Annotated in this window: 48 protein-coding genes, 1 tRNA gene and 2 pseudogenes (1 of these 51 only partly in view); 14 read left to right on the forward strand and 37 right to left on the reverse strand. The window is 71.4% G+C overall.

The window, feature by feature from the left end; translation table 11 throughout:
- Nucleotides 1–541: 541 nt before the first annotated feature.
- Complete coding sequence (locus tag ABT154_RS03920) at nt 542–2,746, forward strand: M9 family metallopeptidase (RefSeq protein ID WP_351853142.1); 2,205 nt, start codon at nt 542–544, stop codon at nt 2,744–2,746.
- 183 nt (nt 2,747–2,929) lie between these two features.
- Here ABT154_RS03920 and ABT154_RS03925 read toward each other — a convergent pair whose 3' ends face one another.
- Both ABT154_RS03925 and dapE read right to left on the reverse strand, forming a co-directional pair.
- On the reverse strand, nt 2,930–3,679 hold the full coding sequence (locus ABT154_RS03925; protein ID WP_351852455.1) for an LOG family protein: 750 nt from the start codon (nt 3,677–3,679) through the stop codon (nt 2,930–2,932).
- Nucleotides 3,680–3,846: 167 nt separating this feature from the next.
- The gene (dapE, locus tag ABT154_RS03930) at nt 3,847–4,941 is read right to left on the reverse strand and encodes a succinyl-diaminopimelate desuccinylase (RefSeq protein ID WP_351852457.1); all 1,095 of its coding nucleotides are present in this window, start codon (nt 4,939–4,941) and stop codon (nt 3,847–3,849) included.
- A 29-nt stretch (nt 4,942–4,970) separates the two neighbouring features.
- Between dapE and ABT154_RS03935 the strand changes: the two genes are divergently transcribed.
- A complete protein-coding gene (locus ABT154_RS03935; RefSeq protein WP_351852459.1) occupies nt 4,971–5,918 on the forward strand; it encodes a VldE C-terminal domain-containing protein in 948 nt (315 codons plus the stop codon).
- 421 nt (nt 5,919–6,339) lie between these two features.
- The gene (locus tag ABT154_RS03940; RefSeq protein ID WP_332436100.1) at nt 6,340–6,816 is read left to right on the forward strand and encodes an ATP-binding protein; all 477 of its coding nucleotides are present in this window, start codon (nt 6,340–6,342) and stop codon (nt 6,814–6,816) included.
- Between the two features lie 76 nt (nt 6,817–6,892).
- Here ABT154_RS03940 and ABT154_RS03945 read toward each other — a convergent pair whose 3' ends face one another.
- Together ABT154_RS03945 and fdxA are read right to left on the reverse strand one after the other, a co-directional pair.
- Nucleotides 6,893–7,990 (reverse strand): bifunctional succinyldiaminopimelate transaminase/glutamate-prephenate aminotransferase, encoded by a 1,098-nt coding sequence (locus ABT154_RS03945; RefSeq protein WP_351852462.1) that lies wholly within the window; start codon nt 7,988–7,990, stop codon nt 6,893–6,895.
- A 107-nt stretch (nt 7,991–8,097) separates the two neighbouring features.
- Nucleotides 8,098–8,418 (reverse strand): ferredoxin, encoded by a 321-nt coding sequence (gene fdxA, locus ABT154_RS03950; RefSeq protein ID WP_015035968.1) that lies wholly within the window; start codon nt 8,416–8,418, stop codon nt 8,098–8,100.
- A 112-nt stretch (nt 8,419–8,530) separates the two neighbouring features.
- On the opposite strand from fdxA, the gene ABT154_RS03955 reads away from it, so the two are divergent.
- Both ABT154_RS03955 and ABT154_RS03960 read left to right on the forward strand, forming a co-directional pair.
- On the forward strand, nt 8,531–9,592 hold the full coding sequence (locus ABT154_RS03955; RefSeq protein WP_351852465.1) for a GNAT family N-acetyltransferase: 1,062 nt from the start codon (nt 8,531–8,533) through the stop codon (nt 9,590–9,592).
- The gene (locus ABT154_RS03960; protein ID WP_351852467.1) at nt 9,589–10,575 is read left to right on the forward strand and encodes a transglutaminase family protein; all 987 of its coding nucleotides are present in this window, start codon (nt 9,589–9,591) and stop codon (nt 10,573–10,575) included. The genes ABT154_RS03955 and ABT154_RS03960 overlap by 4 nt, the downstream gene beginning before the upstream one ends.
- 7 nt (nt 10,576–10,582) lie before the next feature.
- On the opposite strand, the gene ABT154_RS03965 is transcribed toward ABT154_RS03960, so the two are convergent.
- Nucleotides 10,583–10,662 (reverse strand) — tRNA-Ala (locus tag ABT154_RS03965).
- An 86-nt stretch (nt 10,663–10,748) separates the two neighbouring features.
- On the opposite strand from ABT154_RS03965, the gene ABT154_RS03970 reads away from it, so the two are divergent.
- Nucleotides 10,749–11,378, forward strand: coding sequence for an SMI1/KNR4 family protein (locus tag ABT154_RS03970; RefSeq protein ID WP_351852470.1), 630 nt, complete (start codon nt 10,749–10,751; stop codon nt 11,376–11,378).
- Between the two features lie 77 nt (nt 11,379–11,455).
- On the opposite strand, the gene ABT154_RS03975 is transcribed toward ABT154_RS03970, so the two are convergent.
- The 4 genes from ABT154_RS03975 to ABT154_RS03990 form a co-directional block, all read right to left on the reverse strand.
- On the reverse strand, nt 11,456–13,639 hold the full coding sequence (locus tag ABT154_RS03975) for a hypothetical protein (protein WP_502969437.1): 2,184 nt from the start codon (nt 13,637–13,639) through the stop codon (nt 11,456–11,458).
- A 175-nt stretch (nt 13,640–13,814) separates the two neighbouring features.
- Complete coding sequence (locus tag ABT154_RS03980) at nt 13,815–14,195, reverse strand: DUF6113 family protein (protein WP_351852475.1); 381 nt, start codon at nt 14,193–14,195, stop codon at nt 13,815–13,817.
- The gene (gene mshB / locus ABT154_RS03985) at nt 14,192–15,082 is read right to left on the reverse strand and encodes an N-acetyl-1-D-myo-inositol-2-amino-2-deoxy-alpha-D-glucopyranoside deacetylase (protein WP_351852478.1); all 891 of its coding nucleotides are present in this window, start codon (nt 15,080–15,082) and stop codon (nt 14,192–14,194) included. Before mshB ends, ABT154_RS03980 begins: the two co-directional genes overlap by 4 nt.
- Before the next feature lie 51 nt (nt 15,083–15,133).
- Nucleotides 15,134–15,328, reverse strand: a complete 195-nt coding sequence (locus ABT154_RS03990) for a hypothetical protein (protein WP_015035959.1) — start codon at nt 15,326–15,328, stop codon at nt 15,134–15,136.
- Nucleotides 15,329–15,510: 182 nt separating this feature from the next.
- Here ABT154_RS03990 and ABT154_RS03995 point away from each other — a divergent pair, with 182 nt between their 5' ends.
- A complete protein-coding gene (locus tag ABT154_RS03995; protein WP_351852481.1) occupies nt 15,511–17,739 on the forward strand; it encodes a S9 family peptidase in 2,229 nt (742 codons plus the stop codon).
- Between the two features lies 1 nt (nt 17,740).
- Here ABT154_RS03995 and ABT154_RS04000 read toward each other — a convergent pair whose 3' ends face one another.
- The 21 genes and pseudogenes from ABT154_RS04000 to ABT154_RS04100 all read right to left on the reverse strand — a co-directional run bounded on the left by ABT154_RS04000 (nt 17,741) and on the right by ABT154_RS04100 (nt 41,749).
- Nucleotides 17,741–18,679 (reverse strand): hypothetical protein, encoded by a 939-nt coding sequence (locus tag ABT154_RS04000; protein ID WP_351852483.1) that lies wholly within the window; start codon nt 18,677–18,679, stop codon nt 17,741–17,743.
- Nucleotides 18,680–18,856: 177 nt separating this feature from the next.
- Nucleotides 18,857–19,975 (reverse strand): ABC transporter ATP-binding protein, encoded by a 1,119-nt coding sequence (locus ABT154_RS04005; protein ID WP_351852486.1) that lies wholly within the window; start codon nt 19,973–19,975, stop codon nt 18,857–18,859.
- Nucleotides 19,968–20,951, reverse strand: coding sequence for an ABC transporter ATP-binding protein (locus ABT154_RS04010; RefSeq protein ID WP_351852488.1), 984 nt, complete (start codon nt 20,949–20,951; stop codon nt 19,968–19,970). Before ABT154_RS04010 ends, ABT154_RS04005 begins: the two co-directional genes overlap by 8 nt.
- A gap of 6 nt (nt 20,952–20,957) precedes the next feature.
- Nucleotides 20,958–21,944, reverse strand: a complete 987-nt coding sequence (locus ABT154_RS04015; RefSeq protein ID WP_351852490.1) for an ABC transporter permease — start codon at nt 21,942–21,944, stop codon at nt 20,958–20,960.
- Complete coding sequence (locus ABT154_RS04020; RefSeq protein WP_351852493.1) at nt 21,937–22,860, reverse strand: ABC transporter permease; 924 nt, start codon at nt 22,858–22,860, stop codon at nt 21,937–21,939. Before ABT154_RS04020 ends, ABT154_RS04015 begins: the two co-directional genes overlap by 8 nt.
- Before the next feature lie 124 nt (nt 22,861–22,984).
- A complete protein-coding gene (locus ABT154_RS04025; RefSeq protein ID WP_351852495.1) occupies nt 22,985–24,613 on the reverse strand; it encodes a peptide ABC transporter substrate-binding protein in 1,629 nt (542 codons plus the stop codon).
- 109 nt (nt 24,614–24,722) lie between these two features.
- Nucleotides 24,723–25,823: a helix-turn-helix domain-containing protein gene (locus tag ABT154_RS04030; RefSeq protein WP_351852497.1), complete on the reverse strand. Its 1,101-nt coding sequence runs from the start codon at nt 25,821–25,823 to the stop codon at nt 24,723–24,725.
- Between the two features lie 139 nt (nt 25,824–25,962).
- A complete protein-coding gene (locus ABT154_RS04035) occupies nt 25,963–26,424 on the reverse strand; it encodes a hypothetical protein (RefSeq protein ID WP_502969445.1) in 462 nt (153 codons plus the stop codon).
- A gap of 30 nt (nt 26,425–26,454) precedes the next feature.
- Nucleotides 26,455–26,886: pseudogene (locus tag ABT154_RS04040) on the reverse strand (peptidoglycan-binding domain-containing protein); the annotation flags it as partial.
- 23 nt (nt 26,887–26,909) lie between these two features.
- Nucleotides 26,910–27,914 carry a penicillin-insensitive murein endopeptidase gene (locus ABT154_RS04045; RefSeq protein WP_351852499.1) on the reverse strand — a complete coding sequence of 335 codons (1,005 nt, stop codon included), beginning with the start codon at nt 27,912–27,914 and terminating at the stop codon, nt 26,910–26,912.
- A gap of 49 nt (nt 27,915–27,963) precedes the next feature.
- Nucleotides 27,964–29,037 (reverse strand): peptidoglycan recognition protein family protein, encoded by a 1,074-nt coding sequence (locus ABT154_RS04050; protein ID WP_351852502.1) that lies wholly within the window; start codon nt 29,035–29,037, stop codon nt 27,964–27,966.
- A gap of 18 nt (nt 29,038–29,055) precedes the next feature.
- Nucleotides 29,056–29,478, reverse strand: coding sequence for a DUF2690 domain-containing protein (locus ABT154_RS04055; protein ID WP_351852505.1), 423 nt, complete (start codon nt 29,476–29,478; stop codon nt 29,056–29,058).
- A gap of 22 nt (nt 29,479–29,500) precedes the next feature.
- A complete protein-coding gene (locus ABT154_RS04060; RefSeq protein ID WP_351852508.1) occupies nt 29,501–29,911 on the reverse strand; it encodes a DUF2690 domain-containing protein in 411 nt (136 codons plus the stop codon).
- Between the two features lie 86 nt (nt 29,912–29,997).
- Nucleotides 29,998–30,417, reverse strand: a complete 420-nt coding sequence (locus ABT154_RS04065; protein ID WP_351852510.1) for a DUF2690 domain-containing protein — start codon at nt 30,415–30,417, stop codon at nt 29,998–30,000.
- A gap of 385 nt (nt 30,418–30,802) precedes the next feature.
- Nucleotides 30,803–31,888, reverse strand: coding sequence for an ABC transporter ATP-binding protein (locus ABT154_RS04070; protein ID WP_351852515.1), 1,086 nt, complete (start codon nt 31,886–31,888; stop codon nt 30,803–30,805).
- A complete protein-coding gene (locus tag ABT154_RS04075; RefSeq protein ID WP_351852518.1) occupies nt 31,881–32,939 on the reverse strand; it encodes an ABC transporter ATP-binding protein in 1,059 nt (352 codons plus the stop codon). The genes ABT154_RS04070 and ABT154_RS04075 overlap by 8 nt, the downstream gene beginning before the upstream one ends.
- Before the next feature lie 14 nt (nt 32,940–32,953).
- Nucleotides 32,954–33,907 (reverse strand): ABC transporter permease, encoded by a 954-nt coding sequence (locus tag ABT154_RS04080; RefSeq protein WP_317873511.1) that lies wholly within the window; start codon nt 33,905–33,907, stop codon nt 32,954–32,956.
- Nucleotides 33,900–34,832 carry an ABC transporter permease gene (locus ABT154_RS04085; protein ID WP_351853145.1) on the reverse strand — a complete coding sequence of 311 codons (933 nt, stop codon included), beginning with the start codon at nt 34,830–34,832 and terminating at the stop codon, nt 33,900–33,902. The genes ABT154_RS04080 and ABT154_RS04085 overlap by 8 nt, the downstream gene beginning before the upstream one ends.
- A gap of 180 nt (nt 34,833–35,012) precedes the next feature.
- Nucleotides 35,013–36,653, reverse strand: a complete 1,641-nt coding sequence (locus tag ABT154_RS04090) for a peptide ABC transporter substrate-binding protein (RefSeq protein ID WP_351852522.1) — start codon at nt 36,651–36,653, stop codon at nt 35,013–35,015.
- 485 nt (nt 36,654–37,138) lie between these two features.
- On the reverse strand, nt 37,139–39,040 hold the full coding sequence (typA, locus tag ABT154_RS04095) for a translational GTPase TypA (RefSeq protein WP_351852525.1): 1,902 nt from the start codon (nt 39,038–39,040) through the stop codon (nt 37,139–37,141).
- A gap of 291 nt (nt 39,041–39,331) precedes the next feature.
- Complete coding sequence (locus ABT154_RS04100) at nt 39,332–41,749, reverse strand: ABC transporter family substrate-binding protein (protein WP_351852528.1); 2,418 nt, start codon at nt 41,747–41,749, stop codon at nt 39,332–39,334.
- A 199-nt stretch (nt 41,750–41,948) separates the two neighbouring features.
- Between ABT154_RS04100 and ABT154_RS04105 the strand changes: the two genes are divergently transcribed.
- Genes ABT154_RS04105 through ABT154_RS04120 form a run of 4 tightly spaced genes read left to right on the forward strand, consistent with a single transcriptional unit; the run spans nt 41,949 to nt 45,756 of the window.
- Nucleotides 41,949–42,176 (forward strand): Rv0250c family protein, encoded by a 228-nt coding sequence (locus ABT154_RS04105; RefSeq protein ID WP_351852531.1) that lies wholly within the window; start codon nt 41,949–41,951, stop codon nt 42,174–42,176.
- Between the two features lie 34 nt (nt 42,177–42,210).
- Nucleotides 42,211–43,032, forward strand: coding sequence for a succinate dehydrogenase subunit SdhC (gene sdhC / locus ABT154_RS04110; protein ID WP_351852534.1), 822 nt, complete (start codon nt 42,211–42,213; stop codon nt 43,030–43,032).
- A 1-nt stretch (nt 43,033) separates the two neighbouring features.
- Complete coding sequence (locus ABT154_RS04115) at nt 43,034–44,989, forward strand: fumarate reductase/succinate dehydrogenase flavoprotein subunit (RefSeq protein ID WP_351852537.1); 1,956 nt, start codon at nt 43,034–43,036, stop codon at nt 44,987–44,989.
- A complete protein-coding gene (locus ABT154_RS04120; RefSeq protein ID WP_351852539.1) occupies nt 44,986–45,756 on the forward strand; it encodes a succinate dehydrogenase/fumarate reductase iron-sulfur subunit in 771 nt (256 codons plus the stop codon). The genes ABT154_RS04115 and ABT154_RS04120 overlap by 4 nt, the downstream gene beginning before the upstream one ends.
- Nucleotides 45,757–45,809: 53 nt before the next feature.
- Here the strand turns inward: ABT154_RS04120 and ABT154_RS04125 are convergent, their stop codons facing one another.
- On the reverse strand, nt 45,810–46,808 hold the full coding sequence (locus ABT154_RS04125) for a glycoside hydrolase family 18 protein (protein ID WP_351852542.1): 999 nt from the start codon (nt 46,806–46,808) through the stop codon (nt 45,810–45,812).
- A gap of 193 nt (nt 46,809–47,001) precedes the next feature.
- Here ABT154_RS04125 and ABT154_RS04130 point away from each other — a divergent pair, with 193 nt between their 5' ends.
- Both ABT154_RS04130 and ABT154_RS04135 read left to right on the forward strand, forming a co-directional pair.
- The gene (locus ABT154_RS04130; RefSeq protein ID WP_351853147.1) at nt 47,002–49,077 is read left to right on the forward strand and encodes a TPM domain-containing protein; all 2,076 of its coding nucleotides are present in this window, start codon (nt 47,002–47,004) and stop codon (nt 49,075–49,077) included.
- Nucleotides 49,078–49,134: 57 nt separating this feature from the next.
- Nucleotides 49,135–49,842 carry a PspA/IM30 family protein gene (locus ABT154_RS04135; RefSeq protein ID WP_351852545.1) on the forward strand — a complete coding sequence of 236 codons (708 nt, stop codon included), beginning with the start codon at nt 49,135–49,137 and terminating at the stop codon, nt 49,840–49,842.
- Between the two features lie 14 nt (nt 49,843–49,856).
- Here the strand turns inward: ABT154_RS04135 and ABT154_RS04140 are convergent, their stop codons facing one another.
- The 6 genes from ABT154_RS04140 to ABT154_RS04165 form a co-directional block, all read right to left on the reverse strand.
- Nucleotides 49,857–52,427, reverse strand: coding sequence for a SpoIIE family protein phosphatase (locus tag ABT154_RS04140; protein WP_351852548.1), 2,571 nt, complete (start codon nt 52,425–52,427; stop codon nt 49,857–49,859).
- 144 nt (nt 52,428–52,571) lie between these two features.
- The gene (locus ABT154_RS04145) at nt 52,572–52,994 is read right to left on the reverse strand and encodes an ATP-binding protein (RefSeq protein ID WP_351852551.1); all 423 of its coding nucleotides are present in this window, start codon (nt 52,992–52,994) and stop codon (nt 52,572–52,574) included.
- A gap of 143 nt (nt 52,995–53,137) precedes the next feature.
- Nucleotides 53,138–53,629 carry a (deoxy)nucleoside triphosphate pyrophosphohydrolase gene (locus ABT154_RS04150; RefSeq protein WP_351852553.1) on the reverse strand — a complete coding sequence of 164 codons (492 nt, stop codon included), beginning with the start codon at nt 53,627–53,629 and terminating at the stop codon, nt 53,138–53,140.
- A 40-nt stretch (nt 53,630–53,669) separates the two neighbouring features.
- The gene (locus ABT154_RS04155; RefSeq protein WP_317877213.1) at nt 53,670–53,849 is read right to left on the reverse strand and encodes an SPOR domain-containing protein; all 180 of its coding nucleotides are present in this window, start codon (nt 53,847–53,849) and stop codon (nt 53,670–53,672) included.
- Nucleotides 53,850–54,004: 155 nt separating this feature from the next.
- Nucleotides 54,005–55,762, reverse strand: coding sequence for a purine-cytosine permease family protein (locus ABT154_RS04160; protein WP_351852556.1), 1,758 nt, complete (start codon nt 55,760–55,762; stop codon nt 54,005–54,007).
- Between the two features lie 222 nt (nt 55,763–55,984).
- Entirely contained in the window at nt 55,985–56,737 is a 753-nt protein-coding gene (locus ABT154_RS04165) for a GntR family transcriptional regulator (RefSeq protein ID WP_317877215.1), read from the reverse strand.
- A 278-nt stretch (nt 56,738–57,015) separates the two neighbouring features.
- On the opposite strand from ABT154_RS04165, the pseudogene ABT154_RS04170 reads away from it, so the two are divergent.
- Nucleotides 57,016–57,671, forward strand: a pseudogene (locus ABT154_RS04170) (glycoside hydrolase family 18 protein) (it continues 675 nt past the right edge of the window).

The following is a 57,671-nucleotide window of genomic DNA, read 5'->3' on the forward strand; positions in this document are numbered from 1 at the left end:
AGCCCCCGTCAGGCATGGGCGCGGGCGCGCGGGAACACCCCGTCCGGCGTGCGCCGGGCACAGCCCGTCCCGCAGCCGCGGGCGCGGCCCCCCGCCCCGTCCCGCGCCCCCTCCCCACAGGTCGCGCTCACCTCACGTTCAGGCCGTGTCCACCTCCCCGTGGGCCGCACCTCCGCCCGCTCGGGGCGCATCCATTTTCCCCGCGGGGCGCGCCCGCCTTCCGGTTACGCCGCACCCGGTCCCATCTGCGAGGGACCGGGTGCGGCCTTTTCATGCCCGCTCCCCCTTGGGGCGCCCGGCCGAGGCGGGTTCTGTCAGACCTCTTCCCTCGGCCATGTGACGTGTGAAATTGTACCTCCGCTCCCCCCGCTTTGACGGAGCGCTGTCAATCGATCCCCCACTGTTCGGTCGTGCCACCCACACGGCCGCGCAAGGCCTGGAGGCCTAGTTGAAATCCGCCCGGATAACCGGACTGCCGTACCGCGTACGGCTCCTGACCGCCACCGTGACGTCCTGTCTGGCCCTCGGCCTGCTCGCCCCGATGAGCCAGGCCGCCACCGCCACCCCCAGCCCGGCCCCCGCCGCGCCCCGCGCCACGCAGGCCGCGCCGCAGCCCGCGCCGGACCCCTCCCCCGAGACCCGTGAGGCCGACCGGGCGTTCGGATCGATCCCCGCCTCCCAGCGGACCCCGATCCTGCCGGCCACCAGCCCCGCCGCGACGGCCAAGCTCTCCACCTCGCGGGCCCTGACCGCCGCCGCCTGCAACGTCAGCGACTTCACCAGCCGCACCGGCAGCGCCCTGGTCCAGCAGATCAAGGCCTCGGACGGGAACTGCGTCAACACGCTGTTCAACCTCACGGGCGGGGACGCCAACGGCGCCTTCCGCGAGGCCCAGATGGTGACCGTCGCCAACGCGCTGCGCGACAACGCCACCGCGTACCCCGGCGACAACAGCACCTCGACGTACCAGCTGGTGCTGTTCCTCCGCGCCGGCTACTACGTCCAGTGGTACCACCCGACCGACGTCGGCACCTACGGCCCGAACCTGCAGACCGCGATCCGCGGCGCGCTCGACGGCTTCTTCGCCAACAGCCACTCGCGCGACGTCACCGCCGCCAACGCGGGCACCCTCGGCGAGACCGTCACCCTGATCGACAGCGCCCAGGAGAACGTCCGCTACCTCCCGGTCGTCAAGCGCCTCCTCGACGGCTACGACGCGAGCACCTACAACGGCGTCGCCGGCATGTCGGGCGCCGTCAACAACGTCTTCACCGTGCTCTTCCGCGGCCACCAGACGAGCGGCTTCCTCGCCGCCGTCCAGGCCGACCCGAGCGTGCTCGACAGCGTCTACGGCTTCGTCTCCCGCAACACCGCGCTCTTCGGCGGCGACTTCGCCTACCTGCCGTACAACAGCACCCGTGAGCTCGGCCGCTTCCTCCAGTACCCGGCCCTCCAGGCCAAGCTCAAGCCGCTCCTGCGCCAGCTCGCGGACCAGAGCGCCCCGAGCGGTCGCCTCGCCTACCTGTGGGCGGCCGTCTCCGAGATGGTCAAGGCCTACGACCCCACGCACGCCGCCGACTACGGCACCGCCGACTCCGTCGCGCGGCTCCGCGCCGGCATCCTCACCACCAGCCACACGTGCAGCCCCTCCATCAAGGTGCTGGCCCAGCAGGTGACCCCCGAGAACCTCGCCTCCGCCTGCGACAGCCTCATGAAGCAGGACGCGTACTTCCACGCCGTGGCCCGTGACCGGGGCGCCGTCGCCAACGACCTCAACACCACCATCGAGGTCGTGGTCTTCGACACCAGCTTCGACTACCAGGTGTTCGCCGCCGCCATCTACGGCATCGACACCAACAACGGTGGCATGTACCTGGAGGGCGACCCCGCCGTCGCGGGCAACCAGCCCCGGTTCCTCGCCTACGAGGACACCCGCGTGCGTCCCGACTTCCAGGTGTGGAACCTCAACCACGAGTACACCCACTACCTCGACGGCCGCTTCAACATGTACGGCGACTTCACCGCCGGAGTGTCCACCCCGACCATCTGGTGGATCGAGGGCTTCGCCGAGTACGTCTCCTACTCCTACCGGAAGCTGCCCTACGACGGGGCGATCGCCGCGGCCGGGCGCCACACCTACTCGCTGAGCACCCTCTTCGACACCACCTACGAGAACACCAACACCGAGCGCACCTACCGCTGGGGCTACCTCGCCGTCCGCTACATGCTGGAGAAGCACCGCTCCGACATGGACTCCGTGCTCGCCAAGTACCGCGCGGGCGACTGGAACGGCGCCCGCACCATCCTCAAGAACACCATCGGCAACCGCTACGACGCCGACTTCGACGCCTGGCTGACCAGCTGCGCCGCCGGCGCCTGCGCCACCACCCCGGACCCGGGCCCCGGCCCGACCCTGCCCGAGTGCTCCGGCGCCGACGTCCGCCAGCTGGGCCAGAACTGCGCCCGCAGCAACGAGGCCGCGACCACCGGCAACTACGCGTACCACTACGTGTACCTGCCGGCCGGCGTCCAGCAGCTGAAGATCACCACCACCGGCGCCAACGGCAACGCCGACCTGTACTACAACGCGTCCAGCTGGGCCACCACGGGCAGCTACACCAGCAGCTCCGTCAAGACCGGCAGCGCCGAGACCCTGACCGTGAACAACCCGCCCGCCGGGTACGTCTACATCAGCCTGTACGCCAAGGAGGGCTTCACGGGGGCGAGCGTCTCCCTCGAGTACTGACCCCAAAGCACTGCCCCGGGTCACCGACCCCGGACCGTGAAAGGCCGCCCCGCCCCCGTACCGCACGGGGGCGGGGCGGCCCGCGTTCCGCCGCCCGCGTCCTAGGGCCTGTCGTCAGACTCCCGCCTGCCCCACGACGCCTGGGCCGCCCTTCGGGCGACGACGGGAGTTTGACGACAGGCCCTAGCGGCCGACCTCCTTGGTCACGAGCCTGACCGCCTCCTCCACGTCGTCCGTGACGTGGAAGAGCAGCAGATCGCGCTCGGAGGCCTTGCCGCCCGCGACGACCGAGTCGCGCAGCCAGTCGACGAGCCCCTTCCAGTACTCCGTCCCGAAAAGGACGATCGGGAAGCGGGTGACCTTGCGGGTCTGCACCAGGGTCAGCGCCTCGAACAGCTCGTCGAGGGTGCCGAGACCGCCGGGCAGGACCACGAAGCCCTGCGCGTACTTCACGAACATCGTCTTGCGGACGAAGAAGTAGCGGAAGTTAACGCCGATGTCGACGTGCTGGTTGAGCCCCTGCTCGAAGGGCAGCTCGATGCCGAGGCCGACCGAGACCCCCTTGGCCTCCCTGGCCCCCTTGTTGGCCGCCTCCATGGCGCCCGGGCCGCCGCCCGTGATGACCGCGAAGCCGGCCTCGACGAGCGCCCGCCCGATCCGTACACCCGCCTCGTACTCCGGCGAGTCCGCGTTCGTACGGGCCGAGCCGAAGACGCTGATCGCGCTCGGCAGTTCGGCGAGGGCTCCGAAGCCCTCGACGAACTCGGACTGGATGCGCATGACCCGCCAGGGGTCCGTGTGCACCCACTCCGAGTCGCCCTCGGTGTCGAGCAGCCGCTGGTCGGTCGTGCCCGGCTGGACCTGGTCCCGCCGCCTGAGCACCGGACCGAGTCGCTGCTCCTCGGGCTTCGCCATTCCCTCGGGAATGCCCATGGCCTGCTCCCTCCGCCGATCGGCGGCCCACTGCGACCGCCAACTGATCTTCTGGTCCGGCCAGGGTAGGACGACAGAGGTGACGAAACGCGAAATTACGGAAGTCTGGAGGAGAGAAGTCAGACGGTCAGGTGCCCAGACGGTCAGGTGCTCCGGCAACCAGGCCGTCAGGCGGTCAGCCAGTCGCGGAGCCGCGCCTCGCAGTGGTGGATCCGGTCGACGGGGACGTGCTCGTCCCGCTTGTGCGCGTAGATCGGGTCGCCGGGCCCGTAGTTGACGGCCGGCACGCCCAGCGCGCTGAAACGGGAGACGTCCGTCCAGCCGAACTTGGGCTGGGCGCTGCCGCCGACCGCCTTCATGAAGGCCTCGGCCGCCGGGTGCGAGAGGCCGGGCAGGGCGCCGGGGCTCTCGTCGTCGACGACGAGCTCGGCGATGTCGCAGTCGGCGAAGACCTCGCGGACGTGCGCCAGGGCCTCCGCCGGGGAGCGGTCCGGGGCGTACCGGTAGTTCACCGTGACCGTGCAGGCGTCGGGGATGACGTTGGTGGCGACCCCGCCCTGGATCGCCACGGCGTTGAGGCCCTCGTGGTACTCCAGGCCGTCGATGACCGGCTTGCGCGGCTCGTACGAGGCGAGGCGGGCGAGGATCGGGGCGGCGGTGTGGATGGCGTTCGAGCCCATCCAGGACCGGGCGGAGTGGGCGCGCTCGCCCGCGGTGTGCAGGATGACCCGCAGGGTGCCCTGGCAGCCGCCCTCGACCTGGGCGTCGGAGGGCTCCAGGAGGACCGCGAAGTCGCCTTCCAGCCAGTCGGGGTGCGCGGCGGCGATCTTCCCGAGGCCGTTGAGGTCGGCGGCGACCTCCTCGTTGTCGTAGAAGACGAAGGTGAGGTCCCGGTTGGGCTCGGGGACGGTGGCGGCGATCCGCAGCTGCACGGCGACCCCGGACTTCATGTCGGAGGTGCCGCAGCCCCAGAGGATGCCGTCCTCGTCGAGCCGCGAGGGCACGTTGTCGGCGATCGGCACGGTGTCGATGTGGCCGGCCAGGACGACACGCTCGCCGCGGCCGAGGCTCGTGCGGGCGACGACGTTGTTGCCGTAGCGGTCGACGGTGAGGTGCGGCAGGGTGCGCAGGGCCTGCTCGATGGCGTCCGCGAGGGGCTGCTCGGTCCCGCTGACGGACGGGAAGTCGACGAGGGCGGCGGTGAGCGCGGCACCGTCCTGCGAGAGGTCGAGCCGGGCGTCGAGCGGAGTGATGTCAGCCATGTGCCGACCCTAACCCGGCCTCCAGTACGGTGGGCCCCGTGTCCGAGCCCACCCGCCCCGCCCGTCGCGGCCACCTCGCCCGTTCAGCGGCTGCTTTCGTCGCGCTCCTCGGCCTCGCCTCCTATGTGGTCTTCCAGCAGGTGACGGGGAGCAAAGGCACGCCCCGGTGCACCGTGGGCACCGGGGACAACCGGTACGAGTTCACTCCGGAGCAGGCGTCCAACGCGGCGACGATCGCGGCCGTCGGCACCACCCGGGGGCTGCCCGAGCGGGCGGTCACGATCGCCCTCGCGACGGCACTCCAGGAGTCGGGGCTGCGGAACATCGAGCACGGCGACCGGGACTCGCTCGGCCTGTTCCAGCAGCGGCCCTCGATGGGCTGGGGGACGCCGGAGCAGATCATGGACCCGGTCTACGCGGCGGGGAAGTTCTACCAGGGCCTGGAGAAGGTCCCCGGCTACTCGCGGCTGCCACTGACGGTGGCGGCGCAGAAGGTGCAGAAGAGCGGCTTCCCGCAGGCGTACGCGAAGCACGAGCCGGACGCCACCCTTCTGTCGGCGGCGCTCACCGGCCGGTCCCCGGCGGCCCTGTCCTGTACGACGAGCGACGCGGAGGGGCTGCCCGGCGATCCGGAGCTGGTCCGCGACGAGCTGGTACGCGCCTTCGGCGAGCAGGCGGCGCCGAAGGCGGTCACGGGCGGACCGACCGCGGGCCGCTCGGCCTCGGAACCGCCGGTGCTGACGGTGCCGGTGCGCGCGGCCCGGGGCTCGGGCGCGGCCCCCGGGGCCGGGGCGGACGAGCGGCGCGGCTGGGAGCTGGCGCAGTGGGCGGTGGCGCGGGCGGAGACGCTGCGCATCGCGGAGGTCACCTTCGAGGACCGGGTGTGGCGCGCGGGCGAGGCGCGCGGCGGCTGGTCGAAGGCGTCGGGCGCGCAGGCGACGGACGGGGCGACGGTCAGGATGCGGCTCGCGGAATAGGGATCGCGGGGCTTCCGTGGCGGTACGGCTCCGCCCGCTCGCGGGGCTTCCGTGGCGGTACGGCTCCGCCCGCTCGCGGGGTTGCGGTGCCGTCGGAGGGCCCGCGGGCCCTCGCCACGGCCGAGCATCCGTGCGGTCGTTCACCCTCGCGTGTCATGCGCCCGGTCCGCGCCCGGAGAAATTCACCACGCTTTCGAGCCGCCTCCCCCACCATGCGCCCCACCCGCCCCATCCCCTTGTGACGTAAGGGAAGTGACGGTTCGGCAGGCGCTCGCACAATGACACGTTCGTCCGTTTTCCTCCCCACCCGACAATACGACGCATTATCAACTCTTTACCTTCGACCGCCGCAACCTCCCCCGCCCCAGGGCCGGTTGTCACTGCGTCCGCACAACACCCCGCACCTCGTCGAAGGAGCACCATGTCCCTCCCCCTGACCCGTCGGATCGCCCGCGCCGCCCTCATCATCGCGGCCGGAGCAGCCCCCGTGGTCGGTGCGGCCGGCTCCGCGAGCGCCCTGGACCACAGCCTCGCGCCGACCGGTGCCCTGGGCGGCCTCACCGCCCTGGACGCCGCCGGCGCCGGCACCGCCGTCGACTCCGCCTCGCAGACCGCCACCGGCGTCGTCGGCGCCACCGGCAGCAAGGCCGTCGGCACGGCCGTCCCCGCCGCCGGCAAGACCGTCGGCGCGGCGGGCAGGACCGCCACCCCGGCCGCCCAGAAGGTCGCCGGCGAGACGGCCGGCAGCGCGGGCGAGGTCGTCGGCAAGACCGCCGGCGCCGCCGCCGAGAGCGCCGAGGGCCCGACCGGCGGCGCCCTGGGCGGCGGCCTCGGCAACCTGCCCACCGGCCAGGCGCTCGGCGCCGCGCCGCTGGGCGGCCTGCCGATCGGCGGCTGACCCCGCGGGAACGCACGAGGGCCCGGGGAGCACCTCTCCCCGGGCCCTCACCCGTACACGCTCAGGCGGTGCGCGCTCAGCCGAGCCGCTTCACCGCCGCCGCGACCCGCTCGTCCGTCGCCGTGAACGCGACCCGCACGAACCGCTCCCCCGCCTCGCCGTAGAAGTCGCCCGGAGCCACCAGGACGCCCTTCTCCGCCAGGTACGCCACGGTCTCCCAGCACGGCTCGTCCCGGGTCGCCCACAGGTACAGGCTCGCCTCGCTGTGCTCGATGCGGAAGCCGTGCGCCTCCAGGGCAGCCCGCAGCGCCGCCCGCCGGGCCGCGTACCGCTCGCGCTGCTCGGCCACGTGCGCGTCGTCGCCGAGCGCCGCCACCGTCGCCGCCTGCACGGGCGCCGCGGTCATCATGCCGCCGTGCTTGCGGATCTGGAGCAGCTCGCCCAGCACGGCCGCGTCACCCGCGACGAACGCGGCCCGGTAGCCGGCCAGGTTGGAGCGCTTGGAGAGCGAGTGGACGGCGACGATGCCCTCGTACGAACCGCCGCAGACGTCCGGGTGCAGAACGGAGACCGGGTCGGCCTCCCAGCCCAGCTCCAGGTAGCACTCGTCGGAAAAGATCAGGATCCCGTGCTCGCGCGCCCACGCCACGATCCGGGTCAGCTCGTCCTTGGAGAGGACCTTGCCGGTCGGGTTGGACGGGGAGTTGAGCCAGAGCAGCTTGACCGCTTCGGGGTCGAGGTCGGTGGCGGGGTCGTCGTAGACGACGGGCTCCGCGCCGCAGAGCCGCGCGCCCACCTCGTACGTCGGGTAGGCGAGGCGCGGGTAGGCGACCTGGTCGCCCGCGCCGAGACCCAGCTGGGTCGGCAGCCACGCCACCAGCTCCTTGGAGCCCACCACCGGCAGCACGTTCTCGTGGACGAAGCCCACCGCGCCCAGACGCCGCTCGCACCAGCCGGTGAGCGCGTCGCGCAGCTCCTTCGTCCCCCACACCGTGGGATAGCCCGGCGAGTCCGCCGCCGCGACCAGGGCCTCCTGGATCAGGGCGGGGACCGGGTCGACGGGCGTGCCGACCGACAGGTCCACGATGCCGTCCGGGTGTGCCTGGGCCGTCTTCTTGTACGGCTCCAGCTTGTCCCAGGGGAAGACGGGCAGGCGCGAAGAGACTGCGCTCACGGGTTGGCTCTCACTTCCTGTACGTACTCGGGGAGGCGTCGGAAAACGCCTCGGCCCCGTACGGCGGGCGACGCCGTACGGGACCGGATTCGACCTGGTGCGGTCGATCAGCCGTTCTGCGGCGGCAGGGCGGCGATGAAGGGGTGGTCGCGCTCGATCTCGCCGAGCTTGGAGGCACCACCGGGCGAACCGAGCTCGTCGAAGAACTCGACGTTCGCCTTGTAGTAGTCCTTCCACTCCTCCGGGGTGTCGTCCTCGTAGAAGATCGCCTCGACCGGGCAGACCGGCTCACAGGCCCCGCAGTCGACGCATTCGTCCGGGTGGATGTACAAGGACCGCTTGCCCTCGTAGATGCAGTCGACGGGGCACTCCTCGATGCACGCCTTGTCCTTCACGTCGACACAAGGCTGCGCGATGACGTAGGTCACGCTGTCGTTCCTCCTCGATAGGGCTGGTCTGCGCGGGAGCGCGGCGTCGTCGATGCCCGCCCCTAGTATCTCCGTTCTTGGGGGCGATCCGAACAGGAGGGGCGGAGAAGCTGTGGAATTCACCGGCGGAGGACGTCTTGAAGTCCGAATCACCGGCGCTGACGTGGGAAAACGTGTCTCCGTTCGGTACGTGACGGAGTCGCCCTCGGTGGTCGGAAGGTTCACCGACGTGGTCGGAGTTCTCACATCATGGGACAACTCTGTGCTGCTGATCACACGAAAGAGCGGCGAGAGCGTCCGGATCGCGGAATCCGCGCTCGTCGCGGGGAAGGTCGTCCCGGCCGCGCCGGCCCGCCGCCGGGGCCCCTCCGCCACCTTCCCCGAGCTGGCGCGGGCCACCGCGCGCGCGTGGCAGCCGGTCGAGAGCGAGGCGCTCGGCGAGTGGACCCTGCGGGCCGCCGACGGGTTCACCCGCCGCGCCAACTCCGCGCTGCCGCTCGGTGATCCGGGACTACCGCTCGCGGACGCCCTGACCCGCGTACGCGCCTGGTACGGGGCCAGGAAGCTCCCCGCGTACGTCCAGGCCGCCACGGGCGCCGAGGGCACGCAGGAGCTGCTCTGCGCGGCGCTCGAAGGGCACGGGTGGCGGCGCGAGGTCTCCGCCGAGGTACGGATCGGGGCGCTGGCCCCGATCGGCGACCTGGACGCCGACATCTCCGCCGTACGCCTCTCCCGCACCGTCGACGAGGCGTGGCTGCGCCGCTACCAGCGCTCCGGCGAACCGAGTCCGGCGGTACGCACGGTTCTCACCTCCGGCCCGAGTGTGTGGTTCGCGTCCGTGGCGGGCACGGGAGGGGTGAGGAGTGAGATGACGGGTGAGGTGTCGGGCGAGTCGTCGGGTGGCGAGCCGGACGAGGCGCCGGCGGCGATCGGGCGGTGCGTCGTCGACGGGCGCTGGGCGGGTTTCATGGCCATCGAGGTCGATCCGGCCCAGCGGCGCCGGGGCCTGGCGAGCGCCGTCATGACGGCACTGGCCCGGAAGGCCCTCGACGAGGGCGCGTCGGCGGCCTGGCTCCAGGTGGAGGCGGAGAACGACGGGGCGCTGGCAATGTACGACGGCATGGGCTTCGCGCCCCACCACCACTACCACCACTATCGATGGGCGGAGGCGTGACGGAGGACGTGCCACCACGGGAAGACGGACGGGGGGACGGAGCGGGAGAGGGAGCAGGACCGGGAGCAGGACCGGGAGACGAAGCGGCCGGCGTTCCGGAGGACGGATCGGCCGACGGATCGGCCCGGGGCCCGGAGGACGGATCGGCCGACGGATCGGCCGGCGCCCCCGACTGGCGGCGGGAGTTCGCCGAGGAGGCGCGGTCCGAGCGGCCCGACCTCGCCCGGCTCTGCCTGCTGATCGGCGCCGTGGCCGACCCGACCGTCACCCGCCACACCCTGGACGAGGCCGAGATCGAACTCGACCGCCTCGCCGGACTCGTCCCTTACTCCACCCGCCTCACCGGCGACTGGACGGGCTCGCTCGCGGGGCTCCTCGGGCACCGGGAGGGCTTCGTCGGCGTGGCCGCCGACTACCAGCGGCTGGAGTCCTCCCTGCTGCACGAGGTGCTCCGCCGCCGCCGGGGCCTGCCGATCCTGCTCTCCGTCGTCTGGATGGAGGTCGCACGGCGGGCCGGCGCCCCCGTGTACGGGCTCGGGCTGCCCGGCCACTTCGTCGTCGGCTTCGGCGACCCGGCCGACCTGAACCTCGCCGACCCCTTCGCGGGAGGGCGCGCGATGACGGGAACGGACGCCGAGCTCCTGGTGACGAGCGCGACGGGCGAGGCGCTCGACCGCTCCATGCTCCGGCCCGCCGAACCGGGCGCGATCGTGCTCCGGGTCCTGAACAACATCCGCGCCTGGGCGGCCCCGCGCCCCGAACGGTCCGACGTGGCGCTGTGGGCGGTGGAACTCTCCCTGCTGCTCCCCTCGCACCCGGCCAGGCTGCGCTACGAGCGCGCCGAGCTGCTGGTCCAGCGCGGGGAGTTCCTCACGGGGGCGGCGGAGATGGAGGCGTACGCGCAGATCATGGACGCGGTGGACCCGGAGTCGGCGACGACGATCCGCCGCCGGGCCCAGGCGGCACGGGCACGCCTGAACTGAAGAGAAGTGGGGGCGGGGCGACCGGATTCGAACCGGCGTCCTCCGAGATGCCATCGCGGCGCATTACCTCTGTGCTACGACCCCGCCCTTGGGGATCACGGTAGTCGGTGGGCGGGCGGGGTACGAGGGGTTTTGACTCCGGGGCGATCGGGTTCGTGGCGTACGGTCGTCCGGTGAGTGACTGGGACGGGGGTGCGGTGCGTGCTCGGGTGCGGGAGTTGGCGGGGCTCGACCCCGAGTGGACGCGATCGGGGGCACGCACTCATCGGTACGAGCTGACGCCCGCCCTGCCCGAAGCCGCGATCTCCGCATTCGAGCAGCGGCACGGCATCCGACTCCCCCCGGACTACCGTGCGTTCGTCGCGGAGGTCGGCGACGGTCCCGCCGGTCCCGCCCACGGCCTGATGCCCTTGACCACCCCCCGCCCCGAAGCCGACGAGGACGACCCCTGGGCCGTGGACGGCGAGTGGGAGGAGGACCGGCTGCCGGGCCGGCTCGCGGCGCCGTTCGCCCTCACCGAACCTCTGCCCGGTGCGATCGGGGTACACGCGGCCGAGGAGTTGGTTCCCGGCACGCTCATGCTGGCCGAAGAGGGATGCGGCCTGTACATCCGACTGGTCCTGACCGGCCCCCGAGCGGGCGAGATCTGGCGGCTCGACCCGGACTGGGGCGGCTTCGTCCCGGCCCACCCCGACTTCCGCGCCTGGTACACCACCTGGCTGCACGACGCCCCGCCCACGGGCACGACACCCCCCGGGAGTCCGTCCGGACCGCCACGAGGCCATCAAGCAGCCGGCCCGTAGAACCCCTGAACCCCCGCCCGACGTCGTCGGGCGGGGGTTCAGGTGCTCGGCTCGGGGCCAGGGGCGCCGCCGGGGCGTCAGCCCTCGCCGCTCAGGTCGATCGTCTTCGTGCGTTCCGCCTTCGTCCTGCCCATCAGGGCGTCCCGCATCACGAAGGCCACGTCGTCGGCGGACACCTGGTGCTTGGTGCCGTCGCCCTTGGTGATCATGATGCCGTCGAAGGCCCCGTCGAGCAGCCGCTCGATGGCCTTCTTGTCGTAGACCTCGATCAGTCGGCCGTCGACGGCCTTCATCGAGAGGATCTGCGGCAGCGACCGCGTCGGGCCGAAGTCGATCTTCCGGCCGCCCGCCTTGATCGTGATCAGGCCCGACATCGCCGGCTGGGCGAACTCCTTCATCGCCCGGTCCAGCTCCGCCTTGGTGATGCTCGGCTGCCTCGTCGTGACCGGCAGCTCCACCACCTTGTTCTGGCCCGTCTCCACCTGGGCGCGGAACGCGTCCCTCACCGAGATCACCGAGCGCTGGATGTCCAGGCCCTTGCCCGGCTTGCCCTCGACCGGCGTCACCTTGTTCGGGGCGAACAGGATCGTCGCCTCGGTCCCCGACGCCGACGTGCCCGCCAGGTCCCTCAGCGCGACCGCGAGCTTCTCCTCGTCCACCGGGAAGACCGGCTTCGCGACCCGCTCCCCGCCGAACAGCGACCCGATCACCGAGACCGGGTTGTAGTCGCTGCCCGCCGCGGCCCGCACCGTCTCCTGGCTGTCGAGCGCCAGGCCCGCCTTGTCCGGGGCCAGCTGGACCTTGGTGCCGCCGATGCCGAGCTGGAGCGGCGCGTGGGCGCGCTTGCCCAGGGCCGTGTCCAGCTTGTTGACGGCCTCCTCCTTCGTACCGCCGCCGATGTCCACACCGAGGACCGTGGTCCCCTTGGGAACGTCGGAGTGGTTGAGGAGCAGACCCGCGCCGTACGCGACGCCCGCGAGGCCCACGACCGCCACCGCGACCAGGACCAGCTTCGAGCGGCCCTTCTTCGCCGGGGCACGGCCGGCCGCCGGAGCGGGGCGCGGCGCCGGGGCCGGTGTGGGGGTCGCCTTGCCCTCGATGCGCGGGGTGAGGTCCGGCCGGGCCGCCTTCGGCGGGACCACCGGGATGCCGCTGGTGAGCGTGTCCCCCGAGACATGGCCGTTGCCGCCGCCCTGCGGGCCCGGACCCGAGTTCGGCGCCGGTGCCTGCGGGGTGAGGATCGCGGTGTCGTCGGACATGCGCGGAGCGCCGCCGGGGGCGCCGGGAGCGCCGTGGGCTGCGTGGGGACCGTGGGGACCGGGGAACGGCGAGCCCTGGCCCGGCCCCTGGCCCTGGCCCTGACGCGGTCCCTGACCCTGCCCCTGGAACGCCCTCGGGCCGCCCATGGACGCCGTGCCCATGACCGGGCCCGTCGTCGGGCCCGTCGGCGCCGCGCCCGGACCCGGGTACGCGGGCGTGCCGCCCGCCGGGGTGCCGTCGTACATCGGGGTCCCGCCCGCGGGCGTCCCGTCGTACATCGGCGTCCCACCGGCCGGCGTGCCCTCGTACCTCGGGGTGCCGCCCGCAGGGGTCCCGTCGTACATCGGCGTTCCGCCCGCCGGCGTGCCCGTGTACATCGGCGTTCCGCCCGCCGGTGTCCCGCTGTCGTACAGCGGGTTGCCCGCGCCCTGCTGAGCGGACGTCACCGGGCGGCTCGACGGTGTGTTGCCGACCGTGGGGACGCCCGAGGTCGCGGAGCCCGCGAAGCCCGTGCCCTGAGGCTCCGGCCCGAGGGGGGCCGGCGAGGGCTTCGGGGCCTGGGACGGCACGGGGGCGGCGGCCGGGGTCTGGGGCGCCGCCTTGCGGGGCGCGAACCAGTCGCTGGTCTCCTTGGCCTTGGGGGCCTCCTCCGCCTGCGGCGGCTCGGGGGCCGCCACCGGCTCGGGCTCCGGCTCCGGTTCCGCGACGGGAGCGGGCTCCGGTGCGGGCGCCTCGTTGACCGTCTTGCGGACCACGACCGGCGGGATCGGACGCGAACCCGGGATGTTGATCCGGATACGGGTCGTCAGCGTCGTCTCGGTCTTGGGCTCCTCCGGCGGTGCGGGCGCGACGGCGGTCTCCTCCGGCGCGTCCTGCGAGGGGTGGAGCGACGGATACTGGCGGGATCCGTACGGCGGTGTACCCGACGGGTACGCGGCTCCACCGCGCCCCTGGGCGCCGGAGGACGAACTGTCAGTCTCTCGACCAGTTTCACGACTCAAAGCAGGATCTCCCGGTTGGCTCCACCGCCCGCTCTTGCTGATGCTCGTGTAACCCGGGCGGTTCGGCGGCGCGCACCACCATACTGGCCGCCGCCGACACATACCCGACCGCTGGGTGACGTACGACGGTCAATCCGGCCGAAGTCAGGGCGTCCCGGGTCTCAAGTCGTGCTGCTCAAGGGGTCGGCCGCGGCAGCCGGGACAGAGTGGCGCACATCACAGCCGCCGCCATGCCGCCGAAGAGGAAGAGCAGCTCGCCGGCCCCGCCGCCGAACACCCCGTCTCCCTCCGGGCGTCCGATGCTGAGCAGGACGACGGCGACGAGCCAGCCGGCTCCGCCCGCGACGACGCCGACCTGGGTGCCGGTGGCGCGCAGCCCTCCGTAGAAGAGCGCGGCGGTGGCGAGGAGGGCGAGGAGCAAGCCGCCGGGGAACCAGGCGGCTTGGACGAGGGCTCCGGCCGTGCCGACCAGGACGCCGAGGACGGCCAGGGCCGCGTACCAGACGAGCCGGGCGGTGCGGGAGGCCGGGAGCGCCGGGGAGGTGGGGGTGCTCACGCGGTCACCCCCGCGAAGAGGTCGGTCTCGCGGGTGCCGGCGGGGGCGCCGGGGGCGCCCTGGACGAGTTCGTAGTACTCGGTGGTGAAGATCGGCTGGCCCAGGTCGTTGGAGAGCGCGAAGAACGGACCGTCGACCGCGACTTGGGTGGCGTGCGCGGCCATCGCCGCGCTCTTGCGGGCGGTGTGCTCGGGGCCCGCGTCGATCTCGGTGGTGATCCGGTCCTCGTCGACGACTCCGGGGACGTCGTCGATCGCGGCGACGGCGGGGAAGGCGGAGCCCTCGGCGCGCAGCCGGGCGAAGCCGGCCTCGGCGACCGGGCGCGGGACGCGGTTCCAGTAGATCTTGGCGATGGTGTGCGCCGGTCCGAGCTCGGGGCGGTAGGCGGGGTCGGCGGCCAGTTCGGCGGCGCGGGTGGCGACGCGGTGGGCCTGGATGTGGTCCGGGTGGCCGTAGCCGCCGTCGGGGTCGTAGGTGACCAGGACCTGGGGGCGGGTCTCCCTGATCACCTCGACGAGGTACGGGGCGGCGGTGTCGACGGCCGTGTTCCAGAACGCGTTGTCCCGCTCGTTCTGCTCGGCGCCCATCATCCCGGAGTCGCGGAACCGGCCGGGGCCGCCGAGGAAGCGGTGGTCGGTGACGCCCAGCTCGGCCATCGCGGCGGCGAGTTCGCCGACGCGGTGCGGGCCGAGCCGGTCCTCGCGGTCCGGGGCCAGGTGGGCGAGTCCGGGCGGGATGACCTCGCCCTCCTCGCCGAGGGTGCAGGTGACGAGGGTGACGAGGGCACCCTCGGCCGCGTACCTGGCCATGGTGGCGCCGTTGTTGATCGACTCGTCGTCCGGGTGCGCGTGCACGAGCAGCAGACGGCGGGCGGGGAGATCGGACATGTCCCCAGCCTACGAGGTCCGGCCGGAAGAGGGGTCAGGGCGTGGGGGCGCTCAGAACTTGAGTCCGCCGATCATGCCCGCCACGTTCGTCGTGAGGGTGCTGATGGACGGAGCGATGGACGAGCTCGCCAGGTAGAAACCCAGGAGCGCGCAGACCGCCGCGTGTCCAGCCTTCAACCCGGATTTCCGGATCAGAAGGAAGACGACGATCGCCAGCAGCACCACCACGGAGATCGAGAGTGCCACGGCGGTTCACCTCCACACTTCTTCGGTCGGATATTCGAGCGGTTCGGTCAGCGAGCATGTGCCAACGGGGTACGTACGCGAGGTACATACCCACCTAGCGCTACGGATCATAACTATCCGTGCCATCGCATCGATCGGCGGACGGAGGCACGAGGGGGGCGCACAGCGCTAGTTTCAGCCGTATGACCATGTCTCGACAGCAGTCCGCCACACCCTCGGCCGGGCTCTCCTTCCCCCGTCAGCACGCCCGGACCCAGCGGTTCACCCTGGGTGTTCCGCGGGCGTTCTCCGTCTCGCCCGACGGGGAGCGCGTGGTGTTCGTCAGGTCCGGTTCGGGAACCGACCGTTCGCACCGGCTCTGGGTCCTCGACCTCCCCCGCGACGGCGGCGCGCCCTCGGAGCGGGTGGCGGCCGACCCGGAGGTGCTGCTCGCGGGCGCCGAGGAGGAACTGTCGCCGCAGGAGCGGGCGCGCCGGGAACGGAGCCGGGAGGGCTCGGCCGGTGTGGTGGGGTACGCGGTCGACGGGGCGGTGGAGCTGGCGGCGTTCGCCCTGTCGGGGCGGCTGTTCGCGGCGGAGCTGCGGGCCGGGACGGCGCGGGAGCTGCCGGTGCCGGGACCGGTGATCGACCCCCGCCCCTCGCCGGACGGACGGTTCGTGGCGTACGTGACGGAGGGCGCGCTGCGAGTGGTGGGCGCGGACGGGTCGGACGACCGTGAACTGGCCGTTCCCGAGGACGAACACGTCTCCTACGGATTGGCCGAATTCATCGCCTCGGAGGAGATGACCCGGGACCGGGGTTTCTGGTGGTCGCCCTCCTCGGACCGGCTGCTGGTCGCGCGGGCGGACGACCGTGCGGTGCGGCGCTGGTGGATCGCGGACCCGGCGCACCCGGAGCGGGAGCCGCAGCCGGTGGCGTATCCGGCGGCGGGCACGGCCAACGCGGACGTCCGGCTGTTCGTGGTGGGTCTCGACGGGGCCCGCACGGAGGTGCGGTGGGACCGGGAGCGGTATCCGTACCTGGGCCGGGTGCACTGGTCTGCGGCGGGGGCCCCGCTGCTGCTCGTGCAGGGGCGGGACCAGCGGGAGCAGGTGTTCCTGGCGGTGGACCCGGAGTCCGGGGAGACGAGCACGGTACGGGCGGAGCGGGACCCGGTGTGGCTTGAGCTGCTGCCGGGGGTACCGGTGTGGGCGCCGGACGGGCGGCTCGTACGGCTGGTGGACGTGCCCGGGGCGGACGGGGCCGGCGAGGGCGAGAACGGGGCGGGGAAGGACGGTGCCCGGGTCCTGGCCGTCGGGGACGAGGTGCTCACCGATGCCGCCCTGCACGTCCGTGCGGTCCTCGACGTGGGCGAGGACGACGTCCTGGTGTCCGCGTCGGCGGGTGCGGCGGCGGTCGCGCCGGAGACCGGTGAGGTCCATGTGTACCGGGTGACCGGCCGGGGCGCCGAGCGGGTCTCCGAGGGCGTCGGGGTGCACGGCGCGGTGCGCTCGGGGGCGGTGACCGTCCTGGTGTCGGCGCGCCCGGAGTCGCCGGGGAGCGTGGCGCGGGTGCTGCGTGACGGCGAGCAGGTCGCGGTGGTGGCCTCGTACGCGCAGCTGCCGGTGATCACCGCCCGGGTGCGGCTCACGGAGGCGGGTGCCCGGCGGATCCCCTGCGCGGTGCTGCTGCCCTCGGGGTACGAGGAGGGGGACGGGCCGCTGCCGGTCCTGATGGATCCGTACGGCGGTCCGCACGGGCCGCGCGTGCTCGCCGCGCACAACCCGCATCTGACGTCCCAGTGGTTCGCCGACCAGGGCTTCGCGGTGGTCGTGGCGGACGGGCGGGGCACGCCGGGGCGCTCGCCGGACTGGGAGAAGTCGATCGCGCGGGACCTCTCGCCGACGCTCGACGACCAGGTGGCGGCGCTCGAAGGGCTCGCCGGGCGGTTCCCGCTGGACCTGGAGCGGGTCGCGGTCCGGGGCTGGTCGTACGGCGGGTATCTGGCGGCGCGGGCGGTGCTGCGGCGGCCCGACGTGTTCCACGCGGCGGTCGTCGGGGCGCCGGTGACGGACTGGCGGCTGTACGACACCCACTACACCGAGCGGTACCTCGGCACCCCGCAGGACGATCCGGAGGTGTACGCGGCGCAGTCGCTGGTCACGGACGACGGTCTCTCGGGGCCGGAGGTGCCGGTGCGGCCGATGATGATCGTCCACGGTCTCGCGGACGACAACGTGGTGGTCGCGCACGCGCTGCGGCTCTCCTCCGCGCTGCTCGCGGCGGGCCGGCCGCACGAGGTGCTGCCGCTGTCCGGGGTCACCCACATGACGCCGCAGGAGCAGGTCGCGGAGAACCTGCTGCTGCTCCAGGTGGACTTCCTGAAGCGGTCCCTGGGGATGGCGGACGGAGCGGGGGCGGAGCGGGGCTGAGTCACCAGCCGGGCGGCGGCGGACAGGGCGGGGCCGGGGTCGGCGTCCCGCCCGGCGGGTAGGGGGCGGGCGCGGCGGCGGGGGCGCCGCGTCCGGCGAGCAGGGCGAGGACGGCGACTCCGGCGAGCAGTCCGAAGAAGGCGGTGAGGACGCTCAGCCGGTCGATGGTGGGGAGGTCCCCGAACTGGCCGATCACTTCGTAGCGGGTGGCCCGCGCGACCTCGGCGAGGCCGCCGGCCGTGAGGAACACCCCGGCGAGCAGTCCGAAGGCCCGGCTGTGGCGGGCGCGGGCGAAGGCGGAGACGGCGGCGGTTCCGTAGAGGGCGACGAGGAACAGCGACAGCCAGCCGGGCGGGGGTGCGAGGGCCGCCTTGGTGAGGGTGCGTCCGCCGGTGAACCGGTCGACGGCGATGTCCAGGTGCAGTTCGGTGGCCCAGTACAGCTCCCAGAGGGCCAGCACGAGCGCGGCGACCGCGAGGAGGACTCCGGCGGCGACGGCGGGGCCGGTACGGGGGCGGGTGGGGCGCGGTTCGTACGGGGCGGCGTCCGAGCGGCGTCCCGCTGCGGCGGTGACGAGAAGGCCGGCGGCGAGGGCGAGCGCGAGGAGCGCGGTGACGAGGGCTCCGTTGCCGGGCGCCCAGAGCCCGGGCAGGCGCAGGGCGAGGGTGACGGCGCCGGTCGCGGCGAGTGCGGAGGCCGCGTGGCGCGAGCGGAGCGCGGCGACGACGGTGGCGACGGACACGAGGAGGAGCACCGGGTCGGTCAGCGAGGTGGCGGACCGTCCTCGGAGGAGGAAGTGGTGGTCCCCCGCCCAGTACCACGCGAGGTCGGAGGGTGAACCGAGCGCGGCGAGGTCCTTGAGGATCCACACGGCGGTGAGGAGGGCGAGCGCGGCGCAGAGCGCGGCGCCCGTGAGACGTGCCGGTCGTGTCACAGTCACGGTCCCGATACTCACGGTCGCCACTCGCCGAAACAAGCGGTTCCGCGGAACCCGGTGGCGCGGGCGGCAGGCCGGGGCTCATCGAGTCCCGGCCTGCCCACGGCACCCGCACGGTCGTACGTCCCGCAGTCTGGCGTGTCCGTATATCGGATCCGATTCCGGCCGGTTGCCCGCGTGTTAAGGCGATTCGGGGTCCGCGGTGCCGTTCCCGGGGGGCTCGGGCGTCGGCGGGGGCCCGGGCATCAGCGGGGGCTCGGGCGCCTCCGGGGGGACCACCTGCTTCTCCTCCGCGAAGTGGCAGGCCGAGTCGTGCTTCGCCGGGCTGTCGGTGAGGCGGAAGACCGCCGGGACCGCGAGGAGCGGGACTTCAAGGGTGCAGCGCTCCTGGGCCTTCCAGCAGCGGGTGCGGAAGCGGCAGCCGGAGGGGATGTTCGCCGGGGAGGGGACGTCGCCGCTGAGGATGATGCGTTCGCGGTGGGCGCGCGCCTCGGGGTCGGGGACGGGGACGGCGGACAGCAGCGCCTGGGTGTAGGGGTGGGTCGGGTGGTCGTAGATCTGGGCGTCACTGCCGATCTCGACGATCCGTCCGAGGTACATGACGCCGACCCGGTCGGAGATGTGCCGCACGATCGACAGGTCGTGGGCGATGAACACGTACGACAGGGAGAACTCGGACTGCAACTGGTCCAGGAGGTTGACGACCTGGGCCTGGACGGAGACGTCGAGCGCGGAGACCGGTTCGTCGGCGACGATGATCTCGGGCTGGAGCGCGAGGCCGCGGGCGATGCCGATGCGCTGGCGCTGGCCGCCGGAGAACTGGTGCGGGTAGCGGTTGATGTACTCGGGGTTGAGGCCGACGACGTCCAGGAGGTCCTGGACCTTGGCGCGGCGGGAGCCCTTGGGGGCGACCTCGGGGTGGATCTCGTACGGCTCGCCGATGATGTCGCCGACCGTCATGCGCGGGTTGAGCGAGGTGTACGGGTCCTGGAACACCATCTGGATGTTGCGGCGGACGGCCTTGAGGGCGCGCGGCGAGAGGGTGCTGATGTCGTCGCCCTTGTAGCGGATCGTCCCGGACGTCGGCCGTTCCAGATTGACGAGCATCTTGGCGACGGTGGACTTGCCGCAGCCGGACTCGCCGACGATGCCGAGGGTCTCGCCGGCGACGAGGTCGAAGTCGACGCCGTCGACGGCCTTGACGGCGCCGATCTGCTTCTTGAACAGGATGCCCTGGGTGAGCGGGTAGTGCTTGTGCAGGTCCCGGACTTCGAGGATGGCCTCCGCCGAATCAGCCATGGAGGCACTCCTTCCAGAAGTGGCAGGCGCTCGCGCGCGGCACCGGGGACTCGGTCACGTCGTACAGCGGGGGCACATCGGTCCGGCAGACGTCCTGGGCCATCGGGCAGCGCGGGTTGAAGGCGCAGCCGGGCGGGATGTGCAGCAGGTTGGGCGGCAGGCCCTTGATCGCGTACAGCTCCTGGCCCTTCTGGTCCAGGCGCGGGATCGATTCGAGGAGGCCCTTGGTGTAGGGGTGGGCGGGGGCCTTGTAGATCTCGTGGACGGGGGCGCGTTCGACGATCCGGCCGGCGTACATCACGGCGATCTTGTCGGCGACGTCGGCGACGACGCCGAGGTCGTGGGTGATGAGGATGAGGCCCATGTTGAGTTCGCGCTGGAGCTCGGCGAGGAGGTCCATGACCTGGGCCTGGACGGTGACGTCGAGGGCGGTGGTGGGCTCGTCGGCGATGATCAGTTCGGGTTCGAGGGCGAGCGCCATCGCGATCATGATGCGCTGGCGCATGCCGCCGGAGAACTGGTGGGGGTACTGGCCGACGCGTTCCTTGGCGGCGGGGATGCGGACCCGGTCCATCAGCTCGACGGCTTTGGTCTTGGAGTCCTTCCGGGACATGCCCTTGTGGACCCGGAACATCTCGCCGAGCTGGTCGCCGACGCTGACGACGGGGTTGAGGGAGGACAGCGCGTCCTGGAAGACCATCGCCATCTTGGCGCCGCGGATCCTGCGCCGTTCCTCCTCCTTGAGCTTCAGGAGGTCCTGGCCCTGGAAGAGGATCTCGCCCTGGGTGATCCGGCCGGGGGGGATGTCGAGGATGCCCATGACGGCCTGGGCGGTGACGGACTTGCCGGAGCCGGACTCCCCGAGCACGGCGAGGGTCTCCCCGGCGTCGACGGAGTAGTCGACGCCGTTGACCGCCTTGGCGACCCCGTCCCGGGTGTGGAACTCCACGTGCAGGTCGCGCACTTCGAGCAGCATGGGTCCCTACCTCAGCTTGGGGTCGAGGGCGTCGCGGACGGCGTCGCCGAGCATGATGAAGGCGAGCACGGTGATGGCGAGCGCGCCGGAGGGCCAGAGCAGCATGTGGGGGGCGTTGCGCACGTAGGCGGCTGCCGAGGAGATGTCGATGCCCCAGGAGACGGTGGGGGGCTTGAGGCCGACGCCGAGGAAGGAGAGCGTGGCTTCGAGCGAGATGTACGTGCCCAGGGCGATCGTGGCGACGACGATGACGGGTGCGAGGGCGTTGGGCGAGATGTGGCGGAGCAGCATCCGGGAGTTGGACGCGCCGAGCGCGCGGGCGGCCTGGACGTAGTCGTTCTGTTTGGCGGTGATGACGGAGCCGCGGGCGATGCGGGAGAGCTGCGGCCAGCCGAGGAGCACCATGAAGCCGATGACGGGCCAGACGCTGTTGCTGCTGACGACGGAGAGCAGGACGAGGCCGCCGAGGATGACGGGGATCGCGAAGAAGACGTCGGTGATGCGGGAGAGGACGCCGTCCCAGGCGCCGCCGTAGAAGCCGGCGAGGCCGCCGAGGACGGAGCCGAGGAGGGTGACGCCGAGGGTGGCGAAGAGGCCGACCTGCACGGAGGCCCTGGCCCCGTAGACCGTGCGGGTGTAGACGTCGCAGCCCTGGCCGTTGAAGCCGAAGGGGTGGCCCGGCTGGGAGCCCTCCTGGGCCTTGGAGAGGTCGCAGTCGAGCGGGTTCCCGCTGGCGATGAGCTGCGGCCAGATGGCGATGACGACCAGGAAGACGATGATCAGGCCGGAGATGATGAAGATCGGGTTCCGGCGCAGGTCCTGCCAGGCGTCGGACCAGAGGGAGCGGGGCTTCTTGTCGGGGCCGGTGCCTTCGGGGCCGCCCGGGGTCTTCTCCAGGGTCTCGGCCTCGGCCATCCCGAGGTCGGCGGTGCCTCCGGCGCCGGTCGAATCGATGGCTCGCCCGTCGTCGAACGGCTCAGGCTGCTCAGGCATAGCGGATCCTCGGGTCAAGGACGGCGTACAGGAGGTCGACGAGCAGGTTCGCCACCAGGAAGACCAGGACGAGGACGGTCACGAAGCCGACGACCGTCTGGGTGTTCTGGCGGAGGATGCCCTGGTAGAGCTGGTAGCCGACACCGTGGATGTTGAAGATCCGCTCGGTGACGATGGCTCCGCCCATCAGTGCGCCGACGTCGGTGCCGATGAAGGTCACCACGGGGATGAGGCTGTTGCGCAGCAGGTGGCGGGTGATGACCCGGCGGCGGGGCAGGCCCTTGGCGGTCGCGGTACGGACGTAGTCGGCCCGCTTGTTCTCGGCGATCGAGGTCCGGGTGAGCCGGGTGACGTACGCGAGGGAGACGGACGCGAGGACGAGTCCGGGCACGATCAGCTCGTTCAGCGGTGCGTCGGTGGAGACGGCCGGTTTGATCCAGCCCCACTTCACGCCGAGGAGGAGCTGCAGGATGAGGCCGGTGACGAAGGTCGGGACGGAGATGACGACCAGGGTCAGCAGCAGCACGGTGGTGTCGACGGGCCGGCCGCGCTTCAGGCCGGTGAGGACGCCGAGGCTGATGCCGATGACGATCTCGAAGAAGATGGCGACGACGGTGAGGCGGATGGTGACCGGGAAGGCGTTGGCCATCAGCTCGGTGACCTCCTGGCCGTTGAAGGCCGTGCCGAAGTCGCCGGTGAAGACGTTGCCCATGTAGGTCAGGTATTGCTGCCAGACGGGCTTGTCGAGGCCGAACTCCTTCTCGAGCTGGGCCGCGGTCGCCGGGTCGCACTGGCGGTCGCCGCACAGCCCGGCGATGGGGTCGCCCATCACGTTCACCATCAGGAAGATCAGCAGCGTGGCGCCGAAGAAGACCGGGATCATCTGCAGCAGTCGCCGGATCACATAACGACCCATGAGGGGCTCCGGGGGTTGGCTCCGGGTAGGGGTTCGCTCCGGGAAGGGCGCGAGGAAGGCTTACGGCCCGGCTGGCGCGGGGGTCCGCGGGCGCCGGGCCGTTCGCAGCCGACCTGTTACGGCGTCACTTGACCTTGATCTGGTCGTAGACCGGGACGCTGAAGGGGTTCAGGGACACGTTGGTCACGCGGTCCGAGTAGCCGGCGCTGCCGTTCTGGTACCAGAGCGGGATGGCTCCCATGTCGTCGCGGAGGACGCCCTCGGCCTGCTGGAAGAGGCCGACGGCCTTCGTGGTGTCGGGTTCGGCGTTGGCCTGGTTGACCAGCTTGTCGAACTGGGGGTTCGTCCACTTGCCGTCGTTGGACGAGGCGTTGGTGTAGTACAGCGGCTGCAGGAAGTTCTGGATGAGCGGGTAGTCCATCTGCCAGCCGGCCCGGAAGGGTCCGGCGAGCTTCTGCGAGGTGACCTGGTTGCGGTAGTCGGCGAAGGTGCCGACGGGGTTGCCGACGCAGGCCTTGTCGTTGCCGAGGGCTCGGTTGATGGAGTTGCAGACCGCGTCGACCCATTCCTTGTGGGAGCCGGTGTCGGCGTTGTACGAGATCTTCAGGGTGCCGCCGGGGATGCCGCCGCCCTCGGCGACGAGCTTCTTCGCCTGGGCCGCGTCGTACTTGCAGAAGTCGCCGCAGACGTTCTTGAAGCCGCCTTCCTCGCCGAGGACCGGGGAGGTCCAGTCGACGGCGGGGGTGCGGGTCTTCTGGAAGATCGTCTCGGTGATCTGGGGGCGGTCGATCGCCATGGACAGGCCCTGGCGGAGCTTCTCCTGTCCGGGCTTGTTCCAGGCCGGGTCGTAGAACGGGAACGCCAGGGTCTGGATGATGCCGGCGGGGACGTTGATGTACCGGTCGCCGAGGTCGGCGGAGACGTTCTTGAGCTGGGAGGCGGGGATGTCATCGACGAGGTCGAGGTTGCCGGCCGTCAGGTCGGTGTAGGCGGTGTTGTTGTCGGTGTAGACCTTGAGGTTCACACCGCCGTTCTGGGCCTTGTCGGAACCGGGGTAGCCGTCCCAGCGCTTGAGGGACATCTGCGAGCCCTTGGCGTACGAGTCGACCGTGTACGGGCCGTTGCCGACGGGCTTCGAGAGCCAGCCGGCGTGGTCGTCGTAGAAGGCCTGGGGGAGCGGTGAGAAGGCCGCGTAGCCCAGGGTCACGGGCCAGGTGGAGAACTTCTGGATGAGCTTGACCGTGAAGGTGCGGTCGCCGGTGACCTTGAGACCGGACATGGTCTCGGCCGTCGGTTCGCCCTTGTCGGGGTGGACCTTGTCGTAGCCCTCGATCTGCCCGAAGAAGTAGGCGTTCTTCTGGTTGTTCTTCAGCTGGGCGCCGTAGTTCCAGGCGTCGACGAAGGACTTGGCGGTGACCTTCTCGCCGTTGGAGAAGGTCCAGCCGTCCTTGACCGTGATCGCGAAGTTCGTCGAGTCGGTGGTGTCGATCTTCTCGGCGAGCATGTCCTTGGCCTCGCCGGTCTTCGGGTCGTACTGCTTGAGACCCCGGAAGATCATGGACAGCACCTTGCCGCCCTGCACCTCGTTGGTGTTGGCGGGCTCCAGGGGGTTCTGCGGATCGCCCCACGAGGAACTCACGATGCCGTCGGCACCTCCGCCGCCGCCGCTGTTGCCTCCGCCACCGCAGGCGGTCGCCGCGAGGGCGACGGCGGTGGCCAGAGCGGCCCACTTGGCGTGCGTGGCTCCGCGCATGGAGTGCCTCCCGTGATTCTTGCCGAGACTTATGCCCCCATATCACCCCAAGCCTGACGGGGTCGCATCTCGGCGGCACCTGTACGGGGAGCCGCGACCCGACGGTCCGTCACGGCTGCACGGCGCCCACGGGAGAGCACTCCTGCTCGTGGAAGCGCGGGATCTTCCCGCAGATCGTCACCTCCTGCCAGGGGCGGTCCGCCGCGACGGCGAGCATCCGGGTGTAGGTGTCCCGCTCGACCCGGATCTCCGAGCTCAGCTCGTGGCCGCCCTTGTCCTTGATCGTGACGGAGTCGCCGATGGTCCCGCCCTCGATGCGACCCCACACGGCCTGGCAGGCGGCGCTGTAGCGCAGCTCGATCTGCATACCGCGCAGCCAGGTCTGCCGCACGGTGGTGGCGTCCCACTGACAGTCCATGGCCTGCGGCTCCCTGCGCAGGCAGGTGTCGCTCGAACAGCCGACCTTGATGGTCCCGGCGGCCGGGACGCTCTTGGCGCCCTTCTTCCCGTCGGCGGTGGCGGACGCGGAGGGCCCGGCGACCGTCCCGACCGGGTCGTTCCCGGGGGCTAGGACGAGGACGCTGATCACGGCGCCGAGGAGGGCCCCGAGGGTCACGTAGCCGAGGGCCCGCGCGGCGGGCAGCCACGCGACCGCCCTGCGGCGCCAGGGGCCGGGCTCCGGCGACCCGGCCGGCGCCTTCGCCGGCCGGGTCGCCTTCCGGGCCGCCCACCGGGAGGGCCGCGCCTCGGCGGGGTCCTGGGTGGGGGGTACGGGGGCCGGGACGGCGGTCTTGGTGGTGGTCGTACTGGTGGTGACTGCGGCGGCCGGTGCGGCGCTCTGCGCGGGCGCCGCCCTCGGCGCGGGCCCGGGCCCCTGCGCGCGTCCGGCCGACTGCGGGCCGGTCGTCTGGACGGACCCCGGGCCGTCGGCGAGGGCCGCGGCGCGTTCGCTCGCCAGGACCTCGTCGAGGAGCGCGAGCAGCGGCTCCTTCTCCTCCCCCGCCGCCGCCGCGAGCTGCTCGACGGCGACTCTGCTCGGCACCTGCTTGCCGTTGAGGAACCGCTCCCAGGAGGAGCGGCTGTAGTGGGTCCTGTCGGCCAGCCGGCCGTAGCTGAGACCCGACCTCTCCTTCATGGCGCGCATCCGGGCGGCCAGCCGGTCGTGGGCCCCGCCCGACGCCCCGGAGCCGTATCCCCCCTCATCGAACACGCGAACTCCCCCCGTTCTGCTGATCGAACAGCTGCATGAACGGGGAGAGTACCGCGCCGGTACGACATTTCAGGAGTGGCTTGATCGGCGCGGCGCCCGGCCTGATCGGAGACGGGTCGGGCGCCGTCCGGCCGGCGGATCAGTTGAGGAAGGTCACGTCCCAGTGGCTGCCCTCGTTGGCGTAGACGTTGCCCGAGGGAGCGGTGTAGAGGGAGGCGCCGTCACCGCGCTTGCCCGAGTAGGGGAAGGTGCCCGTCACGTAGTTGGTGAGGCAGCTGGTCATCGCGAAGTCCAGCTTGTAGCCGTTCCAGTGGCTGTACGTGCCGCTCGCGTGGCCCGTCTCCGTACCACCGGTGATCGTCATCGCGCAGCCGCTCGCCCCGCGCAGGGTGACGGCGCCGTCGGCGGAGGCCACTCGCAGTCCGTCGAAGGACGTGCAGGCGGTGCTGTTGCGGTCGGAGCAGCCGCCCGAGGAGCTCCAGCTGATGCCGGCCGCCGAGAACTTGGCGGTCGCCTGGGAGTGGGTCAGCAGGCCGCTGTTGCCGCCGCTGCCGCCGGAGGAGCCGGTGACCAGGGCGCGCCAGGTGTCCGGGCCGACGATGCCGTCCGCGTCGAGACCGTGGGAGGACTGGAAGCCGCGGACCTTGGAGTCGGTGCCGTCACCGAACGCGCCGTCGACGGCGAGCCCCGCCCCGTACCGGTTGAGCTGCGTCTGGGCGGCCTTCACTCCGGCGCTGTTGTCGCCCTTGCGGACGGTGACGATCAGTCGGGACCAGGTGTCCGCGCCGACGACGCCGTCGGCGGACAGGCCGCTGGCGCTCTGGAAGCTGCGGACCTTGGCCTCGGTGCCGTCACCGAACGCGCCGTCGGCGGAGGTGGCGTAGCCGCGGGCGGTCAGCAGGTGCTGGACGGTGGTCACCTGGACGCCGGAGTTGCCGTTCTTGACCAGCGGCCAGTCGGCGGCGAAGGCGGGGGCGGCCTGGAGCACTCCGGCCACCAGGGCGGCGACGAGGGCGGCGAGCAGCGCGGCGGCGAGACCGGGCAGTCTTCTCGCGAGTGTCATGGGTGATTCCTCGAACTCTCTGGTCAGCACTGGTAGTTCGCGTCCGGGTGGACCGGCTCGCAGTAGCGGATGTGGAGGTGGTTGTCGTGGTTGGGGTACTGGACGGTCAGCCCCTCCGCGATCAGCTGCGGGTCGTTGAAGAAGACGAGCTTCACGTGGCCGGGCGCTGCCGCGCGCAGGGCCTTGACCAGCTCGCGGGTGGCGCCCCTGTCGTAGGCGGCGGACTCCCAGGTGATGCGGGAGCCGGTGCACTGCGCCGAGTCGGTGCGCACGGGCCAGAAGTCGACGTCCATGCCCACCTGGTGGGTGGCGTGGCCGTAGATGGAGCCGCCGTGCTCGAAGGCGATGTCGCCGACGGGGAGCTTGCCCCGGCCGAGAGCGGCGAAGGTGCGGGCGCCGGCCTCCAGCTGTCCGATGGCGGCACCGGTGCCCCAGTCGGCGGAGGTGTTGCCGTCCGGGCTCTGGTTGCAGAGGGTGCCGGCGTTGTAGTCGGCGTACTCGTAGTGCCAGAGCAGGTTGGTCCAGGTGTCCGGGCCGACGACGCCGTCGGCGCCGAGGCCGGCGTGGCTCTGGAAGGTGCGGACGGCCGAGGCGGTGCCGGCGCCGAAGGCACCGTCGACGGTGAGGCCCGCGCCGCGCTTGGCGTTCAGCAGGTACTGGACGGCCTTCACGGCCTCGCCCTGGCTGCCCTCCCGGACGGTCGGTGTCAGCGCCCGCCAGGTGTTGGGGCCGACGATTCCGTCGGAGCCGAGGCCGTGGGAGGACTGGAAGGAACGGACGGCGGTGTCCGTGCCGGCGCCGAAGACGCCGTCGGCGGTGAGCTGCGCGCCCTGCCCGTTGAGCAGGTACTGCAGGGCGGCGACGTCCGAGCCCCGGTTGCCCTTGCTCTGGGTGGGGACGAACGCGCCCGAGAAGGCGTGCGCGGGCGTGCCCAGGCCGATGAGCACGAGCAGTGCGGCGAGGGCCGCGAGGGCCGCGAGGGGGGCCGCCCCGAGGACGGGGCGGAGCGACCGGGTGGTCGGCGACATGGCGGAGTGCTTCTCCTTGTGGGGTGGAGGTGGGGCGGGGGCCTGGAGGTCAGGCGAGGAGGCGGCTGAAGGTGCGCGCGTCGGCCAGGCCGTCCGCGGGCAGCCCGGCGCCGTTCTGGAAGCTGGTGACCGAGGCCTGGGTGCCGGGGCCGAAGGCACCGTCCGGGTCGGTCGGGATGCCCTTGGCCGTCAGCAGCAGCTGGACGGCCTTGACGGCCTCGCCGGAGTCGCCCTGCCGTACGGGCACGACGAGTTGGTGCCAGGTCTGGTTGCCGGCGTAGCCGTCGGAGGTCGCCGTCATGAGCGTCTGGAAGTCCCGTACGGCCTTCTCGGTGCCCGGCCCGAAGCTGCCGTCCACGGTGATGGTGGCACCGCGCCGGACGAGCAGGTGCTGGAGCGCGCGGACCCGGTCGCCCGCGTCGCCGTTGTGCAGCAGCGGCCAGACGGGCGCCGTCGGGTCCCCGCCGATGCGGGCGGCCACGGCCTGCCGCAGCTGCGGGAGCATCGCGTACAGACGGTCGCCGGGGCACTGGGTGGCGTTGAAGTCCCGGTGCCCGTAGATCTGGTAGGCGCGCAGCCCGTACTGGCGGCAGATGTGCGCGCACAGCTCGACCAGCGTCGCGTACTGCTCGCTGCGCGGGTCGACCGTCGTGTAGGTGCCCTCGTTCTCGATGCCGATGGCGACGGTGTTCTGTCCGACGCAGTGCGCCGACTCCACGGTCTGGGTGCCGCCCTGGAGCGCGGCCAGGCTGCTGTGCCGGCCCTCCATGACGTAGGCGCCCCGGGAGACGGTGAAGTGCTGGCCGGTGTCGCTCCACTGGCGGTCGTCCATCGCCCAGTTCTGCATGGAGCGGGCGAGCTGGAACGCCTGGGACTGCGAGTAGTCGGTCACGTTGGCCGTGGCCGTGTGGTGCACGATGATCTTCTGCGGTGGGGTCGGGAGGACCCGCACGGGGCTGCTCGCCGGGCGGGCGCCCCACGCGGTGGTGTCCGCGATGGCCGGCACGCCCGCGGCGTGGGCACGGCTGGGCGCCCACAGGGGCAGCACGGCCGCGGCGCCGAGCGCGAGCCCGCCGGTGAGGAAGGCGCGGCGGCGGGGGTTCGGTGCGGTTTCCGGGGTCATGAAGGTGTGGTCCTCCGCTCAGTAACTGCCGGTGCAGTGGGTCTGGAGGGTCTCCAGGGCGCGCGTCTCGCACGCCTTGGCGTAGATGTCCATGTCGTTGACCATGGCGGTGTAGACGGTTCCGTAACCGCCGTAGTAGGCGCTCCGGGACACGCCCTGGGAGTTGTGGACGCTGATCACGGTGTCGGCGGAGGCGCCGGAGGTCTTACGGGCCCAGGCGGCGCGGCAGGTCGGGCTGTAGCGCAACTCCACGCCCCAGTCGGCGGTCAGCACCGTGCGGGCGTCGTTCTGGCAGATCGTGGCGGCCGGATCGAGCCCTTCGCAGGAGGCCCCCTTGCAGGAGGTGGCCGCCGAGGCGGGGGCGGACGCGAAGAGCAGTCCGGAAGCGGTGAGCGCGAGCGCCGAACCGGCCGTCGCGAGCTTGCGGGCGAGCGGGTTCACTGGAAGAACTCCTTCTGCGGGGCTAGTACCACGTCGAGCACTGCTGCCCGAATCCCATGACGTAGCCGCAGGACCGGGCGATGATCCCCTTGTCGTCGATCATCGCGGTCCACACGGTGCCGTTGCCGGAGTGGTAGGCGGACTGGCTCAGGCCGGTGTCGCTCTCCACCCAGATCGTCATCGCGGTGTCGGCGCTGGTGCGCGCCCACGCGGCCCGGCAGGTGGGGCTGTAGCGCAGCTCGACGCCGAGGCCGGTGGTGGCGACGGTGCGGGCGTCGTTCTGGCAGACGGTCGCGCTCGGGTCCTTGCCGGTGCAGTCAGACCCGGAGCAGGACGTCGCGGCGGACGCCGGGGAGGAAACGAGGAGCAGTCCGGACGCGGCGAGCGCGAGGGCCGAGCCGGCGCCGGCGAGCTTGCGGGTGAGCGCGTTCACGGAAGGTCTCCTTGGGGGAACTCGTACCTGCGCGGTCCCCGGCGGGCGTCGGCCGGGGACGGCCCTGCGGGAGGGCGCGGGACGGGTCACCACCAGAGGGTGGAGGAGGCCATGGTGTAGTCGACACGACGGTCACAGGCGTACGCCATGATGCCCATGTCGTCGACCATCCGGGTCCAGACGGTGCCGCCCGAGCCGCCGGGCTGGATGCTCTGCATCTCACGGCGCTCGTTCTCGACCTGGTAGTAGTGCCCCGCCACCGCGTTCTGCTTGCGGGCCCAGGCGGCGCGACAGGTGGGGCTGTAGCGCAGCTCGACGCCGGTCTCGCTGGTGAGGACGGTCCTCGCGTCGTTCTGGCAGATCGTGGTCGCCGGGTCGAGCCCGTGGCAGCTGGTCGACCAGCAGGACGTGGCGGCCGAGGCCGGCGAGGAGGCGAGCAGGAGGCTCGATCCGGCCAGCGCGAGGGCCGAACCGACGGTGGCGAGCTTGCGGGTGAGTGCGTTCACGGCGATCCCTTGTCCTGAAGTGACGGGCAGCGGCGGCCCGGCGGGCCGCGCTCCTCGTGGTCGAGGGCGGCGGCCCGGCGGGCTGCGGCTCGGCACACGCTGCCAGTCCCGCCCGCCGTCCCGGCCGTCCCGGCGGACCGCGACCGTCCCGCGGGAGGGGCCGGCGGGGCGGGGTGGACACGACGGCCGAGGCGGGGCGCGGACGAGGGGTGACATCCCGTCGGGCGCACGGGACGGTGCGGGGGACGCGGGACGGGAACGGGACGGCGGTACGGGTGTCCCGTGGGACGTCCCGGGGCCCGGGGTGAGGGTCCGTCGGCCATGCGAAAGGCCCCCGGTCACCCTTGCGGGTGGCGGGGGCCTTTCGGTCACGCGGGTCGGTGCGTCAGTGCACCGGGACGACCTGCTTCTCCTCGGCGAAGTGGCACGCCGAGAGGTGCGCGGCCGGGGTCTCCTGACCCTGGAAGCGCTCCGGGATCGCGAGCAGCGGCGTCTCCTGCGAGCAGCGCTCCTGCGCCTTCCAGCAGCGGGTGCGGAAGCTGCAGCCCGACGGCGGGTTCGCCGGCGAGGGGACGTCACCGGTGAGGATGATCCGCTCGCGGTGCGCGCGGGCCTCCGGGTCCGGCACCGGCACCGCGGACAGCAGCGCCTGGGTGTACGGGTGCGTCGGGTGCTCGTAGATCTGCTCGTCCGTACCGATCTCGGCCATCTTGCCGAGGTACATGACGCCGACGCGGTCCGAGATGTGCCGGACGATCGACAGGTCGTGCGCGATGAAGAGGTAGGAGAGGTTGAACTCCTCCTGCAGCTTCCCCATCAGGTTGATGACCTGCGCCTGGACGGACACGTCCAGGGCCGAAACCGGCTCGTCGCAGATGATGATCTCCGGGTTGAGCGCGAGGCCTCGGGCGATGCCGATGCGCTGGCGCTGACCGCCGGAGAACTGGTGCGGGTACCGGTTGATGTACTCCGGGTTCAGACCGACGACGTCGAGCAGCTCCTGCACCTTGCGGCGCCGGTCGCCCTTCGGGGCCACCTCGGGGTGGATGTCGAAGGTCTCGCCGATGATGTCGCCGACCGTCATGCGCGGGTTGAGCGAGGTGTACGGGTCCTGGAACACCATCTGGATGTTGCGTCGGACGGCCTTGAGGGCGCGCCCGGACAGCTTGGTGATGTCCTGGCCCTTGTAGAAGACCTCGCCCGCGGTGGCGCGCTCCAGGTTCATCAGGAGCTTGGCGACGGTGGACTTGCCACAGCCGGACTCGCCCACGATGCCGAGGGTCTCGCCCTGGTAGAGGTCGAAGGAGACCCCGTCCACGGCCTTGACCGCACCGACGTGCTTCTTGAACAGGATGCCCTGCGTCAGCGGGAAGTGCTTCTTCAGACCGCGCACCTGGAGGATCGGTTCGCCGCGGCCCGCGGGGGCCTCGATGGCGGCCACGGCCTCGTCGTTCTCGCTGAGGTCAGCCATGGATCGTCTCCTTCCAGAAGTGGCAGGCGCTCTTACGGCCCGGGAGATCCGCGCCGTCCTGCTCGGTGACCGGCACCAGCGCCGGGATCTCCGTGCGGCAGATGTCGTCGGCCTTGGGGCAACGCGGGTTGAAGGCACAGCCGGCGGGCACCTTGAGCAGGTTGGGCGGCAGGCCCTTGATCGCGTACAGCTCCTGGCCCTTCTGGTCCAGGCGCGGGATCGACTCCAGGAGTCCCTTGGTGTAGGGGTGGGCCGGGCGCTTGTACAGCTCGTGGACCGGGGCCTGCTCGACGATGCGGCCGGCGTACATCACGGCGATCTTGTCCGCGACGTCGGCGACGACGCCGAGGTCGTGGGTGATCAGGATCAGACCCATGTTGTACTCGCGCTGGAGCTCCGCGAGGAGGTCCATGACCTGGGCCTGGACGGTCACGTCGAGAGCCGTGGTGGGCTCGTCGGCGATGATCAGGTCCGGCTCCAGGGCGAGCGCCATGGCGATCATGATGCGCTGGCGCATACCGCCGGAGAACTGGTGGGGGTAGTCGGAGACCCGCGCCTTGGCGGCGGGGATCTTGACCTTGTCCATCAGCTCGATGGCCTTGACCTTGGCGTCCTTCTTGGACATGCCGTGGTGCACCCGGAACATCTCGCCGAGCTGGTAGCCGACGCTGAGGACCGGGTTGAGGGAGGACAGCGCGTCCTGGAAGATCATGGCGATCTTCCGGCCGCGGATCTTCCGCCGCTCCTCCTCGGACATCTTCAGCATGTCCTCGCCGCGGAACAGGATCTCGCCCTGCGGGATCTTGCCCGGCGGCATGTCGAGGATGCCCATGACGGCCTGGGCCGTGACGGACTTGCCGGAGCCGGACTCGCCGAGGACGGCGAGGGTCTCGCCGGCGTCCACCGAGTAGTTGACGCCGTTGACCGCCTTGGCCACACCGTCACGGGTGTGGAACTCGACGTGCAGGTCGCGGACTTCGAGCAGCGGACCGGTGTGGTCGGCTCCGTCGCGGGGCGCGGGGACGGCCGCGGTCTTGTCGATGATGCTCATCTTTTACGCCCTCCTCAGCGCAGCTTGGGGTCGAGGGCGTTGCGGACGGCTTCGCCGAGCATGATGAACGCCAGAACGGTGAGGCTCAGCATGATCGAGGGCCAGAGCAGGACGTGCGGGGCCACTCGGATCTGGGCGACGCCGGCGGAGATGTCGACACCCCACGAGACGGTCGGGGCGGCGAGGCCCAGGCCGAGGAACGACAGGGTGGCCTCGGCCGAGATGTAACCGCCGAGCGCGATGGTCGCGACGACGATGACGGGGGCCATGGCGTTCGGCAGGATGTGCCGGAAGAGGATCCGGGTCGTGCCGGCGCCGAGGGCCTTGGCCGCGTGGACGTAGTCGGCCTGCTTGACCGTGATCACGGCACCGCGCATGACGCGGGTGATCTGGGTCCAGCCGAGGAACGCGAGGGCGAAGACGACGACCCAGACGGTCCGCTCGACGAACGACTGCAGGACGACCATGGCGCCGAGCAGGAACGGGATGCCGAAGAAGACGTCGGTGATCCGGGAGAGGAGCGCGTCGACCCAGCCCCCGAAGTAGCCCGAGATCATGCCCATGATGCCGCCGACGACCGTGACGATCGCGGTGACCGCGACGCCGACGATGATCGAGGCGCGGGTGCCGTGGATGAGGCGGGCGTAGACGGAGCGGCCCTGCTGGTCGTAGCCCAGCCACTCGGGCGAACCGACGTTGCCCAGCTCGGGCTTGCTCAGGAAGTGGTGCACCAGGTCACCGGCGGTCGGGGACGCGCTGGTGAAGAGGGTCGGCCACACCGAGATCAGCAGCAGCAGCGCGATCAGCGCCGACGAGATGATGAAGTACGGGTTGCGGCGCAGGTCCGCCCAGGCGTCGCCCCAGAGGCTGCGGGCCTTCTCCGCCTTCGCGGCCGGGGCCGCGTCCACGGAGGGCGGGGCGATGGCGTCCTCGACGGCCGCGGCAGCGGTCTTGGTCACGTCAGGCATACCGGATCCTCGGGTCCAGGACCGCGTACAGCAGGTCGATGAGCAGGCTGGTGACGAGGTAGACGATCACCAGGATGGTGACGAGGCCCACCAGGGTCGTACCTTCACGCCGGGAGATCGACTCGGCGATGACGCCGCCGATGCCCTTGATGTTGAAGATCGCCTCGGTGACGACCGCGCCGCCCATCAGGGCGCCGATGTCGGTGCCGAGGAAGGTGACCACGGGGATCATCGAGTTGCGCATCAGGTGGACGCCGATGACCCGGCGTCGCGGCAGGCCCTTGGCGACGGCGGTGCGCATGTAGTCGGCACGCAGGTTCTCCGCCATGGAGGTACGGGTGAGCCGTGCCACATAGGCGAGGGAGAGGCCGCCGAGCACAATGGCCGGAGCGAGCATCTCGCTCAGCTGCGGCTCGGTGCTGACGTTCGGCGCGATCCACTCCAGGTTGAACGCGAACACCATCTTGATGATGTAGCCCAGGACGAAGACCGGGATCGAGATGATCAGCAGGGTGAAGATCAGGATCACGTTGTCGGCCAGACGGCCGGCGCGCAGACCACCGATGACGCCCAGACCGATGCCGAAGATCAGCTCGATGGCGAACGCCAGGGCGGCGAGCTGGAGGGTGATGGGGAACGCGTCGCCCAGCACCTCGGTGACCGGCCGTCCGTTACGGATCTGGGTACCGAAGTCCAGGTGCAGGATCATGTCCCGCATATAGAAGAAGTACTGCTGCCATGCAGGCTTGTCGAGACCCAGCTCATGGCGCTTCGCGGCGAGCGTCGCCGGGTCGGCGCCCTTGTCGCCGAACATCGCCAGCACGGGGTCGCCGGGCAGGGCGTGCACCATGGCAAAGATCAGCAGGGTCGTCCCGAGGAATACCGGGATCATCTGGAGCAGTCGTCGTGCGACATAACGCCCCATCATGCCTCCGTTGAGATGTGACAGCGGCAACCGACGGGCCCTCCCTCGACAGCGGTACCCGTTTCCGGGCACGGCTATGTCGTGGAAGGGCCCCCCAGCCACTGCGTAAGGCACCGAGACGGGACTGACGATCTGTCGATCCGTCAGTCCCGTGACGGCGTGCGGACTACGCTTGGGTGATTACTTCTTGACCTCGACGCCGGTCAGGATCGGGTCGCCGTCCTGGCCGTACGCCACGCCCGAAACCTTCTCGGAGAAGCCCGCGTTGACCTTGTAGTACCAGAGCGGGATGGACGGCATGTAGTTGATCAGGTCCTTCTCGATGGCCTGGTACGCCTTGACCGACTCGTCCAGCGTCGCCGCGGAGTCAGCCTTGGCGATCTTGGCGTCGAGCTCCTTGTTCGAGAAGTCACCCTGGTTGCCGCCCGCACCCGTACGGAACAGGTCCGAGATGAAGTTGGCGTTCACCGGGTAGTCGAGCACCCAGCCGGAACGGTAGAGCGACTTGACCTGCTTCGTCTTACGAGCGGTCAGGTCGGCCTGGAAGTCCGGCTTGCCGTCGCCGACGCACTGGACGCCGGTGGACTGCTGGATGGAGTTGCAGACAGCGTCCACCCACTCCTTGTGTCCGCCGTCGGCGTTGTACTGGATGGAGATCTTGTTGTTCGGAACGCCACCGCCGGCCTTGATCAGGTCCTTGGCCTTGGCGGGGTCGAACTTGGTGACGCCGGCGCCACCGTCCTCCTGGAAGCCCAGGACGCCCTTCGCGACCCAGCCGGTCGCGGGCTCACGCGTGCCGTTCAGCACCGTCTTGGTGATGGTGGCACGGTCGATCGCCATGGACAGACCCTGGATGACGCGCGGGTCGATCTGCTTCGGCTTCTTCCACTGGTCGGCGTAGAAGGCGACAGCGATGGTCTGGACGGCGGAGTACGGCTGGTCCACGGCGCGGTCGCCGAGGTCCTGGCGGTAGACCGGGAGGTCCTTCGGCGCGATCTGACGCAGGACGTCGACGTTGCCCGACTTCAGGTCCTCGTACGCGGCCTCGAGGGTGGTGTAGTTCTTGAAGACCACACCGCCGTTCTTCGCCTTGTTCGGGCCCTTGTAGCCGTCGAAGCGCGTGACCTCGATCTTCTTCTTGTGGTCCCAGCTCTTGAACTTGTAGGGACCGTTGCCGACCGGCTTCTGGCCGCCGGCGACCGGGTCCTTGTAGAAGGACTCCGGGAGCGGCGCGAAGACGATGTAGGCCAGCTTGTGCGCGAAGTACGGAACGGCCTTCGAGAGCTCGATCTTGAAGGTGGTCTCGTCGACGACCTTCAGACCCTCGAGCTTGTCGGCGGTCTGCTTGGCGCCCTCGGCGTCCGGGTGGACCTTGTCGTAGCCCTTGATGTCCGCGAACCAGGACGCGAGGCCCTGGGCGTTCTTCAGGCTGGCGTTCCAGTTCCACGCGTCCACGAAGGACTTGGAGGTCACCGGGGTGCCGTCGTGGAAGGTCCAGCCCGGCTTGAGCTTGACCGTCCAGGTCTTCGAGTCCGTCGTGGTGACCGACTCGGCGTTGATCATCGACAGCGAGCCGTCGGCCTTGTAGTCGACCAGGGTCGAGAACAGGCCGGACATCACGGCGGAGCCGTTGGACTCCATCGTGTCGCCGGTGAGCAGGGGCTTCTCAGGCTCGCCCAGCTCGATGGAGAAGATTCCGTTCGGGTCAACAGCGCCCTTGGCGTCACTGCCGCCGTCGCTCTTACCCCCGCCACAGGCGGTCGCAGCAAGGGCAACGATGATCGCGCCCGTTACCCACTTGGCGCTCTTGGCACCGCGCATGGGTTCCTCCTCATGAGTCCACTTTGTCACTACAAGAAGGGCACTCCGAGTTTCGCCGACACCCCTGACGGCTTTGCACTCAAGTACCCCGAGTGTGCTCGTGAGTCGGCACTCCCCACAGTGCGTGACCCATTGACCCGAGCTCAATGGAGCCAACTATTAAGTACGTCCGGGCTGTAAACCACACTTAAGTGGTCTCGTTTTGACAACATCACTACACGCCCGGATACCGAAATCCGGACAAACTGAGCACAGACAGACACCCCCGAAACGGACCGTTAACACACGTACCGGAGAGCGATGGCCGCTATGCGGACACCGGGCCTCCGAAATGAAGTTGACGGAAGTTGACGAAAAGCCCGGACCCCCACAGTGCTGTGGGGGTCCGGGCTCGGGTGCTGACGTGCCGTCAGCCAAGAGCGGCGCAGATCACACAGGACCGTGATCTACCCCGCCGCCACCGGCCGCATGCGGCCGGACTCGGCTCAGTTGTTCTTGGCGCGCGAGGACGCGCGGCCACGCGCGTTCTGGTCCAGGATGACCTTGCGGATGCGCACGGCCTCCGGGGTGACCTCGACGCACTCGTCGTCGCGGCAGAACTCCAGGGACTGCTCCAGGGAGAGCTTCCGCGGCGGGACGATCGCCTCGAAGGAGTCGGCGGAGGCGGAGCGCATGTTGGTGAGCTTCTTCTCCTTGGTGATGTTCACGTCCATGTCGTCGGAGCGCGAGTTCTCGCCGACGATCATGCCCTCGTACACCTCGGTGCCGGGGTCGGTGAACAGGACACCGCGCTCCTGGAGGTTCGTCATCGCGAAGGCGGTGACGGCGCCGGCGCGGTCGGCGACCAGCGAACCGTTGTTACGGGTCGTCAGCGTGCCGAACCACGGCTCGTGGCCCTCGTGGATCGAGTGGGCGATGCCCGTACCGCGGGTGTTGGTCAGGAACTCCGTACGGAAGCCGATGAGGCCACGGGACGGAACGACGAACTCCATGCGGACCCAGCCGGAGCCGTGGTTCGACATGTTGTCCATGCGGCCCTTGCGGATGCCCATGAGCTGCGTGACCGCGCCCATGTGCTCCTCGGGGACGTCGACCGTGAGGCGCTCGACGGGCTCGTGCGTCTTGCCGTCGACCTCCTTGGTGACGACCTGGGGCTTGCCGATGGTCAGCTCGAAGCCCTCGCGGCGCATCTGCTCGACCAGGATGGCGAGCGCGAGCTCACCACGGCCCTGGACCTCCCAGGCGTCCGGACGCTCGGTGTCGAGCACGCGGAGCGAGACGTTACCGATCAGCTCGCGGTCCAGACGGTCCTTGACCTGACGGGCGGTGACCTTGCGCTGCTTGACCGCGGACTTGGCCTCCGCGCCCTTGCCCGTGCCACCGCGGCCGACGAGCGGCGAGGTGTTGGTGCCGATGGTCATGGAGATGGCCGGCTGGTCGACCGTGATCAGCGGCAGCGCGATCGGGTTCTCCGGGTCGGCCAGGGTCTCGCCGATCATGATGTCGGGGATGCCGGCGACGGCGCAGATGTCACCGGGGCCGGCGACCTCGGCCGGCTTGCGGGTGAGCGCCTCGGTCATCATCAGCTCGGTGATGCGGACGTTGGCGATGGTGCCGTCCGTCTTGATCCACGCGACCGTCTGGCCCTTGCGCAGCTCGCCCTGCTCGACGCGGAGCAGCGCGATGCGGCCGAGGAAGTTGTCGGCGTCCAGGTTGGTGACGTGCGCCTGGAGCGGCGCGTCCTCGTCGTACGACGGGGCCGGGACGTGCTCCAGGATGGTGGAGAAGAACGGCTCCAGGCTGTCGCTGTCCGCGGGGACGGTGCCGTTCTCCGGCTTGGTCAGCGAGGCGATGCCGTCACGGCCGCAGGCGTAGACGATCGGGAACTCGATCTGGTCCTCGTCCGCGTCCAGGTCCAGGAAGAGGTCGTAGGTCTCGTTGACGACCTCGTCGATCCGGGAGTCCGGGCGGTCCGTCTTGTTGATGCAGAGGATGACGGGCAGACGCTGCTGGAGCGCCTTGCGCAGCACGAAGCGGGTCTGCGGGAGCGGACCCTCGGAGGCGTCCACGAGGAGGACGACCGCGTCCACCATCGAAAGGCCGCGCTCGACCTCGCCACCGAAGTCGGCGTGGCCGGGGGTGTCGATGATGTTGATCGTGATCGGGGCCCCGCCGTCCTTGGGGTGATACTTCACCGCCGTGTTCTTGGCGAGGATCGTGATGCCCTTCTCACGCTCCAGGTCGTTCGAGTCCATCATGCGGTCGTCGAGCTGCTGGTGGGCGGCGAAGGCACCGGCCTGCTTGAGCATGGCGTCGACGATGGTCGTCTTGCCATGGTCGACGTGGGCGACGATGGCGACGTTACGGATGTCGTGGCGCGTGGGCATGGGTGCTTGCGCTTCTCTCGGATCGTGGGATGCGGCGTCAGTTCCTCGTACGCCCACCGGGCGGACGCGCCACGGCTATGTCCTATGGTACGGGGCTGCCGCGCAAGGGGCTTCCCCGGTCGAGATCCGAGAGGTCCGGTCCGGTGCCGCGAGGGTGTGGGGGGGGCTTGGTGCGACCGGGTCAAGGGGCCGACGCGATCCTGCCCGCCGGGGTTACCGACGGGCAAGGATTTTGAGCTGCTTCTGAGGTTGTGACCTGTGGTTTCAGTGCTTTCAGGGGGTTCAGTGCTTTCAGGGGGTTCGCTCGGCTCCCTTGGAGGATCCGGGCTTCTTGAAGCCGATGTCCTGGTAGCGCGGGCCCCCGAGCCCCCAGGCTCCGGCGTTCACCAGATCGGCCTTGGCGGCCACCAGCTGGGGGCGCTGGTAGAGGGGGACGGAGCCGGCGGCGGCCCAGATCCGGGCGTCCGCCTGGCGCACCAGGTCGCGGGCCTCCTCCTCGTCGAGGGTCCCCGCCGCCTGGTCGAAGAGCTGGTCGATGCGGTCGGTGCCGACCCGCGAGTAGTTCTGCTCGACCAGCAGGGAGCCGTCCGAGGCGGGCTCGGGCTTGGCGAAGATCGGCCGGGCGTCGGTCGCCGGGAAGGCGGAGGCGGGCCAGGAGTAGAGGGCCAGGTCATAGTCGCCGGAGGCCACGTGGTCCTTGAAGAAGCTGTCGTCGGAGACCTTGGTGACCTCGGTGCGGATGCCGACCGCGTCGAGCATCCGGACGATCCGGTCACCGACCGCGCGCAGGGACTCGGAGCCGGGGCCGGAGGGCAGGACGAAGCGGAGGCTGAGCGCCTTGCCGTCCTTGCCGAGGGCCTGTGTGGCCTCGGGCGCGGTGACGGGGGCGGCGGTGCCGCGTGGGGCGTAGGCCCCGGCGACGCCCCTGTCCGTCCTGGCGACCGTCTGGGCGGCGTGGGCGGCGGCGCCCGTACCGGTGTCGAGCGCCTCGGCGCGGGCGAGGAGCGCCGCGCTCAGGTCGGCGGCGGCGGGGGCCGGCGCGAGGATGTTCGTACCGTTCTCGGGGCCGTTCGCGCCGATGGCGCCGGTCCGGCGATCGCCCGGCTTGTCGTCGCCGACGATGTAGAGGCCCTCGTCGGAGGGGGTGTCGCTGTCGCTCCCCTTCTTCTTGGCCTCGGTGGAGCCCGCGTCCTTGGCACCCTCCTCCTTCTCCGCCTTCCCCTTCTCCTTCTCCTTCTCCCTCTGCTTCTCCGCCTTCCGCTTCTCCGCCTCGCTGCCCGCCTTGGTGCCGGTGCCCGCGGGCTTCCTGGCGCCGCCGGGGACCCAGCCCGCGTCGGCGAGGAGTGCCCGCGCCTCCTTGGTGTCCTGGCCGCCGAGCGCGTCGCTGCCGTCCGCGTACGCGGCCTGGCCCGCGAGGGCCAGGTGGCTGCCGGGGGGCTGGGCCGGGAGACCGAGCGGCTTGAGTACGGATTCGGCCAGTTCCTGGCGGTTGATGGCGCGGGCCACCGCCCTGCGCACCCGCTCGTCGGCGAGGGGGCCGGACTCGCCGTTCAGCGAGAGCTGGGTGTAGGCGGGTTCCAGTGACTTGCGGACCACGTACTTCGCGAGGGTGTCCTGCGCGCTCGCGTAGGTGGCCAGGGCCTGCTGGTTCTTCGTGCGGGCGGCCTGGACCTCCTCCGCCTTCTCCTCGTCGGAGCCGTGGGCGAGGGCCCAGGACTTCAGCGCCTTGGAGGGTGTGATCTGCGATCCGGGGCCGTGGGCGAGGGCGGCCTGCGCGCCGTTGCGTCCGGCTCGGGCGTCGCGGACCGCGAGGGAGATCCGCTCGGCGGTGGACCGGTCGATCTCGGCCAGGTCGAGGGTGCCGGCGGCGAGGGCCTCCGTGCGGTCGGCGCGGGGGACGGCCTTGAGGACGAGGCTGTCGAGCTTGGCGGGCTGTCCCCACCAGCGGGGGTTGCGGGTGAGGGTGACGTCGCCGCCCTTGCGGTCGATCGTCTTCAGCAGGAACGGTCCTGCGGTGGCCTTGAGGGTGGTGCGGGCCCCGTCGTTGAAGGCGTTCGGGGAGCCCATCACCTGCTTCGGGTAGAGCGGGGTGAAGAGGGACTGCCAGTCGGCGTACGGCTTGGAGAAGGTGACCCGCACCTCCAGGTCGTTCTTGCCGCGCTCGATCTTCTCGATCCGCTCGTAGCCGGAGTTCCGGGCGGTCCAGTACGCCGTGTCCCGGCCGCTCAGGGCCCGCCACTGGGCCACGAAGTCGGGGGCGCCGATCTCGCGCCCGTCGCTCCACACGGCCTGCTGGTTGAGCTTGTAGAGGACGACCTGCCTGGGCTCCGTCTCGACGACCTGCGCGGACTCCAGGTAGTCGGGGTTCCGCTGCGCCCTGCCCCGCTCGTCGAGCGTGTAGAGGGAGGGGAGCACGGCCCCGGCGATCCGGGTGGTGGTGCCGTCGGCGTCGGCCTGGAAGGTGTTGAGGGTGGTGGGCAGTGCGTCGACGGCCCAGCGGAGGGTGCCTCCGTCGGCGACCTTGTCGCGGGTGGCGGGCGCGTTGTCCTGGGCCGCGGCCGGAGCTCCGTCGCCCTCGTCGCCGGAACTGCATCCGGCGAGGACGGTGACCGCGAGGACGGCGCTGGTGAGGGTGGCGACGGAGCGGAGCGTGCGGGAGCGGGGGCTCCTGGAGCATGTCCTCCCGCGAGGGGCGCCGATCTGGGACATGACATGTACCCCTTCGTCCAGATTTATTCCATTTGGAGATGATCACACCTATTGCTCATACACTGAAAAGGACGGAACAGATCCGGCCACGGCGACACGGCGGCACGTCCGGAAAACCCCACTCGTGCGGCCCAACCGCCCCTGCGCACGACTTCCCAAGCGGGATGTGACGCGCGACACTCACGAAGGTGAGGCAACCATGTCCGTCCAGGACGACCTGGCGGCCGTCAAGCGCCGCCTGCAGGACCTTGAGCACACGGTCGAAGAGCTGGAACACCGCGTCGGAACGGAGCGGGGCGCGCCCCGCGCGCCGAGCGCCGGCCGCGCCGAGAGCATGGTGACCATCCCCGACACCCCGTACGACGCCGGGAAGTGGACCGACGTCGACGACGAGGGCCTGGGAGCACGGGACCACCACGCGCCGTAGAGCCGTAGAGAGCCGAGGAGCCGAGGAGGCCCTGTTGGCCACAGGTACGGAACCGCCCGGGTCCGCGACGGGCGTGCGCTCCCCGGGGCGCGCCGCCATCGCCGCCCGCCATCTGCGCAGCGACCGCTGGTGGCTGGCCCCGGCCGCCACCGCCGCCGGACTCCTCGCCTTCGTCGTGTACTCGACCTGGCGGGCCTTCTCCAACGCCGACTACTACTCCGCCCCCTACGTCTCCCCGTTCTACTCGCCCTGTCTGGCGGAGAACTGCGTGCCCATGCGGGGCGGGCCGAACTGGGAGCTGTTCGGCAGCTGGTGGGGGCTCTCCCCCGCCCTGCTGATCCTGGTCTTCCCGTTGGGCTTCCGGCTCACCTGCTACTACTACCGGAAGGCGTACTACCGGGGGTTCTGGGCCGCACCCCCGGCCTGCGCGGTCGCCGAACCCCACAGCGCGTACACCGGCGAGACCCGCTTCCCGCTGATCCTGCAGAACCTCCACCGGTACTTCTTCTACGCGGCGCTGCCGGTGGCCGGAATCCTCACGTACGACACCGTCCTGACCTTCCGGGACACCGACTACGCCTGGGGCCACGCCGGTCTCGGGACGGTCCTCTTCGTGGTCAACATCACGCTCATCTGGGCGTACACCCTCTCCTGCCACTCCTGCCGCCACATCGTCGGCGGACGGCTGAAGCACTTCTCGAAGCATCCCGTCCGCTACCGGCTGTGGACCTGGGTGGGCCGGCTGAACGCCCGCCACATGCTCCTCGCCTGGGCCTCCCTCGTCAGCGTCGCGCTCTGCGACCTGTACGTGTACCTGCTCGCCACCGGCACCTTCGACGACCCGAGGTTCTTCTGAGATGACGCACGTCGAGCGACAGCAGTGGGACGTGGTCGTGGTCGGCGCGGGCGGCGCCGGGCTGCGGGCCGCGATCGAGGCGCGCCGCGCGGGCGCCCGTACCGCCGTGATCTGCAAGTCCCTCTTCGGCAAGGCGCACACCGTGATGGCCGAGGGCGGGATCGCCGCCTCCATGGCCAACGTCCACCCGCAGGACGACTGGAAGACGCACTTCCGCGACACCATGCGCGGCGGGAAGTTCCTCAACCAGTGGCGGATGGCCGAGCTGCACGCCCAGGAGGCCCCCGAGCGGGTCTGGGAGCTGGAGACCTGGGGCGCGCTCTTCGACCGCACCCCGGACGGCCGGATCTCGCAGCGCAACTTCGGCGGCCACGAGTACCCGAGGCTCGCGCACGTCGGCGACCGCACCGGGCTCGAACTGCTCCGCACCCTCCAGCAGAAGGCCGTCGGGCTCCAGCAGGAGGACCACCGCGAGACGGGTGACCACGAGGCCCGGCTGAAGGTCTTCCAGGAGTTCACCGTCACCCGCGTCCTGAAGGACGGTGACGGGCGGGTCTCGGGGGTCTTCTGCTACGAGCGGGAGAGCGGGCGCTTCCTCGTCCTTGAGGCGCCCGCCGTCGTCCTCGCGACCGGCGGCATCGGCAAGTCCTTCAAGGTGACCTCGAACTCCTGGGAGTACACCGGCGACGGGCACGCGCTCGCCCTGCTCGCCGGGGCGCCCCTGGTGAACATGGAGTTCGTGCAGTTCCACCCGACCGGCATGGTCTGGCCGCCGTCGGTGAAGGGCATCCTCGTCACCGAGTCGGTACGCGGGGACGGCGGCGTGCTGCGGAACTCCGAGGGCCGGCGCTTCATGTTCGACTACGTCCCCGAGGTCTTCAAGGAGAAGTACGCGGAGACGGAGGAGGAGGGCGACCGCTGGTACGAGGACCCCGACCGCAACCGGCGACCGCCCGAGCTGCTGCCCCGCGACGAGGTGGCGCGGGCCATCAACTCCGAGGTGAAGGAAGGGCGGGGCTCCCCGCACGGCGGGGTGTTCCTCGATGTGTCGACGCGGATGCCGGCCGAGACGATCCGGCGCCGGCTGCCGTCGATGTACCACCAGTTCAAGGAGCTGGCCGATGTCGACATCACGGCGGAGGCGATGGAGGTCGGGCCGACCTGCCACTACGTGATGGGCGGGGTCGCCGTCGACTCGGAGACGGCCGCCACGGTCGGCGTTCCCGGGCTGTTCGCGGCCGGTGAGGTGGCCGGCGGCATGCACGGCTCCAACCGTCTCGGCGGGAACTCCCTCTCCGACCTGCTGGTCTTCGGGCGCCGGGCCGGTCTCCACGCGGCCCAGTACGCGTTCTCGGGGGCGGGCGGCGGGGTCGTGGCCGCCGATGTGCAGGCGGCGGCGGCCGAAGCACTGGCCCCGTTCGCCGGCCCGGAGCCGGGGACGGTGCCGGAGGCCGCGCCGGGAGCGGTGTCAGGGGGCGCGCCGGGGACGGTGCCGGGGGCCGCGGAGAATCCGTACACCCTTCATCAGGAGCTCCAGCAGACGATGAACGACCTCGTCGGGATCATCCGGCGGGCGGGTGAGATGACCGAGGCGCTGGAGCGGATCGCCGCGCTGCGGGCCCGCGCCCGCCGGATCTCCGTCGAGGGCCACCGGCAGTTCAACCCCGGCTGGCACCTCGCCCTCGACCTGCGGAACATGCTGCTCGTCGGCGAGTGCGTGGCCCGCGCCGCCCTGGAGCGCACCGAGTCCCGGGGCGGGCACACCCGCGAGGACCACCCGGCGATGGACCGCGAGTGGCGCCCGGTGAACCTGCTGTGCCACGCCGAGGACGACGGCGTCCGGCTGGAACGGACCCGCACCGAACCCGTGCGCCCCGACCTCCTCGCGCTGTTCGAGCGGGAGGAACTCGCCAAGTACCTCGCGGACGACGAACTGGAAGGGGGTCCCGGCGCATGAGCACCTACGACGCGCGGTTCCGGGTGTGGCGGGGAGACCCCGGCGGCGGCGCACTGACCGACTACACGGTGGAGGTCCACGACGGGGAGGTCGTCCTCGACGTCGTGCACCGCCTCCAGGCCACCCAGGCGCCGGACCTCGCGGTGCGCTGGAACTGCAAGGCGGGCAAGTGCGGTTCGTGCTCGGCCGAGATCAACGGCCGGCCACGGCTGCTCTGCATGACCCGGATGTCGGTGTTCGCCCGCGACGAGGTGATCACCGTGACCCCGATGCGCGCCTTCCCCGTCGTCCGCGACCTCGTCACGGATGTGTCCTTCAACTACGCGAAGGCCCGCGAGATCCCGGCGTTCGTGCCGCCCGCCGGGGTCGGTCCCGGCGAGTACCGGATGCGGCAGGAGGACGTGGACCGCTCCCAGGAGTTCAGGAAGTGCATCGAGTGCTTCCTCTGCCAGGACACCTGCCATGTCGTGCGCGACCACGAGGAGAACAAGGAGGCCTTCGCCGGGCCCCGCTTCCTCATGCGGATCGCGGAGCTCGACATGCACCCGCTGGACGCGGCGGAGGAGGCCGGGATCGACCGGCGGCGGACCGCGCAGGACGAACACGGGCTCGGCTACTGCAACATCACCAAGTGCTGTACGGAGGTGTGCCCGGAGTCCATCCGCATCACCGACAACGCCCTGATCCCGCTGAAGGAGCGGGTCGTGGACCGGAAGTACGACCCGCTGGTGTGGCTGGGGAAGACGATCGGCCGACGGAAGGGCTGACGGCGGGCCGGTGACGTGGCGTCCCCCGGCGCGCGAGATCCGGCCTCCGCCCGTCAGTTCCAGTCGGCGCGGTAGGCCGCCCAGTCGCCCTCCTCGGCCGCGAAGTCGACGTACAGGGCGACGCCGAACCGCTCCCGGCCGGGGTCGGTGCGTCCGAGGCCGAGTCCGGTGCCCCGGACGGCCGCCTCGACGGTCTCCGCGTTCTCGTGGTGGCCGAGGTCGTCCTCGTGGAAGAAGGGCAGCCCCATGAGCAGGTCGGTGGACTCGGGGGTCACTTCGAGGGCCAGGCTGGTCTGCTGGGCGACGTACCCGCCGTAGAGGCCCTCCAACGGCATCCAGGTGTCGTACGACATGACGGCGATCTGGTCGACCCGCCGGGCGACCTCGCCGAAGAACTCCTGCGACCACCACTTCTCGCTGCCGCTCACCGCGCCGTTCACCGAGTGCAGGCCCGGCAGCGGGTCTATCTGATGGGCGGCGACGGAGAGCGGCGCCTTCCGTGCCCGGGTCACCTTCCCGAGGTCGTCGAGGAGGGAGAGGTAGTGGGGGTCGTCGGAGAGCAGCGGCTCCAGGTCGAAGTGGACCCCGTCGAAGCCGGTGTCCAGGATCTGCCGGGCCGAGGTGACCACGGCCGCCCGGGAGCCGGCGTCCTCCAGGCGCAGCCCATCGGGCCCCTCGGTCGCCAGGACGTCACCGAGCCAGGCCTGCACCCGTATCCCCGGCATGGTGCGGTGGACGGCGTCGATGAACCACTTGGCGCGGGGGTACCGGGTGGCGGGCAGGGTGCCGTCGTGCTCCAGGGGGCCGGCGTGGACGTACAGGTCGCGTATGCCCGTGCCCTTGATCCGCGCGGCGAACGCGGCGACGTCCGCGTCCTTCTTCCGCCCGTCGACCCAGGCGTGTCCGAGCCAGACGGCGTCCTTGCCCCGGGTCCTGGCGTCCTCCCTGACGTCCCCCGCGTAGTTGACGCGCAGGGCGAGCGCCCCGAACAGCGGGGGCACCACCAGCACCAGGGCGAGGCCGAGCACGAACCAGCGCCCCCGTCGCCACATACTCCTCAGCCGTCCACTCACCCGAGCCCCCCGAGAGTCGTCGTGCCACTGTCGTCGTGTCACTGATCCCACCGCTCCCCACCGTAGCGGTGACTACTGACAGTGACGCTTGCCTGTGGAGAACGGTTTCTCCCCGGCTCAGGTCCGGTCGCGGAGCGACATACCCGGACATACCCTCCCCCTTGTGACGCGAATGGCCACCCGAACCCTTCTCGCGGTGCTGGTGGCGGCGTGGTGGCTCCTCGTACCCGCCGTCGCCCACGCCGACGACCCCGTCGCACTGTCCCGCGACGGGCAGATCACCGACCGGGTGAACGCCCTCGGCGACCGCCGCGCCTCCGTGGTCCAGGCCCTCGACCGGCTCTACGACGACCGCCGGATCCAGCTGTTCGTCGTCTACGTACGGGACTTCTCCGGCCGCACCGGGCAGTCCTGGGCCGACGCCACCGCCGAACGCAACGGCCTCGGCGTCGACGACGTGCTGCTCGCCGTCGCCACCCACGACCGCAGGTACGGCTACTCCGCCGACCCGGACTCCCGCCTCACCCAGGCCCAGCTGAACGACGTCGCCCGAACCGCGATCGAACCGGCACTGAGGCAGAACGACTGGGCCGGCGCCGCGATCGGCGCGGCCGACGGGTACTCCGCCGTGCTCGCCGGCCGCCCCGTGCCCACCCCGGCCGTCACCCCCGGGCCCACCGATCCCGGCGGCGCGGCCGGCGGCACCTCGGCGAGCGACCTGATCCTGCCCGTGGTCCTGGTCGGCGGCGCCGGAGCCGTGGCGGCCTACGCGTACACCAAACGGCGCAGGCGGACCGAGACCCGCACCACCCCCCAGGGCGGACAGGGCTGGGGCCCGCCGAAGGAACCCGCGCCGCCGTCCCTCGACGAACTCGACGGGGAGGCCCGCCGGACGCTCGTCGCCACCGACGACGCCGTCCGCACCAGCCAGGAGGAGCTCGGCTTCGCGTCCGCCCAGTACGACACGGAGACGGTGCGCCCCTTCACCGAGGCCGTCGCCTTCGCCGAGGAACAGCTGACGGCCTCCTTCCGGCTGCGGCAGAAGCTCGACGACTCCTTCTCCCAGGACGACTCCACCCGCCGGAGCATGCTGGAGGAGATCCTGCGCCGCTGCGCGCAGGCGAACGCGCGCCTCGACGCCGAGAGCGAGGACTTCGACCGGCTCCGGGCCCTGGAGCACACCGCGCCCGAGGCGCTCGAATCCGTGGAGACCGCGTTCCGGGAGCAGACCGGCCGGGTCGGCACCGCCGAGGCCGCCCTCACCGCCATGCGCGAGCGGTACGCCGAGACGGCCGCCTCTCCCGTCGCCGGTGACGTCGAGCAGGCGAAGGACCGGCTGGTCTTCGCGACGGCCCACGTCAACCAGGCCCGCCAGCGGATCGACGCGGGGGACAACGCCGGGGCCGCCGTGCACATCCGGGCGGCCGAGGGCGCCGTGGACCAGGCCGCCCGGCTGATCGAGGCGGTGGACCGGCGGGCGAAGGAACTGGCCGAGGCGGTCGGCAAGCTGCCGGGCGCCCTCTCGGAGACGGACGCGGACCTGGCGGACGCCCGGGGCCTGCTGAAGGGAACCGCCGAAGGCGTGTCCACGGCCGATCTCCAGGGCCGGATCGCCCGCGCCGAATCGGTGGTCGCGGAGGTACGGCGGGCGGTGGACGCGGGGCGGTACGACCCGATCGACGCGCTCCGCCGGGTCGAGGTGGCCGACACGGCGCTCGACGAGGCGCTGGAGGGCGCGCGGGAGCGCGAGTCCGGCAGCCGGCGGGCCCGCGGACTCCTCGACCAGGCGATGCTGACGGCACGTTCGGCGATCGGGGCGGCCTCGGACTACATCACCACGCACCGGGGCGCGGTGGGCAGTGAGGCCCGTACCCGCCTGGCCGAGGCCCAGCGGCGCTGGGAGAAGGCGCGGGCGCTCGCCGAGGCCGACGGCCCGACGGCCGCGCTCGCCGAGGCGCAACGGGCGGACTCCCTCGCCCGGCGCGCCCAGGACCTCGCCGAGCAGGACGTACGGACGTACGGGAACCCGAACGGGCTGGGCGGTGGGACGGGGGCCGGAGGAAGCGGTGGCGGGCTCGGCGGCGCGGTGCTCGGCGGCATCATCCTCGGCGGGCTGTTCGGCGGGGGAAGGGGCGGCGGACCCGGGGGGTTCGGCGGGGGTTCCGGTGGCGGGGGGTTCGGGGGCGGGCCCGGCAGCTTCGGCGGCAGCGGTACGCGCGGCCGGCGGGGCGGCGGTGGCCGCTTCTGACCCCGGCGCGTTCCGCGCCCTCCCCCTCTCTTTCCGTCCCTCTCAAGGAGAAGAGCCATGAGCAAGCAGACGGTCCTCGGCCGGGTCACCCAGCTGGCGAAGGCCAACATCAACGCCCTGCTGGACCAGGCGGAGGATCCGCAGAAGATGCTGGACCAGCTGATCCGCGACTACTCGAACAACATCGCCGAGGCGGAGGAGGCGGTGGCCGCGACCATCGGGAACCTCCGGCTGATGGAGCAGGACCACCAGGAGGACGTGGAGGCGGCGAAGGAGTGGGGCGGCAAGGCCCTCGCCGCCAGCCGGAAGGCCGACGAGCTGCGGAGCGGCGGGCAGCAGGCGGAGGCGGACCGCTTCGACAACCTCGCGAAGGTGGCGCTGGGCCGGCAGCTCCAGTCGGAGAAGGAGGCGCGCACGGCGGAGCCGACGATCGCCGCGCAGACCGAGGTGGTGTCGACGCTCAGGACGGGCCTCGACCAGGTGAGGGCCAAGCTGGGTGAGCTGCGGGCCAAGCGGGACGAGCTGGTGGCCCGTGCCAGGTCGGCGCAGGCGCGGAACACGATGATGGACGCGGTGAAGAACATCGACGTGCTCGACCCGACCAGCGAGCTGAGCCGGTTCGAGGACAAGGTGCGCCGGGAAGAGGCGCGGGCGATGGGCAAGCAGGAGCTCGCCGCCTCGTCCCTCGACGCCCAGTTCGAGCAGTTGGACGCGTTGGGCGACAGCGCCGAGATCGAGGCCCGGCTGGCCGCGCTCAAGGGCTGACCGGGCGGCTCCTCTCAGAACATGCTGAGCAGCTGTTCCACCGTGGGTTCCGCCGTGCCCTCGCCGTCCGGGAGGTCCAGTTCGAACCAGACGGTCTTCCCGCGCGGGGTGCGGCGCGACCCCCAGGAGGAGCTGAGCAGCCCGACCAGCTGGAGGCCCCGGCCGCCCTCGTCGGTGTCCTTGGCGCGGCGGCGGCGCGGCTGGACGAGGCCGGCGTCCCAGACCTCGCAGACGAGGGTGCGGTCGCGGAGCAGCCGCAGCCGGATCTCGCCCTCGCCGTAGCGGAGGGCGTTGGTGACGAGTTCGCTGACGAGGAGTTCGACGGTGTCGACGAGTGCTTCGAGGCCCCAGGCCCCCAGCTGGATGCGGGCGAGTTCCCGCGCCCGGCCGACCGAGCGGGGTTCCCTGGGCAGCCGCCAGTCGCCGACGGCCTCGCTGGGCAGGCCCTGGATCCTGGCCATGAGGAGGGCGATGTCGTCCTCGCCGTGCCCGGTGTCCAGGGTGTTCAGGACCCGGTCGCAGACGTCTTCGAGCGGTCGGGCCGGGTCGGTGAGGGCGCGCCGGAAGGCGGAGAGGCCCTCGTCGAGAGGGTGGTCTCGGGACTCGACGAGCCCGTCGGTGTAGAGGGCGAGGAGAGCGCCCTCGGGCAGTTCGAGCTCCACCTCCTCGAACGGTTCGCCGCCGACTCCGAGCGGCATCCCCGGGGGTACGTCGAGCAGTTGGGCCTCTTCGCCGGGTTCGACGAGCACCGGCGGGAGGTGCCCGGCGTTGGCGAAGGTGCAGCGGCGGGTGACCGGGTCGTAGACGGCGTAGACGCAGGTGGCGAGGTAGACCTCGGAGAGTTCGGGGCCGCGGGACTTGTGGGTGCGGGACTGCTGGGCGCCGATGGGGGCGCCGAGTCCGCGGGCGATCTCGTCGAGGTGGGAGAGGACTTCGGCGGGTTCCAGGTCGAGCTGGGCGAGGGTGCGGACGGCGGTGCGCAGTTCGCCCATGGCGACGGCGGCGCGCAGTCCCCGGCCCATGACGTCGCCGATGACGAGGGCGGTGCGGTGTCCGGGGAGTTCGATGACGTCGAACCAGTCGCCGCCGACCTCGGTGGCGGTGGTGCCGGGGAGGTAGCGGCAGGCGATGTCGAGTCCGGCGGCCTCGGGGTCGCCGGGCGGGAGCAGGCTGCGCTGGAGGATCAGGGCCCGCTCGTGCTCGCGGCGGTAGAGGCGGGCGTTGTCGATGCAGACGGCGGCGCGGGCGGCGAGTTCGACGGCCAGGGCGCGGTCGCGTTCACCGAAGGGCTCGCTGCCCTTGGTGCGGGAGAACTGGACGAGGCCGACGACGATGTCGTGGGCGACCATCGGGACGACCAGGGTGCTCTGGACGAGGTCTCCGTCGACGCCGGGCACGGTACGGAGGCGGCCGGTGCGCAGGGCTCCGGCGCAGGGCGAGTTGAAGGGGTAGCGGTGGACGGCCCCGACCGTGATGGGTTCGGGTCCGCAACAGCCGCTGTCGGGCTCCTGCCGTGCGTCGGTTCTGCGGGGGGTGTCGGACACGGCGCTGGCGACGGCGACCCGGCGGAGTTCGGCACTGCCTGCCCCGTAGCCGACGTCGTGGGAGCTGCCCCAGCGGCCGGGCGGTGCCTCGTCGCCGGTCAGCAGCCCCTGGTAGAGGTCGACGGAGGCCAGGTCGCAGAAGCCGGGGACGGCGACGTCGAGCAGTTCGCGGGCGGTGGCCTCCAGGTCGAGGGTGGTGCCGATGCGGGCTCCGGCCTCGTTGAGGAGGGCGAGGTTGCGGCGGGCGCTGGCGGCTTCCCTGGCGGCGTTGTGACGGCGGGTGATGTCGATGCCGAGGCCGGCGACGCCGATCGGGCGGCCTGAGCCGCTGTGCACGCGGTAGAGGTTGATGGCCCAGTGGCGGCGGTCCCTGGCGCCTGGCGCGGCGCCGATGATCTCGAAGTCGGTGACGGACTCCCCGGTCTCCAGGACGCTCCGGAGGGCGGCGGTCATCCGGTCGGCCTCGGACCGGCCGAGGTAGTCGTGGACGGTGCGGCCCCGGTGGTCGTCGGCGGAGCCGCCGAAGACGGTGGCGAAGCGCCGGTTGGCCCGCTTCACGGTGAGGTCCGTGCCGAAGAGGAGGAACCCGAAGGGTGATTGGCCGAATATCGCCTGGGAGGCGGCGAGGTCGGTCTCGATCCGGCGCAGGGCGCGTACATCGACGACGATGCAGAGCGCGGCCCGTTCACCGGACTGGGTCTCGCTGGGCATGACGTACATCTCGGCGATCCCGTGGGCCCGGTCCTCGCCGGGGACGCGGAACGGGACGAGGCCCGTCCACTCCTTGCCGTCGAGGATCTCCCGGACCTTCCGGTGGCCCCGCTCGCGCAGCTCGGCGGGCATGAAGGCCTCGACGGGGTCCCTGCCCCTGGCCTCCTCGGCGGTGACCCCGAAGAGGTCCACGGCGCGTCGGCTCCACTGCTCGACGAGGCCGTCGGGCCCGATCGAGAAGGAGGCCACCCGGATGTAGTCGTAGATGGAGCCGGGCGGGCTGCTGTGCCACACGACGCCGCCACTCGCCGTCTCAGGTATCTCGCTCACGCGACCGTCCCCTCCAGCTCACCGCACCGGACCGGCCATGCCCGCAGTATTCAATACAGCGGGCCCCGACGGCACGACGTTCACGATCACAGGGTGGTCTCGTTCGTCCCGCGGCGAGTACCGGTGATCGTTGTCTCTCCCTGTTTACTCACCAGGCAGAGCCAGCTCGAACCATACGGTTTTGCCCGTCCTTCCCTTACGGGTCCCCCAGCGGCGGGCGGAACAGGCCACGAGTCCGAGGCCGCGACCCCCTTCGTCCTCGGGTCCCGGGGCCCGTTCGGTCGGCGGATCCGGAAGCGGATCGGAGACCTCCACCAGCAGTGCGGGCGGGTGCGCGGGGTCCGTTCCGTCGGGGCGGGGGCGGACGAGGCGGACCCCGATGGGTCCGGAGGCGTACCGCAGGGAGTTGGTCACCAGCTCGCTGACCAGCAGGACGGTCAGATCACCGAGGGCGGAGTCGAGTTCCCAGGACCGCAGGGTCTCGCGCACGGCATGGCGGGCCGTGCGCACCGCGTTCGCCTCCGCCGGGAAGTTCCACTCGGCGCGGTCGCCGTCGGTGTCGATCACACCCGATCACTTCCCCAGCCGTGCGTCAGCAGGAAGGCCCACGTCCTCTTCCAACGGGTCAATCAGGACATACCCGATATTTGGGGTGGGATATCGCGCTGGGCGCAGCAGCGGGCGCACGGTGGCACGAACGGCGTAGGGAATCAGTCGCGTGCGCCCGCGCCGGGGGTCGCCGGAAGCCTCAGGGCGGCCTCGGCGACGGCGGGCCGGTCCTGGTCGAGCCAGTCGACCGAGTCCAGCTCCGAGCGGGTGAGCCAGCGCAGCTCGTCGTGGTCCTCCAGCGGGCGGGGCTCGCCGGAGAGCAGCCGGGCGGTCCACACCTGGAGGACGTAACCGGGCTTGAGCGGCCATTCCCCGGGGATGCGCTCGCCCGGCTCGACCCGCACGCCGAGTTCCTCGCGGAGTTCGCGGACGAGGGCGTCTTCGGCGCTCTCGCCCGGTTCGAGCTTGCCGCCGGGCAGTTCCCAGCGGCCGGCGAGTTCGGCGGGGGCGCTGCGGCGGGCGGCGAGCAGCCGCCCCCGGTCGTACAGGGCGCCGGCGACGACGACCACGACGCGGGAGTCGCGAGCGGAGCCGGGGCCTGTGCCGGGGTCGGACCCGTGCGGTACGGCGGGTTCGGTGGTGCGTTCCGTCATGGGCGCGAGCGTAGCCCGGTCGGGGAGGCGTCCGCCGGGGTCAGAGGGCGGGGCTGCCGATGCGCTCGACCAGATAGAGCTGCTTGTGGCCGCGGTCGTCGAGACTGTCCGCGATCTTCTGCGCCTCGTCCTTGGTCGCGTACCGCCCCACCCGGTAGCGGTTGCCGTTGTCGTCCTGCCGGATGACGAGCCAGGCGAGGTCGGAGCCGCTGTCGGTCATCAGACTTCCCCTCCCGCCGGTCCGGGCGCCACCAAGCATCTCCGGGAAACCGCAATCCGCATATGCCGGAGCTTACGCCTGACCTTCACACAGCGGATACGGAATTGTACAAAGAGATACGGATCGGCCGGGAACCGACGGCGAGAGGCCGAAGGTCACACCCCGGGCACTCGCGCGGGCACGGTCGGCACCGGCATCAGGACGGGCGCGCCCGCACCCCCGGGGTCCTTGCGGCAGACGTCACCGCAGGTGGCGTCGAGCGAGCAGCAGAGGGAGCAGACCGGCCCGGACCGTACGGGGCAGTCGGCGATGTCCGGGAGTTCGTAGGCGGTCTCGCACTCCGCGCAGAGATGGGTGGCGCGCCCGTCGACGGCGCCGGCCACCGGCCCGTTCACGGTGTTGGGGCGGGCCAGGTAGTAGCGCCCCCGGGTCGCCCAGGCGATCAGCGGGCAGAGGGCGACGGCGAGACCGGCGGCGATGAAGGTGGAGAAGGCCTGCGCGTAGGCGCCGAAGAGGCCGAAGAAGGCGAGGATCGAGACGACGGAGGCGATGACCATGGACCCGAATCCGGCCGGGTTCACGGCGTACAGGTAGGCGCGCTTGAACTCGATGTACGGGGGGCTCCAGCCGGCCCGCTTGTTGATGACGAGATCGGCGGCGACGGCCGCGATCCAGGCGATGCCGACGTTGGAGTAGAAGCCGAGCAGCTTGTTCAGGGCGGCGAACATGTTCATCTCCATCAGCGTCAGCGCGATGGCGAGGTTGAGGAAGATGTACCAGACGCGCCCGGGGTGCCGGTGGGTGACGCGGGAGAAGAAGTTCGACCAGGACAGCGAACCACTGTAGGCGTTGGTGACGTTGATCTTGACCTGGGAGACGATCACGAAGAGCGCGGCGGCGGGCAGGGCGAAGGAGCCGAGCCAGGGCCTGAGCGCCTCGATCTGCGGGGCGATCGGCTCCAGGGCGTGGGTCCTGCCGACGGCCTCCAGGGCGACGAAGGCGAGGAAGGCGCCGCCGAGTTGCTTGGCGGCGCCGATGACGACCCAGCCGGGCCCGGCGGCGAGCACGGCGAGGTTCCACCGGCGCGCGGTGGCCTCGGCCTTCGCGGGCATGAAGCGCAGATAGTCGGCCTGTTCGCCGATCTGGGCGATCAGCGAGAGCGCGACGCCCGTGCCGAGTCCGAAGCCGAGCCACGAGAAGCCGGCGCCCGCCCCCTCCGTACCGCCGAAGGAGGCGAAGGCCCCCCAGGCGTCGGGGGCTTCGAAGGCGAGGACGACGAAGGGCAGCAGCATGCCGACGATCCAGACCGGCTGCGTCCACGCCTGTACCTTGGCGAGCGCGCCCATGCCGCGGAAGACGATCGGGATGACGATCAGGGTCGTGAGGAGATAGCCGAGCTCGACCGGCAGCCCGACGGCCTGGTGCATGGCCTGGGCCATGATCGAGCCTTCGAGGGCGAAGAAGATGAAGGTGAAGGAGGCATAGATCAGCGAGGTGAGCGTCGAGCCGAAGTAGCCGAAGCCGGCACCGCGCGTGATCAGGTCCATGTCCAGGCCGTACGTCGCGCAGGCGCGGGCGATGGGGATGCCGGTGAGGAAGATGAGCGTGGCGGCGGTGAGGATCGAGGCGAGGCCGCTGCCGAAGCCGTAGGTGAAGACGATCGAGGCGCCGATCGCGAAGTCGGCGAGGTAGGCGATGCCACCGAGGGCGGTCCCTGCCACGGTCGCGGGCGACCAGCGCCGGAAGGAGTGCGGGGCGTAGCGCAGCGAGTAGTCCTCGCGGCTCTCGTCCGCGGCCAGCCTGGCGTAGCTGCGGCGCGGCCCGGGAGGCGGGGCGGCCTCCCCCGGTGCGCCGAGGGCCGGGGCGGGACTCTCGCCCGGCTCCGGGGTGGGGGTGGTGATCGTGTCCGTCATGGAGGTTCCTGTCGTCCGGCCGAGTCGCGGGTACGGACGAGGAAGCTAGGAGCCGGTCGTGACGGACGGCGGCGGCGGGAGGTTGCCGGGCGGTTACGCGAGCTGACACCCCGTTAACTCGTGGTCACGCCACCCGGACGACGGACTCCGCTGACCGGTGGGGGTCGACGGAGAGGCGCCGCGCGGGGCGGGCCCGGCGGCCTCGGACGGCCCGTCGGAGGCTCATCTCACCGGCAGGTGGTACGAGAGGCGGTAGCGGTCGGCGGGGACGACCACGTCGGCCGTCTCGACCGCGCGCCCCGAGGCGTAGTACGTGCGCTCCACGACCATCACCACATGGCCCGGCACCCCGCCCAGCGCGAGGAGTTCCTCGGCGAGGCCCGGCCGGGCGCCGACCTCCTCCACGACGTTGTCCACGACCACGTCGATGGCCGCCATCCGCTCGACGACCCCGCAGCCGCCGAGCGGCCCCTCCTCCGGGAGCATCACCGGCGTCCGCCCGGTGACGGCGAGCGGCTCCCAGGAGGTGGCGACCATCATGGGCTCGCCGCCGTCCCGGTAGACGTACCGCGTGCGCATCACCCGCTCCCCCGGTTCGATGCCGAGCCGCTCGGCCACCTCGGGGCCGGCCGGTTCCTGCTCGCTGTTCGACTCCCAGGTGCCCCGGGCCCCCTCGGCCGCCTGCTCCTGCCGGAAGGGGCTGGCGCCGGACGCCGGACGGTACCCGGAGCGGGCGATCCGGCGCGGCACGGGACGCTCCCGCACATAGGTGCCCGAGCCCGAGCGCCCCTCCACGAGTCCCTCGGCCATGAGCACCTTGCGGGCCTCCAGCGCGACGGTGTCCGACACCCCGTACTCCTCGCGGATGCGTGCCTGCGAGGGGAGACGCGTATGCGGCGGAAGCGAGCCGTTGGCGATCTTCTCCCTCAGATCGCTCGCCACGCGCAGATAGGCGGGCTGCTCACCGAACGTCACTGGACACTCCCCTCAGGTTGACTTACAGCTACAGACTGACAACCGTGGGTCGCGATCCGCAAGCATGGGCCAAAGTTTCACTCGAAGTGATGACGCCGAGATCACACCTCTTGCTACCCGCGGTCACACCGAGTAGGCGGGCCACGCGCACCGAGTCGACGCGCCACACCCCTTGACCCCTATTGGTCCAGACCAATATGTTCCTGCCTGCAAGCTCCTCCGCACGCCCCTCCCCGCCTCTCCGCACGCTCCCTCCCGCCTCGCACAGGAACGAGCCCATGCGTCCCAGAGCCATGACCAAGCTGACCCTCGGCACCGCCGCCGCGGCGGCCCTCGGCCTCCTCGCCACCCTGGCCCCCGCCGCCGACGCGCACCAGCCCGCCCCCACACCCCCGCGCCCAAGCGCGTCGGCTACTTCACCCAATGGGGCATCTACGGCCGGAACTTCCAGGTCAAGGACCTGGAGACGAGCGGCACCGCCGCCAAGCTCAGCCACATCAACTACGCCTTCGGCGTGGTCGGTCCGGACGGCACCTGCCTGATGGGCGACGCCCCCGGCTCCGACCCCTGGGCGGACTACGTGCGCCCCGTCGACGCGGCGACCTCCGTGGACGGCGTCGGCGACCCCGCCGACCAGCGCCTGGCCGGAAACTTCAACGAGCTGCGCGAGCTGAAGGCGAAGCACCCCGGCCTCAAGGTCATGATCTCGCTGGGCGGCTGGAGCGGCTCCGCCCACTTCTCCGACGCCGTGCGCACCGACGCGGGCCGCAAGAAGCTCGTCGCCTCCTGCCTCGACACCTACATCAAGGGGAACCTGCCCGTCGACGGCGCCCGCGGCGGAGCCGGAGCCGCCGCCGGAGTCTTCGACGGAGTCGACCTGGACTGGGAGTGGCCCGGATCGGACGGCGCCCCCGGAAACGTCATCCGCCCCGAG

Source organism: Streptomyces sp. NPDC001728 (assembly GCF_040297565.1).
Lineage (GTDB): Bacteria > Actinomycetota > Actinomycetes > Streptomycetales > Streptomycetaceae > Streptomyces.

Bases quoted from the DNA above. Each gene is read 5' to 3' on its own strand.
- ABT154_RS03920 (WP_351853142.1), top strand. From the start codon at position 542: ATGAGCCAGGCCGCCACCGCCACCCCCAGCCCGGCCCCCGCCGCGCCC.
- ABT154_RS03925 (WP_351852455.1), bottom strand. From the start codon at position 3,679: ATGGGCATTCCCGAGGGAATGGCGAAGCCCGAGGAGCAGCGACTCGGT.
- dapE (WP_351852457.1), bottom strand. From the start codon at position 4,941: ATGGCTGACATCACTCCGCTCGACGCCCGGCTCGACCTCTCGCAGGAC.
- ABT154_RS03940 (WP_332436100.1), top strand. From the start codon at position 6,340: ATGTCCCTCCCCCTGACCCGTCGGATCGCCCGCGCCGCCCTCATCATC.
- mshB (WP_351852478.1), bottom strand. From the start codon at position 15,082: ATGTCCGATCTCCCCGCCCGCCGTCTGCTGCTCGTGCACGCGCACCCG.
- ABT154_RS03995 (WP_351852481.1), top strand. From the start codon at position 15,511: ATGACCATGTCTCGACAGCAGTCCGCCACACCCTCGGCCGGGCTCTCC.
- ABT154_RS04005 (WP_351852486.1), bottom strand. From the start codon at position 19,975: ATGGCTGATTCGGCGGAGGCCATCCTCGAAGTCCGGGACCTGCACAAG.
- ABT154_RS04010 (WP_351852488.1), bottom strand. From the start codon at position 20,951: ATGCTGCTCGAAGTGCGCGACCTGCACGTGGAGTTCCACACCCGGGAC.
- ABT154_RS04015 (WP_351852490.1), bottom strand. From the start codon at position 21,944: ATGCCTGAGCAGCCTGAGCCGTTCGACGACGGGCGAGCCATCGATTCG.
- ABT154_RS04020 (WP_351852493.1), bottom strand. From the start codon at position 22,860: ATGGGTCGTTATGTGATCCGGCGACTGCTGCAGATGATCCCGGTCTTC.
- ABT154_RS04025 (WP_351852495.1), bottom strand. From the start codon at position 24,613: ATGCGCGGAGCCACGCACGCCAAGTGGGCCGCTCTGGCCACCGCCGTC.
- ABT154_RS04045 (WP_351852499.1), bottom strand. From the start codon at position 27,914: ATGTCGCCGACCACCCGGTCGCTCCGCCCCGTCCTCGGGGCGGCCCCC.
- ABT154_RS04050 (WP_351852502.1), bottom strand. From the start codon at position 29,037: ATGACCCCGGAAACCGCACCGAACCCCCGCCGCCGCGCCTTCCTCACC.
- ABT154_RS04070 (WP_351852515.1), bottom strand. From the start codon at position 31,888: ATGGCTGACCTCAGCGAGAACGACGAGGCCGTGGCCGCCATCGAGGCC.
- ABT154_RS04075 (WP_351852518.1), bottom strand. From the start codon at position 32,939: ATGAGCATCATCGACAAGACCGCGGCCGTCCCCGCGCCCCGCGACGGA.
- ABT154_RS04080 (WP_317873511.1), bottom strand. From the start codon at position 33,907: ATGCCTGACGTGACCAAGACCGCTGCCGCGGCCGTCGAGGACGCCATC.
- ABT154_RS04085 (WP_351853145.1), bottom strand. From the start codon at position 34,832: ATGGGGCGTTATGTCGCACGACGACTGCTCCAGATGATCCCGGTATTC.
- ABT154_RS04090 (WP_351852522.1), bottom strand. From the start codon at position 36,653: ATGCGCGGTGCCAAGAGCGCCAAGTGGGTAACGGGCGCGATCATCGTT.
- typA (WP_351852525.1), bottom strand. From the start codon at position 39,040: ATGCCCACGCGCCACGACATCCGTAACGTCGCCATCGTCGCCCACGTC.
- ABT154_RS04100 (WP_351852528.1), bottom strand. From the start codon at position 41,749: ATGTCCCAGATCGGCGCCCCTCGCGGGAGGACATGCTCCAGGAGCCCC.
- ABT154_RS04105 (WP_351852531.1), top strand. From the start codon at position 41,949: ATGTCCGTCCAGGACGACCTGGCGGCCGTCAAGCGCCGCCTGCAGGAC.
- ABT154_RS04115 (WP_351852537.1), top strand. From the start codon at position 43,034: ATGACGCACGTCGAGCGACAGCAGTGGGACGTGGTCGTGGTCGGCGCG.
- ABT154_RS04120 (WP_351852539.1), top strand. From the start codon at position 44,986: ATGAGCACCTACGACGCGCGGTTCCGGGTGTGGCGGGGAGACCCCGGC.
- ABT154_RS04125 (WP_351852542.1), bottom strand. From the start codon at position 46,808: ATGTGGCGACGGGGGCGCTGGTTCGTGCTCGGCCTCGCCCTGGTGCTG.
- ABT154_RS04130 (WP_351853147.1), top strand. From the start codon at position 47,002: ATGGCCACCCGAACCCTTCTCGCGGTGCTGGTGGCGGCGTGGTGGCTC.
- ABT154_RS04135 (WP_351852545.1), top strand. From the start codon at position 49,135: ATGAGCAAGCAGACGGTCCTCGGCCGGGTCACCCAGCTGGCGAAGGCC.
- ABT154_RS04150 (WP_351852553.1), bottom strand. From the start codon at position 53,629: ATGACGGAACGCACCACCGAACCCGCCGTACCGCACGGGTCCGACCCC.
- ABT154_RS04155 (WP_317877213.1), bottom strand. From the start codon at position 53,849: ATGACCGACAGCGGCTCCGACCTCGCCTGGCTCGTCATCCGGCAGGAC.
- ABT154_RS04160 (WP_351852556.1), bottom strand. From the start codon at position 55,762: ATGACGGACACGATCACCACCCCCACCCCGGAGCCGGGCGAGAGTCCC.